Origin of the sequence: Chitinibacter sp. ZOR0017 (assembly GCF_000799095.1) — a bacterium.
Classification (GTDB): Bacteria; Pseudomonadota; Gammaproteobacteria; order Burkholderiales; family Chitinibacteraceae; genus Chitinibacter; species Chitinibacter tainanensis.
Genome location: NZ_JTLG01000023.1, coordinates 56,872 through 113,353, shown reverse-complemented (window position 1 = coordinate 113,353; position 56,482 = coordinate 56,872). Strand labels below are relative to the sequence as shown.

The 56,482-nt window shown below is 57.4% G+C and carries 54 protein-coding genes and 1 tRNA gene (1 of these 55 cut by a window edge); 33 read left to right on the top strand and 22 right to left on the bottom strand.

From position 1 onward, the window contains the following. Positions 1 to 725, bottom strand: partial view of an alpha/beta fold hydrolase gene (locus L991_RS09400; RefSeq protein ID WP_047394520.1) — the 5' portion only. 13 nt of this gene lie to the left of the window's left edge; only the first 725 of its 738 coding nucleotides appear in the window; the start codon lies at positions 723 to 725; its stop codon lies off the left edge, out of view. Next, positions 722 to 1,729 (bottom strand): M14 family zinc carboxypeptidase, encoded by a 1,008-nt coding sequence (locus tag L991_RS09395; RefSeq protein WP_047394518.1) that lies wholly within the window; start codon positions 1,727 to 1,729, stop codon positions 722 to 724. The genes L991_RS09400 and L991_RS09395 overlap by 4 nt, the downstream gene beginning before the upstream one ends. Positions 1,730 to 1,873: 144 nt before the next feature. Here L991_RS09395 and L991_RS09390 point away from each other — a divergent pair, with 144 nt between their 5' ends. After that, complete coding sequence (locus tag L991_RS09390; protein WP_052190777.1) at positions 1,874 to 2,971, top strand: enoyl-CoA hydratase/isomerase family protein; 1,098 nt, start codon at positions 1,874 to 1,876, stop codon at positions 2,969 to 2,971. Positions 2,972 to 3,039: 68 nt separating this feature from the next. After that, positions 3,040 to 3,720 carry a Bax inhibitor-1/YccA family protein gene (locus tag L991_RS09385; RefSeq protein ID WP_047394515.1) on the top strand — a complete coding sequence of 227 codons (681 nt, stop codon included), beginning with the start codon at positions 3,040 to 3,042 and terminating at the stop codon, positions 3,718 to 3,720. 483 nt (positions 3,721 to 4,203) lie between these two features. Here the strand turns inward: L991_RS09385 and clpB are convergent, their stop codons facing one another. The 4 genes from clpB to L991_RS09365 all read right to left on the bottom strand — a co-directional run bounded on the left by clpB (position 4,204) and on the right by L991_RS09365 (position 10,939). After that, positions 4,204 to 6,780 carry an ATP-dependent chaperone ClpB gene (clpB, locus tag L991_RS09380; RefSeq protein WP_047394513.1) on the bottom strand — a complete coding sequence of 859 codons (2,577 nt, stop codon included), beginning with the start codon at positions 6,778 to 6,780 and terminating at the stop codon, positions 4,204 to 4,206. 191 nt (positions 6,781 to 6,971) lie between these two features. Continuing rightward, on the bottom strand, positions 6,972 to 7,628 hold the full coding sequence (locus L991_RS09375) for an OmpA family protein (protein WP_028448543.1): 657 nt from the start codon (positions 7,626 to 7,628) through the stop codon (positions 6,972 to 6,974). Between the two features lie 91 nt (positions 7,629 to 7,719). After that, complete coding sequence (locus L991_RS16530) at positions 7,720 to 9,306, bottom strand: diguanylate cyclase (protein ID WP_052190776.1); 1,587 nt, start codon at positions 9,304 to 9,306, stop codon at positions 7,720 to 7,722. After that, entirely contained in the window at positions 9,290 to 10,939 is a 1,650-nt protein-coding gene (locus L991_RS09365; protein WP_156129036.1) for a hypothetical protein, read from the bottom strand. Before L991_RS09365 ends, L991_RS16530 begins: the two co-directional genes overlap by 17 nt. A 78-nt stretch (positions 10,940 to 11,017) precedes the next feature. Between L991_RS09365 and L991_RS09360 the strand changes: the two genes are divergently transcribed. From L991_RS09360 to L991_RS09335, 6 genes are all read left to right on the top strand, one after another. Further along, a complete protein-coding gene (locus L991_RS09360) occupies positions 11,018 to 12,421 on the top strand; it encodes a UDP-glucose/GDP-mannose dehydrogenase family protein (RefSeq protein WP_081986611.1) in 1,404 nt (467 codons plus the stop codon). 97 nt (positions 12,422 to 12,518) lie between these two features. Further along, positions 12,519 to 13,436 carry a lytic transglycosylase domain-containing protein gene (locus L991_RS09355; RefSeq protein ID WP_081986610.1) on the top strand — a complete coding sequence of 306 codons (918 nt, stop codon included), beginning with the start codon at positions 12,519 to 12,521 and terminating at the stop codon, positions 13,434 to 13,436. Between the two features lie 27 nt (positions 13,437 to 13,463). Further along, positions 13,464 to 14,612 (top strand): elongation factor P maturation arginine rhamnosyltransferase EarP, encoded by a 1,149-nt coding sequence (gene earP / locus L991_RS09350; protein WP_047394691.1) that lies wholly within the window; start codon positions 13,464 to 13,466, stop codon positions 14,610 to 14,612. Between the two features lie 72 nt (positions 14,613 to 14,684). Continuing rightward, a complete protein-coding gene (locus tag L991_RS09345) occupies positions 14,685 to 15,248 on the top strand; it encodes an elongation factor P (RefSeq protein WP_028448548.1) in 564 nt (187 codons plus the stop codon). A 95-nt stretch (positions 15,249 to 15,343) separates the two neighbouring features. Then, on the top strand, positions 15,344 to 15,484 hold the full coding sequence (locus tag L991_RS17490; protein ID WP_169721043.1) for a hypothetical protein: 141 nt from the start codon (positions 15,344 to 15,346) through the stop codon (positions 15,482 to 15,484). Positions 15,485 to 16,228: 744 nt separating this feature from the next. Then, entirely contained in the window at positions 16,229 to 18,268 is a 2,040-nt protein-coding gene (locus L991_RS09335) for a hypothetical protein (RefSeq protein ID WP_047394503.1), read from the top strand. Between the two features lie 202 nt (positions 18,269 to 18,470). On the opposite strand, the gene L991_RS09330 is transcribed toward L991_RS09335, so the two are convergent. Beyond that, the gene (locus tag L991_RS09330; protein WP_047394500.1) at positions 18,471 to 18,986 is read right to left on the bottom strand and encodes a YgjP-like metallopeptidase domain-containing protein; all 516 of its coding nucleotides are present in this window, start codon (positions 18,984 to 18,986) and stop codon (positions 18,471 to 18,473) included. A gap of 320 nt (positions 18,987 to 19,306) precedes the next feature. Between L991_RS09330 and rbsK the strand changes: the two genes are divergently transcribed. From rbsK to L991_RS09300, 6 genes are all read left to right on the top strand, one after another. Continuing rightward, positions 19,307 to 20,209 (top strand): ribokinase, encoded by a 903-nt coding sequence (gene rbsK / locus L991_RS09325; protein WP_047394497.1) that lies wholly within the window; start codon positions 19,307 to 19,309, stop codon positions 20,207 to 20,209. Beyond that, complete coding sequence (gene rbsD / locus L991_RS09320) at positions 20,206 to 20,604, top strand: D-ribose pyranase (protein ID WP_047394494.1); 399 nt, start codon at positions 20,206 to 20,208, stop codon at positions 20,602 to 20,604. The genes rbsK and rbsD overlap by 4 nt, the downstream gene beginning before the upstream one ends. A gap of 10 nt (positions 20,605 to 20,614) precedes the next feature. Further along, the gene (locus L991_RS09315; protein WP_047394492.1) at positions 20,615 to 22,090 is read left to right on the top strand and encodes a sugar ABC transporter ATP-binding protein; all 1,476 of its coding nucleotides are present in this window, start codon (positions 20,615 to 20,617) and stop codon (positions 22,088 to 22,090) included. Then, positions 22,087 to 23,025 (top strand): ABC transporter permease, encoded by a 939-nt coding sequence (locus tag L991_RS09310; RefSeq protein WP_028448555.1) that lies wholly within the window; start codon positions 22,087 to 22,089, stop codon positions 23,023 to 23,025. The genes L991_RS09315 and L991_RS09310 overlap by 4 nt, the downstream gene beginning before the upstream one ends. 78 nt (positions 23,026 to 23,103) lie before the next feature. After that, entirely contained in the window at positions 23,104 to 24,033 is a 930-nt protein-coding gene (gene rbsB, locus L991_RS09305) for a ribose ABC transporter substrate-binding protein RbsB (protein ID WP_047394489.1), read from the top strand. 80 nt (positions 24,034 to 24,113) lie between these two features. Next, positions 24,114 to 25,133, top strand: a complete 1,020-nt coding sequence (locus L991_RS09300; protein WP_047394485.1) for a LacI family DNA-binding transcriptional regulator — start codon at positions 24,114 to 24,116, stop codon at positions 25,131 to 25,133. 3 nt (positions 25,134 to 25,136) lie between these two features. On the opposite strand, the gene L991_RS09295 is transcribed toward L991_RS09300, so the two are convergent. Both L991_RS09295 and L991_RS09290 read right to left on the bottom strand, forming a co-directional pair. Then, positions 25,137 to 26,156, bottom strand: a complete 1,020-nt coding sequence (locus L991_RS09295; RefSeq protein WP_047394484.1) for a zinc-binding alcohol dehydrogenase family protein — start codon at positions 26,154 to 26,156, stop codon at positions 25,137 to 25,139. Positions 26,157 to 26,218: 62 nt separating this feature from the next. Beyond that, a complete protein-coding gene (locus L991_RS09290; RefSeq protein ID WP_047394482.1) occupies positions 26,219 to 27,322 on the bottom strand; it encodes an alkene reductase in 1,104 nt (367 codons plus the stop codon). A gap of 107 nt (positions 27,323 to 27,429) precedes the next feature. Here L991_RS09290 and L991_RS09285 point away from each other — a divergent pair, with 107 nt between their 5' ends. After that, the gene (locus L991_RS09285) at positions 27,430 to 28,332 is read left to right on the top strand and encodes a LysR family transcriptional regulator (RefSeq protein ID WP_047394688.1); all 903 of its coding nucleotides are present in this window, start codon (positions 27,430 to 27,432) and stop codon (positions 28,330 to 28,332) included. 41 nt (positions 28,333 to 28,373) lie between these two features. Further along, the gene (locus tag L991_RS09280) at positions 28,374 to 29,312 is read left to right on the top strand and encodes a PHB depolymerase family esterase (protein WP_052190774.1); all 939 of its coding nucleotides are present in this window, start codon (positions 28,374 to 28,376) and stop codon (positions 29,310 to 29,312) included. 86 nt (positions 29,313 to 29,398) lie between these two features. Here the strand turns inward: L991_RS09280 and L991_RS09275 are convergent. Then, positions 29,399 to 29,475 (bottom strand) — tRNA-Arg (locus L991_RS09275). Positions 29,476 to 29,630: 155 nt separating this feature from the next. On the opposite strand from L991_RS09275, the gene L991_RS09270 reads away from it, so the two are divergent. Then, positions 29,631 to 30,380: a cytochrome c5 family protein gene (locus L991_RS09270; RefSeq protein WP_047394479.1), complete on the top strand. Its 750-nt coding sequence runs from the start codon at positions 29,631 to 29,633 to the stop codon at positions 30,378 to 30,380. Between the two features lie 74 nt (positions 30,381 to 30,454). On the opposite strand, the gene L991_RS09265 is transcribed toward L991_RS09270, so the two are convergent. Next, the gene (locus L991_RS09265; RefSeq protein WP_052190773.1) at positions 30,455 to 32,218 is read right to left on the bottom strand and encodes an SIS domain-containing protein; all 1,764 of its coding nucleotides are present in this window, start codon (positions 32,216 to 32,218) and stop codon (positions 30,455 to 30,457) included. Between the two features lie 180 nt (positions 32,219 to 32,398). Here L991_RS09265 and L991_RS09260 point away from each other — a divergent pair, with 180 nt between their 5' ends. Genes L991_RS09260 through dxs form a run of 3 tightly spaced genes read left to right on the top strand, consistent with a single transcriptional unit; the run spans position 32,399 to position 35,441 of the window. Further along, positions 32,399 to 32,635 carry an exodeoxyribonuclease VII small subunit gene (locus L991_RS09260; protein ID WP_028448562.1) on the top strand — a complete coding sequence of 79 codons (237 nt, stop codon included), beginning with the start codon at positions 32,399 to 32,401 and terminating at the stop codon, positions 32,633 to 32,635. A gap of 2 nt (positions 32,636 to 32,637) precedes the next feature. After that, a complete protein-coding gene (locus tag L991_RS09255) occupies positions 32,638 to 33,534 on the top strand; it encodes a polyprenyl synthetase family protein (protein ID WP_047394476.1) in 897 nt (298 codons plus the stop codon). Between the two features lie 38 nt (positions 33,535 to 33,572). After that, on the top strand, positions 33,573 to 35,441 hold the full coding sequence (gene dxs / locus L991_RS09250) for a 1-deoxy-D-xylulose-5-phosphate synthase (RefSeq protein ID WP_047394474.1): 1,869 nt from the start codon (positions 33,573 to 33,575) through the stop codon (positions 35,439 to 35,441). Between the two features lie 121 nt (positions 35,442 to 35,562). On the opposite strand, the gene L991_RS09245 is transcribed toward dxs, so the two are convergent. Continuing rightward, positions 35,563 to 37,524: a YadA-like family protein gene (locus L991_RS09245; RefSeq protein ID WP_052190772.1), complete on the bottom strand. Its 1,962-nt coding sequence runs from the start codon at positions 37,522 to 37,524 to the stop codon at positions 35,563 to 35,565. 216 nt (positions 37,525 to 37,740) lie between these two features. Between L991_RS09245 and L991_RS09240 the strand changes: the two genes are divergently transcribed. Beyond that, complete coding sequence (locus L991_RS09240) at positions 37,741 to 38,865, top strand: hypothetical protein (RefSeq protein ID WP_047394471.1); 1,125 nt, start codon at positions 37,741 to 37,743, stop codon at positions 38,863 to 38,865. Here L991_RS09240 and L991_RS16525 read toward each other — a convergent pair. Then, entirely contained in the window at positions 38,825 to 40,696 is a 1,872-nt protein-coding gene (locus tag L991_RS16525; protein WP_052190771.1) for a sensor histidine kinase, read from the bottom strand. The genes L991_RS09240 and L991_RS16525 overlap by 41 nt on opposite strands. Positions 40,697 to 40,727: 31 nt before the next feature. On the opposite strand from L991_RS16525, the gene L991_RS09230 reads away from it, so the two are divergent. Further along, the gene (locus L991_RS09230; RefSeq protein WP_047394468.1) at positions 40,728 to 41,291 is read left to right on the top strand and encodes a response regulator transcription factor; all 564 of its coding nucleotides are present in this window, start codon (positions 40,728 to 40,730) and stop codon (positions 41,289 to 41,291) included. 36 nt (positions 41,292 to 41,327) lie between these two features. On the opposite strand, the gene L991_RS09225 is transcribed toward L991_RS09230, so the two are convergent. Next, entirely contained in the window at positions 41,328 to 41,603 is a 276-nt protein-coding gene (locus tag L991_RS09225) for a cupin domain-containing protein (RefSeq protein ID WP_047394465.1), read from the bottom strand. A gap of 139 nt (positions 41,604 to 41,742) precedes the next feature. Between L991_RS09225 and L991_RS09220 the strand changes: the two genes are divergently transcribed. Next, the gene (locus L991_RS09220; RefSeq protein WP_231550525.1) at positions 41,743 to 41,946 is read left to right on the top strand and encodes a bacterioferritin-associated ferredoxin; all 204 of its coding nucleotides are present in this window, start codon (positions 41,743 to 41,745) and stop codon (positions 41,944 to 41,946) included. A 153-nt stretch (positions 41,947 to 42,099) separates the two neighbouring features. On the opposite strand, the gene bfr (L991_RS09215) is transcribed toward L991_RS09220, so the two are convergent. Together bfr (L991_RS09215) and bfr (L991_RS09210) are read right to left on the bottom strand one after the other, a co-directional pair. After that, positions 42,100 to 42,570, bottom strand: a complete 471-nt coding sequence (gene bfr, locus L991_RS09215; protein WP_028448569.1) for a bacterioferritin — start codon at positions 42,568 to 42,570, stop codon at positions 42,100 to 42,102. A 24-nt stretch (positions 42,571 to 42,594) separates the two neighbouring features. After that, positions 42,595 to 43,068 (bottom strand): bacterioferritin, encoded by a 474-nt coding sequence (gene bfr, locus L991_RS09210; protein WP_028448570.1) that lies wholly within the window; start codon positions 43,066 to 43,068, stop codon positions 42,595 to 42,597. A gap of 256 nt (positions 43,069 to 43,324) precedes the next feature. Between bfr (L991_RS09210) and hisN the strand changes: the two genes are divergently transcribed. Next, positions 43,325 to 44,101 (top strand): histidinol-phosphatase, encoded by a 777-nt coding sequence (gene hisN, locus L991_RS09205; protein ID WP_028448571.1) that lies wholly within the window; start codon positions 43,325 to 43,327, stop codon positions 44,099 to 44,101. 30 nt (positions 44,102 to 44,131) lie between these two features. Continuing rightward, positions 44,132 to 44,965: a sulfurtransferase gene (locus tag L991_RS09200; protein ID WP_047394460.1), complete on the top strand. Its 834-nt coding sequence runs from the start codon at positions 44,132 to 44,134 to the stop codon at positions 44,963 to 44,965. A gap of 68 nt (positions 44,966 to 45,033) precedes the next feature. On the opposite strand, the gene L991_RS16965 is transcribed toward L991_RS09200, so the two are convergent. From L991_RS16965 to L991_RS09185, 3 genes are all read right to left on the bottom strand, one after another. After that, positions 45,034 to 46,362, bottom strand: coding sequence for a DUF805 domain-containing protein (locus tag L991_RS16965; RefSeq protein WP_081986608.1), 1,329 nt, complete (start codon positions 46,360 to 46,362; stop codon positions 45,034 to 45,036). A 99-nt stretch (positions 46,363 to 46,461) separates the two neighbouring features. After that, positions 46,462 to 46,935 (bottom strand): isoprenylcysteine carboxylmethyltransferase family protein, encoded by a 474-nt coding sequence (locus tag L991_RS09190; protein ID WP_047394454.1) that lies wholly within the window; start codon positions 46,933 to 46,935, stop codon positions 46,462 to 46,464. 48 nt (positions 46,936 to 46,983) lie between these two features. Further along, positions 46,984 to 47,316 (bottom strand): multidrug efflux SMR transporter, encoded by a 333-nt coding sequence (locus L991_RS09185; RefSeq protein WP_028448575.1) that lies wholly within the window; start codon positions 47,314 to 47,316, stop codon positions 46,984 to 46,986. A 247-nt stretch (positions 47,317 to 47,563) separates the two neighbouring features. Here L991_RS09185 and L991_RS09180 point away from each other — a divergent pair, with 247 nt between their 5' ends. Then, positions 47,564 to 48,169, top strand: coding sequence for a GPR1/FUN34/YaaH family transporter (locus L991_RS09180; RefSeq protein ID WP_051258651.1), 606 nt, complete (start codon positions 47,564 to 47,566; stop codon positions 48,167 to 48,169). A gap of 149 nt (positions 48,170 to 48,318) precedes the next feature. Here the strand turns inward: L991_RS09180 and L991_RS16520 are convergent, their stop codons facing one another. Both L991_RS16520 and L991_RS09170 read right to left on the bottom strand, forming a co-directional pair. Continuing rightward, positions 48,319 to 48,876, bottom strand: a complete 558-nt coding sequence (locus L991_RS16520; protein ID WP_052190770.1) for a PEP-CTERM sorting domain-containing protein — start codon at positions 48,874 to 48,876, stop codon at positions 48,319 to 48,321. 161 nt (positions 48,877 to 49,037) lie between these two features. Further along, positions 49,038 to 49,919: a hypothetical protein gene (locus L991_RS09170; RefSeq protein ID WP_028448577.1), complete on the bottom strand. Its 882-nt coding sequence runs from the start codon at positions 49,917 to 49,919 to the stop codon at positions 49,038 to 49,040. Positions 49,920 to 50,157: 238 nt separating this feature from the next. Between L991_RS09170 and L991_RS09165 the strand changes: the two genes are divergently transcribed. The 7 genes from L991_RS09165 to L991_RS09135 all read left to right on the top strand — a co-directional run bounded on the left by L991_RS09165 (position 50,158) and on the right by L991_RS09135 (position 55,903). Continuing rightward, a complete protein-coding gene (locus tag L991_RS09165) occupies positions 50,158 to 50,763 on the top strand; it encodes a peroxiredoxin (protein ID WP_028448578.1) in 606 nt (201 codons plus the stop codon). Between the two features lie 151 nt (positions 50,764 to 50,914). Then, on the top strand, positions 50,915 to 52,066 hold the full coding sequence (gene zapE, locus L991_RS09160; RefSeq protein ID WP_052190769.1) for a cell division protein ZapE: 1,152 nt from the start codon (positions 50,915 to 50,917) through the stop codon (positions 52,064 to 52,066). A 64-nt stretch (positions 52,067 to 52,130) separates the two neighbouring features. Further along, on the top strand, positions 52,131 to 52,436 hold the full coding sequence (locus L991_RS09155; RefSeq protein WP_047394451.1) for a DUF1330 domain-containing protein: 306 nt from the start codon (positions 52,131 to 52,133) through the stop codon (positions 52,434 to 52,436). A gap of 45 nt (positions 52,437 to 52,481) precedes the next feature. Then, positions 52,482 to 52,919: a GNAT family N-acetyltransferase gene (locus L991_RS09150; RefSeq protein WP_047394447.1), complete on the top strand. Its 438-nt coding sequence runs from the start codon at positions 52,482 to 52,484 to the stop codon at positions 52,917 to 52,919. A gap of 125 nt (positions 52,920 to 53,044) precedes the next feature. Next, a complete protein-coding gene (locus L991_RS09145; protein WP_028448582.1) occupies positions 53,045 to 53,515 on the top strand; it encodes a GNAT family N-acetyltransferase in 471 nt (156 codons plus the stop codon). A 197-nt stretch (positions 53,516 to 53,712) separates the two neighbouring features. Next, on the top strand, positions 53,713 to 54,927 hold the full coding sequence (gene cytX / locus L991_RS09140; protein ID WP_047394445.1) for a putative hydroxymethylpyrimidine transporter CytX: 1,215 nt from the start codon (positions 53,713 to 53,715) through the stop codon (positions 54,925 to 54,927). Positions 54,928 to 54,937: 10 nt separating this feature from the next. Beyond that, a complete protein-coding gene (locus tag L991_RS09135; protein ID WP_231550524.1) occupies positions 54,938 to 55,903 on the top strand; it encodes an NAD(P)H-quinone oxidoreductase in 966 nt (321 codons plus the stop codon). Between the two features lie 77 nt (positions 55,904 to 55,980). Here L991_RS09135 and L991_RS09130 read toward each other — a convergent pair whose 3' ends face one another. Beyond that, positions 55,981 to 56,178, bottom strand: coding sequence for a hypothetical protein (locus L991_RS09130; RefSeq protein WP_028448585.1), 198 nt, complete (start codon positions 56,176 to 56,178; stop codon positions 55,981 to 55,983). Positions 56,179 to 56,482: the final 304 nt, after the last annotated feature.

Genomic DNA, 56,482 nt, shown 5'->3' with positions numbered 1-56,482 from the left:
GCGGCGAGCTGCGCGAGTAACCATTCCGGCGCGTCCAGTGGCAGATCGTGCCCAGCAGTGGGGTGGCTGCGCAGCGGGCAGCCCCAAGCCTGCGCCAGCACACTGGCGCAGCGGGGATCAACCAGTTGATCGGCCAGCCCCTGAATAATCTGTAGCGGTACCGCTGGTGCCTGGTGGGCCGGGCGAAACCGGGCGGCCGCCCAGAGCTGGCGCAGGACATTGGCCCGGCTCACCGGCGCTTCGCGCGCCCAGGCTTGCCAAGCGGCTAGCACGGCGGGCTCGGCGCGTTGGCTAGTAAGGGCCAGGATGGTGGCTTCGCGCGCTGCCGGGCTTTGCCCCAGCAAGCCAAGCAGACGCGGCCAGTTAGCCAGGCGCAGGCGTTGCCACGGCGGGCTGTAGCCGCGCAAGCTGGGGTTGATTAAGGTGCAATCGATAAAATCCGCTGGCCGCTGTTGGGCCCAGGCGCAGGCCACCATGGCGCCCAGCGAAATAGCCACTACCCGGTATGGCCCGCTAGCCCCTTGCTGGATCAGAGTTTGCTGCAGATACCCTGCCATCTCTTCAATGCGCAGCAAGCTACGCTGCTGGTAATGCTGGCCACAGCCGGGCCAATCGGGGCAGATGATGCGATCGTGTGGGTAGCGCGCTTGCAAGCGCGCCGGCCAATCGCCCCAGTGGCGCGCTTCGCGCATCAGGCCGCGCAATAACACCCAAGTGTTGCTCATGGCCGGTAATCCCAATATTGATAAGCGCGGGCCGCCAGCTCATGGCGCTGCTCACCGCGCGGCAGCCAATACGCATGATCATGCACGGCGCGAATTAAAAACTCGAATAAAACCAGATGCTTGCGCAAAACGCGCTGCTGCCGGTGCGGCACAATCGGGTTGAATAAACCCAGCAGCGATAACAGCTGGCGAGGATTTTTTTTGATCCATAACCAAGAGCCCAGTTCCAGCGTGAGCGGTAAAAACTGGCGCTGTCCGTGGCTGGCGTGTTGTAAATACAGGTAGTCCCAGATGTCGCCATGGGTGGTGTATTGGCGCGCCTGTGGCTCGATTAGATAGGGGTGATAGGGGTAGCTGTGCTGAAATAGCTCGGCCAGCGCATACACCTCGGGCAGCGCAGGCCAGGGCTGGCGGGTGTGAGCGTAGGGAAACCACAGCCGGTCGCGCAGGCCAAAGCCCGAATGGCAATCCAGCGCCAGACTAAACGGGCTACAGAGCAATTCGCGCTCTACCAGTTGGCACAATGCCTGGTTTTCCGCCGCCAGCGCGGCACCGGCCGGGCCACGATACCAGGGTAGATGGCGGCTCAGGCGCTGGCCGCCGACCAGCCAGGCCGGGCGTTGCGCGGCATCGAGTGGCGCATTGCGCATCAGATCGATTCCGGCGGGATTACACCGCCAGCCGCGCAGCATCCCGCCGGGATTGATCAGCGGCATAAACACCAAGCGCATGCGTTCCAATTTATGCTGCAGGCTGCTATCCCAATGCAGGCGCACCAGAATGCTGCGCAGCAGCGCCAGCACAATCTGGCAGCCAATGCGCTCCAGCCCATGCACGCCGCCAAAAAAGCCCAGCACTGGCGCTTCGGGGGCCGGATTGCCTAGCACCAGCGCATACAAAGGCCAATTTTCCTCGCCCACCGTGGCCAGTGTATGCACACGGGCGCTGGCGGGCGCTTGGTCGAGCAAGTCTTCCAGAGTTTCCAGTTCGGGTAGGCGGGGCATGGTCGGGGTCGTGGATGCAATCGCTCCACTATAGGCAGCGCTGGCCCTGCTTATGTTACAAGCCGCGCTATAAAGGAAATGACTGATTGAGCTGCCGAGAAGGCTACGGCTCAATCCAGGTTCGCTGACAGACGGAAGGATGGCATGACGGTACATGTTTCGGTATTGCAGGGGGCCAATGGCATGGCGCTGGGGTGTTTGGCGCTGAGCGCACCCGAGCGGATCAACGCCCAGAATCTGGCCATGGTGCGGCAAATGGCGGCGGCACTTAGTGCTTGGCAAGATGCTGACGACATCGCGGCGATTGTCATCATTGGCGCGGGTGAACGCGGCTTTTGCGCCGGTGGCGATCTTAAAGCCCTGTATCAGGCCATGACCGAGCCAGGCCAGCTGGCGGCAGGTGATGATTTTTTCCGTGAAGAATATTTGCTGTGCCACCGCTTGCGGCATTACCCCAAGCCGGTGTTGGCCTGGGGGCACGGCATTATCATGGGCGGGGGCTGGGGCGTGTTTGCTGCGGCTAGCCACCGCGTGGTCACGCCGGGTACGCGCCTAGCTATGCCGGAAACCGGGATTGGCCTGTTTCCGGATGTCTCGGCCAGCTGGTGGCTGCCCCGACTGGGCGACGGGCCAAGCTTGGGCCGCGTCTTGGGGCTGACAGGCGTTCCGATTCAGGCTGCTGATGCGCTGGTAGTCGGGGCCGCGCAATATCTGTTGCCGGCGGCAGATCGTCATGCCGTGCTCACCGCGCTTGCAACGCTGCCGTGGCAAGCGGCGGCGGCGGAAAATCATGCGCTACTGAGTGATTTTTTGCAGCACTGGCCGCAGGCAGAAGGCGCGCAGGCCTTGGATGCCGTCACTTGGGCAGCGCTACATAGCGCTACGGCGGCCGATGATCTTAGCGTCGTGCTGGCTGCCATTGCCACGTGGGCGGCCAGCGATAGCCCCTGGTGCCGGCATGCGGCGCAGCGGCTGGCGCAAGCTTCGCCCACCTCGGTGTGGCTGAGCTGGACTTTGCAGCAACGCGCCGCGCAGCAAACTTTGACGCAAACCGTGGCGCTGGAAACCTCGCTCGCGGCGGCGGCGCTGCGCTATGGGGATTTTCAGGCAGGGATTTATAGCACCCTGTATGCCCGGGGCGAGGCCCCGCGCTGGCAGGTGGCCGCGCCCTTTAGCGAGCCGGATGCCACGACTGCGGCGCAGTTTGCCGCATTGTGGGCAGAAAATACTTGCATGGCTTGAAACTTTTTCGCCTTTGCCGCATCTTAGCTGCAACGCGGCAAACCGCGAATAATTTATGGAGAGTTATCATGCACTACAATCCGGCCACTTACGGTAGCACGACCAGTGTTGCCGAGCGCAATCAAGTCTTGCGCAATACGTATTTCCTGTTGGCGCTGTCGATGCTGCCGACCGCCGCGGGCGCGATCTTCGGGATCTCGATCAAATTCGCGATGAGCCCGATGTTTGGCCTGCTGCTGTTTTTGGGTGTGAGCTTCGGTGCGTTCTACGCGATTGAAAAAACCAAACATTCCGCTGCTGGTGTCGGCATTTTGCTGGCCTGGACTGGCTTTATGGGTCTGTGGCTGAGCCAGATCCTGCAAGTGGCGCTGAAATTTAGCAATGGCGCTGAGATGATTGGCCTGGCCGCTGTCGGTACTGGCGCGATCTTCTTCACCTTGGCATCAATTGCGACCGTGACCAAAAAGGATTTCTCTTTCATGGGTAAATTCCTGCTGGTGGGCGCGGTAGTGCTGATGCTGGCGGCGATTGCCAATGTGTTCTTCGCGATTCCTGCCCTGTCGCTGACGATCTCTGCGGTGGCTGTGCTGCTGTTCTCGGCCTTCATCCTGTATGACGTAAGCCGCATTGTGAACGGTGGTGAAACCAACTACATCACCGCCACACTGAGCCTGTATCTAAACATTTACAATGTGTTCGTGAGCTTGCTGAATCTGCTGATGGCCTTCACCGGCAGCAGCCGCGACTAAGCACAGTTAGCCCAAAAAAGCCGCCCGCTGGGCGGCTTTTTTATTGGGTATTGCCATGAAATCTTTTAATTGATTGGCTTGCAAGGCAATACTGGCCATAGGTATCTTGCGGGTTGGCCTTGGCTGGGTAGCCGAAACAGTAGGCGCTGCGCTACTGCTGGTGGCCTGGCTGAATTCGTTAAGCCTTGAAACTGCACGCCGGTTGCGCTGGCGATTTTTGTCTTTCTCGAGCAGGGTAGACGTGAAAAAGCCCCCGCAAGCGGGGGACCAGGCTGCTGACAAAGTGGAAGCCACGATTTTCAAGTCTCGGCAAAGCCGAGCCTAGGAAATAAGGGCTTGAATCTGCAGCCTTGATGTTTTATTCCCACCCCTCCCGTCCCCTCCTTGAGGGGAGCCTCGCTTTGCGAGTGGGGTTTGTCATCAATCTGAGCCCCCGCAAGCGGGGGCTAGTTCAATGCAATCAGATTGAACGATGTTGTGCGCTTAGGCCTTGCTCAGTTGCATTACACCATCGCGTGCGCTAACGGCAATCGTGTCTTTCGGGCCAAATTCGCCGGCCAGAATCCGTTTCGCCAGTACGTTTTCCAGCTCGCTTTGAATCGCCCGTTTCAGTGGTCGCGCGCCGTACACCGGGTCAAACCCTGCCTCGGCGATCAAGTCCAGCGCACTGTCGGCAACCTCCAGGCCGATTTCCAGCTGCGCCAGCCTGCCAAGCAGTTTTTGCAGCTGAATCTGCGCAATATGGCGAATATGCGCTTGCTGCAAGCCATGGAACACCACCACCTCATCAATCCGGTTGACAAACTCGGGCCGGAAATGGGTTTTTACCTCAGCCATAACCGCCAGCTTGATCACCTGATAATCCGAATCGGCCAGGCGCTGAATATGCTCGCTGCCGAGGTTGGAAGTCATCACGACCACGGTGTTTCTAAAATCGACCGTGCGGCCTTGGCCATCGGTGAGGCGGCCGTCATCCAGTACTTGCAACAGGATATTAAATACATCCGGATGCGCTTTTTCGACTTCATCGAGCAAGATCACGCTATATGGTTTGCGGCGCACCAGCTCGGTTAAATAGCCGCCTTCTTCATAGCCCACGTAGCCCGGAGGCGCCCCGATTAGGCGGGCCACCGAGTGTTTTTCCATAAATTCGCTCATATCCACGCGAATCAGGTGTTCTTCCGAATCAAACAAAAATTCGGCCAGCGTTTTGCACAGCTCGGTTTTACCCACCCCGGTCGGGCCAAGGAACAGGAAAGAGCCATAGGGCCGGTTCGGGTCACCCAGCCCCGCGCGCGAGCGGCGAATGGCATCGGCCACTAGTCGCACGGCTTCATCTTGGCCGACCACGCGCTGATGCAGGACGTCTTCCATTTGCAGCAGTTTTTCACGTTCGCCTTGCAGCATTTTGCTGACCGGAATGCCGGTGGCGCGGCTGACCACTTCGGCGATTTCTTCGGCGCCCACCTGGGTGCGCAAGAGCTTATTGCTGCTGCCGCTGGTTTCCGAGGCTTCGGCGGCTTTGAGCTTGGCTTCCAGCTGCGGCAGCTGGCCGTATTGCAGCTCGGACACGCGCTGCCATTCGCCAGCGCGTTTCAGGCTGTCCATCTGGTTTTTCAGACGCTCGATTTCTTCGCGGATGGCCTGACTGCCCAGCACGCTGGCTTTTTCGGCTTTCCAGATTTCTTCCAGATCGGAATACTCCACCTCCAGCTTGCTGATTTCGTCTTCGATCAGCGCCAGGCGTTTTTGGCTGGCTTCGTCTTTTTCGCGTTTCACAGCTTCGCGTTCGATTTTCAGCTGGATAAGCCGGCGATCGAGTTTGTCCATCACCTCGGGCTTGCTGTCGATTTCCATTTTGATCTTCGCCGCGGCTTCGTCGATCAGATCAATGGCCTTATCCGGTAGGAAGCGATCGGTAATGTAGCGGTGGCTAAGCTCTGCCGCCGCCACAATCGCCGGGTCGGTGATATCCACACCGTGGTGGATTTCGTATTTTTCCTGCAAGCCGCGCAAAATGGCGATGGTGTCTTCCACGCTAGGCTCACCCACCAGAACTTTCTGGAAGCGGCGCTCCAGCGCGGCGTCTTTTTCGACGTATTTGCGGTATTCATCCAGGGTAGTGGCGCCGATACAATGCAGCTCACCGCGCGCCAGGGCTGGTTTGAGCATATTGCCGGCATCCATCGCGCCCTCGGCTTTGCCAGCGCCCACCATGGTGTGTAGCTCATCGATAAAGATGATGTTATTGCCTTCATCTTTGGCCAATTCATTCAGGACGGCTTTCAAGCGCTCTTCAAATTCACCCCGGTATTTGGCGCCAGCCAGCAGCGCCGCTAGGTCCAGTGCCAATACCCGCTTGTGTTTCAGTGAATCAGGCACTTCGCCATTCACGATCCGCTGCGCCAGCCCTTCGACAATGGCGGTTTTACCCACGCCGGGCTCACCGATCAGTACGGGGTTGTTTTTGCTGCGGCGCTGCAAAACCTGAATTGCACGGCGAATTTCATCATCACGGCCGATGACCGGATCCAGCTTGCCGGCGCGGGCGCGCTCGGTGAGATCTAGGCAATATTTGCTCAGGGCTTCGCGCTGTTGTTCGGCGTCGGCGCTGTTGACACTTTCGCCACCCCGCACGGCCTCTACCGCCGCCAGAATGGCTTCCTTGCTGCCACCCTGTTCTTTGAGTAGCCGCCCGGTTTCGCTTTTATCGTCCGCCAGTGCCAATAAAAAGAGATCGCTGGAAATAAACTGATCGCCCCGTTGTAGCGCGGCTTTATCGGTGGCATTGAGTAGCCGGCCTAGCTCTTTGCCCACGGCTAGCTCCTCTTGCCCTTGTACTTTAGGTAGCCGTTTCACTGCGGCATCCAGGGCCGTGCGCAAAGGTTGTACATTCACCCCCGCGCGGGCCAGCAGGGCGGCGGCCCCCGAGTCGGCATCATTCAGTAAGGCCAGCAGCAAATGCTGTGGCTCGATAAATGGGTTGTCATTGGCATTGGCCATGCTTTGCGCATCGGCCAGCGCCTGCTGAAATTTGGTTGTGAGTTTGTCGATTCGCATGATGTCACCTGCAGGCCCGAAGGCCCTCCTTGGATTAGGGTTGTTAATCCCTAGATGATTGCCGGTTTTTTGAAAATCAAGAGCCCATCGAACTGTGCGCTGCTGGCCGCGGCTGGCGTAAGGGGGGAGGGGGCTTTTGCAGAACGAAAAAAAGCCAGCCCGTAGGCTGGCTAGCTCGGCGCAGGGCCAATTTATTGCTGAGCTTGTGCAGGCTCAGCCACGAAGATTTCCACGCGGCGGTTTTGGGCGCGACCGGCCACGGTACTGTTATCCGCCACTGGCTCGTAAGAACCACGGCCTTCAATGCGCATGCGGCCACCGGCTACGCCACGCTGCAGCAGATATTCCTGCACCGCGCCGGCCCGGTTGACCGACAGCGGATTATTGATGGCATCGCTACCGGTATTGTCGGTGTGGCCCACAATGCGGACTTGCGTCACGGCATTCTGGTTCAGCGTTTGGCCGAGTTTATCCAGAATCGGGCGCATGTTCGGTTTGATCGAGTATTTGCCGGTATCAAACGAGAAGTCGCTAGGCACATCCAGCTTCAGCTCGTTATTTGGGGTTTTGGTGACTTCAATACCGGTGTTTTTGGTCGCTTCTTCCATTTCTTTGCGCTGTTTTTCCATGTGCGCAGACCAAGCATAACCACCAATCGCACCAATCGCTGCGCCAATGGCTGCATCGCGGCCAGTGTGGCTGCCTTTAGAAGCTTTACTAATCACCGCGCCGGCGGCTGCACCGCCGAGGGCACCGATCATCGCCCCTTGCTGTTCAGGCGTCAGGTTGGCGCAACCACTGAGGGCGACGCTAGCGGCGATTACGGCGGTCAGGATTTTCTGTTTCATCTTGCAGCTCCTTGTCGTTAATGTGCGGAATGTACCCAAAGTTTATGAATTTATCTGTAACTAATTGGCATATTCGGTGTGAACTAGCCGGCTAGGCAGCAAATACGCGGTCGCGCCCCGCGGCTTTGGCCTGATAGAGATGTAGATCGGCGCGCTTGAGTAAGCTCGCGCTGTCTTCGCCGGCTTGGCGGCAGGCGGCGCCGATACTACAGCTCATACGGGCCGGGCCATCGCCGAGCTGTGCCCAGGCAAATTGGGCCAGTTGCAGCCGGATTCGTTCCGCCACATTGCTGGCCGCGGCGAGTGGTGCACCGGGTAGCAGCACGCAAAACTCTTCGCCCCCATAGCGCGCTACAAATTCTCCTTGCCGGCAGGCGCGCACAATGAGCTGGGCCGCCGCTTGCAGCACTTTATCGCCCATCTGGTGCGAAAACTGGTCATTCACCGCTTTGAAGTGATCAAGATCGATCATCAGCAGGCTGAAATCTTGCTGCTGCAAATCGGCCAGCTCAAATTCGCGCACAATGCGCTGATCGAGCGCGCGGCGGTTAAACACACCGGTAAGGGCGTCGGTTTCGGCCTTCTGGGTTAGCTGGGCGATTAAATCCTGGTGTTTGCGCAGGCGGCTGGTGAGCTCGACGTTTTCTTCTTGTGAGGTAGCGAGTTCCAGTTGCGCTTCGTATTGCCGGAGCTTTTTCAATACCCGCGATGATGGCGCCATTTTGCCGCTTTCGCGCTGCGCTTGCAGGCTGAGCTGGGTATAAGTTTGCATATGCGTTAGCGCCGCCAGATAGTTGCCCCGGTCTTTATGGATTTGATATTGCAGCTCATGGCATTGGCGTAAAAATAGGCTCGATTGCAAGGCGCTCGCCAATGCCTCGCTGCGGATCAGATGCGTGAGCGCACGCTCATCATCGCCGGCTTGGTGCCAGACCTTGCCGCTTTCCAGCTCGGCCAAGGCCAGCCCCCAGCTAAAATCCGCTTCCGTCGCCAGCTCAATGGCCCGCTCGAAGTGTAATTGCGCGGCCGGATAAAGCTCGCTACCGGCCAGTGTCATGCCAAAGTACAGCTCGATTTCACAGGTGCTGCGCTTGGGGTGACGCGCCCATGGCAGGTATTGGCGGGCGACTTCCAGCGTGGCGGCGGCTTTGCCAAATTCGCACAGCTTGATCAGATCGACCGCCAGACACACATAGGCTTCGCAGCTGGATTGATGGTTGGGCAGGCTGCAGACAATATCCACGGTGGCCAGATGGTGGTTTTTGGCATTGTGAAAGTCGTGCAGGCCAAAATAGGTTTTGCCCACACCTAAGTGGGCCAGCATGATGGCATTGCGATCACGGGTTTTGAGCCCCAGCTCGAAACAGGCCATCCAGGTCTGCATGGCTTTATCGACATTGCCCTGCACCAGATACAGGCTGGCCAAGGCATCTAGCCCGTAATCAAGCGCAAAATACTGTTTCTGGCGGCGACCATACAGGGTGGCGCGGGTAAGCAGGGGTTCGGCGGCGGCGTATTGCCAGGTATTGGCCAAGGCAATGCCATGTAGCAGCATCAATACTTGCCGCTCGCTGATGCTGCTGGCGGCTTTGCGCCGCGCGGGTAGCTCGGGCAGCAGGCTATACGGCTGGTGGATGGCTTGCTGCAACAGCGCTTTGTATTCAGGCCAAGGTGCCATCTTCGCCTCCGCTGGCTGGCCATTCCCACAGAGTGCTGAGCGGCTCGACGGTATAGTGGGTGGTATCAAAGAGCACCGTTTGTAACGTTAGGCTCAGCGGGTAGGGGCTTAAGGCCTGCTGCAGGCTCTCGGGCAGCTCTTGCTGCCAATCGCCTTCGCCCACCGGGTGCAGCAAAAAGCCAAAGCCTGGCAATCGGTAGATTTTTTGCGTGGCCGCCAGCACTTCGTGCGTGAGTAAATGATGCAGCTTTTGCAGTAATAAATCGGTACGCAAGGGGCCCAGTTGCTCGTTCAGCTGCCCTAGTGCATTTATGCGCAGCAAACAGGCCGGCAAGCGCTGCGCCGGATACACCTGCGCCAGCTGCGCTGGTAAATAGGCCTGTGTGACCGGGTCGAGCGTGGCCTTGGCTTGCAGCGTGGCTTCTAGGCGCTGGATTTTCTGCTCTAGCCCTCGCACCAGCTGGCGCTGTTTGATCTGGGCTAGCTGGTGCTCCAGCGTGCGCAATTGGCGCTGATGTTTTTCCTGATTTTTCAGCACAAACAGCTGTTCATTGCGCAGCGCAAAGTGGTGGTAGGCCTCTTGGGCGGCGAGCGCTGCAGCATAATTTTCGGCTTCAACATGAATATCGCGGATATGGCCGCAGATTTTTTGCTGCAGTAAACCCTGATCAAACAGCGACGCGGTAAACACTGCCGTTTCCAGCTGACCGATGGCGGTGTTATAGCGCTGCTGGCTGGCATGCAGCTGGGCAAGCTGGATACGATTCTGCGTTTGCCCCCACAAGAAATTAAATTGCTGATTGATTTGCAGTGAAATATTCAGCTGTTCCAGCGCGGCATTAAAGCGCTGCTGCTGCAAGAGCACCACGCCCTGATAGTGATGCAAGCTGGCTTTTTGCGCCGGATCGACTTCTTGGCGGTGATAGAGCTTGGCCCAGCAATCTTGCAGGATTTTCTCGGCTTCCGCGGTGTAACACTCGTTGCAATACAGCGAAAGCAGGTAATTCGCGGCTTTAAGCTCGATCTCGAATTCTGCACTGCGCAGCGCAAAATCATAGGCATGCTCGTAACAGGTTAGCGCCTGATCATGTTTACCCTGCACCTGAAAATAATTGCCCACGCCCAAATAGGCCTGCGCCACGATGTCCGGGTCTTGCTCGCCGTCGGTCAGTTGCAACACTTCAAGTTGAGTGTCGAGCGCCGGCAAAAAGCGATCCAGCGCCAGCTGGATTTGCGCCTGCATGAGCAAAGCGCGCAGATACAGGGTGGCGTGCTGATCCATCCAGCGTAGCGCCTGGCGGATATGCCGCTGCGCCGTGGCAAAATCATTCACTCCCCAGCTGGCCCAGGCGATCAAATAGTGGGTATGTGCGCACACGCCTTGATCTGCGGGGTGTTCACGCAGATACATCAGTAGTAGTGGCAGGGCGGTATGACTATGCCCATGCTGAATCTGATCGGTAAACGCTTGTAATTGCGCGTTTACATCCTCGTGCGGCATGCCTGTGAACTCCGGCGCTCGGGGCGCAGTAGGGGTTTTCAGATTAGTCGATTCGTCATCAAACCGCAGTTGGGGGAAGGCGGTAGCGCAGTTTAACGGCGCAATGTCGTTGATTTGCCAAGAAAATGTCATTTTTTGTTCTTTTTTGTGTCGTCGAACTGTCACTGCGATGCCGTACAACTATGCCCAATTCACTGTGGAGCGAGTGCGATGCGGATTACTGTCATTGGATCGGGCTATGTGGGGCTGGTTACCGGGGCCTGTTTGGCCGAATACGGTAACGAGGTGGTGTGTTTGGATCTGGATGAGGCCAAGGTCGCCCAGCTGCAGGCGGGCGGGGTGCCGATTTATGAGCCGGGGCTGGATGCGCTGATCAGCCGCAATGTTGCGGCCAACCGTTTGCGCTTTACCAGTGATATCGCCGAATCGGTAGCGCATGGCACCATTCAATTTATCGCCGTTGGCACGCCACCGGATGAAGACGGCTCGGCCGATCTGCAATATGTATTGGCTGCCGCCAGCAATATTGGCCAGCACATGAATGAATACAAAGTCATCGTGAATAAATCCACCGTGCCGGTGGGCACCGCTGATCTGGTGCGCGAGGCGATTCAGCTGCAGCTGGATTTACGCGGCAAGCGCAGCAGTTTTAGCGTGGTATCCAACCCCGAATTTTTGAAAGAGGGCGCCGCGATTGACGACTTTATGCGCCCCGACCGGATCGTGATCGGCACCGATGACGAAACCGCCAAAGACCTGATGCAGTCGATTTACGCGCCGCTGGTGCGCAATCACGACCGGATTTTGGCGATGGATATCCGCTCGGCCGAGCTCACCAAATACGCCGCCAATGCCATGCTGGCCACGCGCATTTCCTTTATGAACGAGCTGGCCAATCTGGCTGAAGTGCTAGGCGCCGACATCGAATGGGTGCGTAAAGGCATCGGTTCTGATCCGCGCATTGGCTACCACTTTTTGTATCCGGGCGTGGGCTATGGCGGCTCGTGTTTCCCGAAAGATGTGCAAGCGCTGCAGCGCACTGCCAGCCAGCATGGGCGCACGCTGAATATTCTTGCGGCTGTGGATGAAACCAATGCCCGGCAAAAAACAGTGCTGCTGGAGAAAATCCTGGCCCATTTTGGCCCTGATCTGCGCGGCCGGCATTTTGCACTGTGGGGGCTGGCCTTTAAGCCCGAAACCGATGATTTGCGCGAAGCCCCGAGCATGGTGCTGATCGAAGCCTTGCTGGCGCGTGGCGCCACGCTGTGCGCGCATGATCCGGTTGCCAATGATAAAGCCCGCGAACTTTTAGCCGGTTGCGCCGGCATCCGCTTTAGCGATTTGCCGCTCGATGCGCTGCCACAGGCGGATGCACTGATTATCGTGACCGAGTGGAAAGCCTTTCGCAGCCCTGATTTTCCGGCGATTAAGGCCGCGCTGCGCACGCCGATTATTTTCGATGGCCGCAATCTCTACGAGCCTAAACGCCTGCGCGCCGAGGGGCTGAGCTATTTCCCGATCGGGCGCGAGCAAATTAATCTGGGCACCTTTGCGGCCCCGGTGGTATTGGCTGAGCCTGCGAGCGCCGATCAGTCGCTGGTGGTGGCCGACTAGGCGTCAAAAACGACCTTTAACGCACTTTTCTTACAAGCGCAGCGCCGGCTTACGCTACACTCCGCAACCTGTATGCGGGTGGAATAAGGGGCGGGCGATGCGTGAGAGAAGCAAGTGCTGGGCGAGTGGGCGATCTGCTAGGGTCGGGCTAACCACGCTGGTGCTGCTCGCAGGTCTGAGCGGCGTGACGCTCGCTGCGCCAGCCGGACGCAGTCATAGCGCCAGCGCCCAAGCCACCCCAGCCGCCAGCCCCTTGCCCACGCTCACGCAGCAAGAAGCGGCTGATCCGTGGCAGGCGGCGTTGCAATATTGTCGCGCCGCCCGGCAGGGCGAGCTGGAGGCGCAATACCGGCTCGGCATGCTGTATGCCTTTGGCCTTGGGGTGCCGGCTGATCGCACTGCGGCAGCCAGCCTGTTTGCCGTGGCGGCGGCGCAGGGGCATCAGCAAGCGCAAGATATGCTCGAAACCGTGGCATTTCGCGGCGAACAATTACCTCCCTGCGTTTTAGCCGATGTCGCGCCGGCCAAAGCGCCCGTGGCGCCGGTGCCGGCCAGTCAGGTGGCGCTGAGCCAGACGCAAAAGAAAACCGCCCGCATCATTAGCCAGCTTGCCCGCTGGTATGGGGTCGACCCCGATTTTGCGCTCAGCATTGCCTTGGTGGAATCACAGCTGCGCCCCGATGCCATTTCGCCCAAGCAGGCGATGGGCGTGATGCAGCTCATCCCCGATACCGCTGAACGTTTTCAGGTGCAAGATGTATTTAATGTCAGCCAGAACGTCAAAGGTGGCATACGCTATTTGCGCGTGTTGCTCGACCGCTATCAAGGGCGGATTGATCTGGTATCGGCCGCATATAACGCAGGCGAGGGCACGGTGGATCGCTATCGCGGCGTACCGCCGTATCCGGAAACCCGCCAATATGTGAACAAGATTCAGCGCCTGTATCCGCCGGCGATTCATCGCCCCGATCAATATCGCTACAGCGCCAGCGCCAAGCTCAAACGCTGGCAATAAGCTACACTCGCGCTTTGGTTGGCGGATGTGAAAGCGGTGAAGGATTGGGCGATTTTCTGTCGGGTGGTGGATAACTACGGCGATATTGGCGTGTGTTGGCGGCTAGCGCGGCAGCTGTCGGCTGAATTTGGCCTGAATGTCACACTCTGGGTGGATGATCTGGCCAGCTTTGCCCGCATCCGCCCAGAAATCGCCCCCCAGCTGGACACACAAATGCTTGAAGGCGTGCAGGTACGCCATTGGCCAGCCGAGCTCAGCCCCTCGCAGGCCGGCTCCGCTGCTGCCGTGGTGATCGAAGCTTTTGCCTGCGAGCTGCCAGCCGCCTATCTGGCCGCCATGCGCGCGCGGCCCACGCCGCCGGTGTGGCTGAATCTGGAATACCTTAGCGCCGAGGACTGGGTGGCCGGTTGTCACTGCCTGCCTTCCCCGCAGCAGGGCATGGCGAAATATTTCTTTTTTCCCGGCTTTACCGCCCAAACCGGCGGCTTGCCCAGCGAAGCGCAGCAGCGGAGCGCACAGGCGGCATGGAACGACACCGCCGCGCGCCGCTGGCTGGCGCCGTATGTGGGCGCGCAGGCGCTACCGGATGATGCGCTGCTGGTGTCGCTGTTTGCCTACGAGCCAGCTGCACTCAATCCTTGGTTAGCCAGCCTAATTACTGCCCCACAGGCTACGGTGTTGTTGGTGCCTGAAGGGAGGGTATCGGCGGCAATAGATTATCAGGGTTTGGGTTTAGAGCAACACCCAGATGGGGTATATCGGCAAGGCCAGCTGTGGCTCTGCCCGCTACCCATGCTCAGCCAAGATGATTACGACCGGCTATTGTGGAGCTGCGATGTCAATTTTGTGCGTGGCGAAGATTCGTTCGTGCGCGCGCAATGGGCTGCCAAGCCGCTGATCTGGCATATCTATCCGCAAGACGAAGGCGCGCACCTGGAAAAACTGGCCGCGTTTCTGGCGCTGTATCTGGCCCAGCTACCGCCCGCCGCGCGCGCTGCGGTGCAAGGAATGATGGACGGCTGGAATACCGATGGCGATCTGGCCACTGCCTGGGGCGCCTATCGTGCGCAATACCCGACTTTGGCCGAACATGCACGCCAATGGCAGCAAAGTTTGCGCCAACTGGGTGATCTTGCGACGAATCTGGTCAGATTCGTTGAATCCAAGGTAAAATAGCGGGATTTTTCAATTTTCAACATCGATTTTTTCGCGAAATCGTTCAATCAAACGCAGGTAATCGCAATGGCAATCAAAACCGCACACGAAGTACGCGCTGGTAACGTGATCATGGTCGACGGCCAACCTTGGGTTGTGCAAAAAACCGAATTTTCAAAATCAGGCCGCAATGCTTCGGTGGTGAAAATGAAGTCTAAAGGTCTGTTGTCAGGCCAAGGCTCAGAAGTGGTTTACAAATCAGATGACAAACTGGACGTGGTTGTTCTGGACCGTCTGGCTTGTACTTACAGCTACTTTGCTGATCCAATGTACGTCTTCATGGACGAAGAATTCAACCAGTACGAAGTTGAAGCTGAAAACCTCGGCGACACCCTCGGCCTGATCGTTGACGGCATGGAAGACAAATGTGAAGTGACTTTCTACGAAGGCAAAGCCATCTCTGTAGAGCTGCCAACCGTTGTTGTGCGCGAAGTGGAATACACCGAGCCAGCCGTACGTGGCGACACTTCAGGCAAAGTAATGAAGCCAGCCAAACTGAAAGGCTCTGATCTGGAACTGCCAGTAGCAGCCTTTATCGAAATCGGCGACAAAATCGAGATCGACACCCGCACACTGGAATTCAAAAAACGCGCCTAAGCGTTTTTTGCTAAGCCCAAAAAAGCCACCGCAAGGTGGCTTTTTTTATGGCAATGTTTGGGCTATCAACTACCGAATTTGAAAAGGACCACAACATGCGTCTGTTTGGGGGCTTTAGCCTGGGCACCGTGATCGCCGTTGCGCTCTCTTGGAGCGCCAACCATTCCATCCTCTGGGCCATCGTGCATGGCTTTTTGAGCTGGCTGTATGTGATTTATTATTTTCTATTTCGTTGATTGTGCGAAGTGATGAAGTGTGTTGCGCTAGGGTTTACTTGGCGAGTAATCGGCTGAGATTGGATAGTTAAAATAATCCAGTTAGTCACGAAAATACCAATGGAGGGCATTGCACGAGGTTTGAAAATCGTCTACCAGTACGTTGAGCATTCTTCGATTTCAGATTTCGAATGCGACGTTAAAATTCGCGAAGAAATCGCCTATAAGTGCTCTCTTGCGCCCGATCAAAAAGTACTGATTAGAGAAAGTGGCTTAGTTGATGAATTTTTACGTTGGTGAATGAATTGTGCCAGAGCTCGACTGAATGCGGATCTTACTTTCAAACTCTAGATTTAGTGATTGTTGGCTGCTAGTAGTGTATTTGATTTTTTCTATTTTTTTGTGTGGTTTGAAATAAAGGTAGTGTCTTGAGGAAAATTGAGATTTTAAGCTGATCATTAGGTGGTTGCGTAAGGTTCGAAATTTGCAATAAGGCCTGGGGGAATCCAGCTACGAAAATTCACTCATTTGTCCATAAGAAATTTGTACAAAACAAAAAGGGCGTAGCCAGATTTGGCCGTCTTGATGGATTTTGACCGTTCTAATAGTAAAGTAAGATACTATGGTTCGCCAGCAAAAAATAGTAATAGTCAGGGCCTTATGGGCTGCAGTTATTCGTATATGGGCTTTGACATCCATGCCACGGCCTTGATCGAAGTTTGAATGTCTAGAAAGCGTTAGGCGACTCAAGTAAAGGGTTGGTAAATGTCTGTAAACAATAATGATCCAATTAAAGAAGAAAAAAAATCAGAGTTTGATATTGGTAAGAAAGATGTTTTCGCTTGGGTGGGTGGTACTGGGCTGGTTCTTCTTATTTTATATTCTGTTCAGAGCGCTTCTGAAGGAGGCTCGAATTTTTATCCGGGAATTTTATTTGTTCTGCTTATATTGCTACCAATATTGATTTTTATTGTTGTTGGCGCAGCAGCAACAAAGGTAGTCGAGCCTGAGAATTATTCCCAGTACTTTTCAAAAATTTGCGAGCCTGCCATTGTAGTTGGGTGTGTTGTGATCCTTTTTTTTGTTTTTCAGCAGGGAGTAAGGGGGGGAGGCGCTGCAAGGGAAATAAAAGAGGCTCAGGCAATCAAGCCAGGTGGTGTTCAATTTGTCGCCCTTTCAAAAGATGGGCTCCCTGAGGATCAAATTGATGCGCGTTGGAGCTTTCAACTGAAAAGCATGAATAAGATGGCGGCCGCCGAATCGGAGTTGTTTGAAATTGATTACGATGGATACAAACTAACGGAAAATAATAAATTAATTGCTGATGCGTACGGATATTCAGGGGTGGGGTTAACCAAAAGTTTGTTCATTCCTCAAACAGATTACACTGCAATCGAGCCTTTGGTTCGTATTGATGGTGGTGGCGAAAAAGCAAACCCTCCAAATGCCTGGTTGTGGCCACGGCAGGTAAATACATTGGTCTACGTTTATAAAGACCACATTGAAACAGCGCCATTTGTTAGTCATCTTGATGAAACACAGGAAATTCACGCTACTCTAGTGAAATTAAGCAATTTTACTGGCAAAGATCTCATGCGGATAAAGGTAAATGGATGGAGTTTGCCCTATCAAGATATCCTTCGTTCTCGGCGTTGCGACAGCGTAGAGGCGCACTACATTCCGACAATAATAGGTCAGAATCTTTTACTTGAATGGCAGGTGGACGGTGATGAAAAATGGTATTCATTAGCCAGCAATACACTGCCTGCAGAACCTAAGGTGCCGAATGGTAAATTTAGAAGGTCGCAAGGAATCGAAGTATTGCTTGGGCCAGATAAAACGATGGCTGTTCGTCGAAAGGTGATGTTTGATGAAAAAGAAAAAGAATATTTGACTACTCCAAATGAGGTGTTTGGCCAAGAACTGCCATCGTTTGCACAGTTCAAGCAGGACTTCATTGGATGCATCCCAAAAATCAAAGGTTGGCCTCAGGACATTGCGCTCTTTAACCTTACCACTAGAACTCTGAAGGATGCAGACGGAATATTTGGCACCATCCTTGCCAATGAACGCAAACGCCTGCATGCAGAAGCCATTACCAAGGTATTTGAGCAGTCATTCATTGGGTATAAGTTAAAGCCTCAGCTTCAAGTGGAGCTGCAAGACAAGGACCCCACAATTAAACCTAGAAAGATAACTATCCCTCAACCTGATTATACGAAAATCAAGCAGTTTCTTGCACAGTATCCCAATGTATTGACCACGGATGATTTTCGGTTGGAGGTATTTGTTTATCCTGAAAGTGTGGAGAGTGCATTTGTATTTAGCCGAATTGGCCAGCTAAAAGATGAGGCGTTCGTTGACTTACATCTGGTTAATCGCACAGGTCGAACAATAACGCGGCTACAAATCAATGGTCTGGAAATCGCAGTTAGAGAGGGGTATGGATCGCAATATGGTTTCTTGTGCGGAGATCAACCATGGTTTTTTTCAGTGCCAGCCATGAGAGATACTAATCTCGTACGGTGGCAATATGCAGGGAGTCGGGAGTGGCATAGCGCCAATGTTGTTGCACAATATTCAACGGGCGAAACAAGGCAATCAAAATCAAGTGTTTTTTTACCCTGGCTTTATTTAAAAGCCGATGCCCAACTATTGCATGTGATTAAGTACGGGGTTGATGAGAACGGGTATTTAGACTGTAAAAAAAATGATTGCGCTGTAATTAATCCGAAATACCAAGAAGTGAAGGGTTTTTTGCTAAATGCGAAAAAATGTATTTATGAAAAAAATGACAATATGTAATTCGAATCAGGTTGAAGTTGAATCTGCCTTGGTTTTGTATTCCGGTATCTTCTTCCTTCGAGGTGCTGGAGCTGCCTCATTAGGTGCTTTGCGGTAGCTCACTTGCGTAATCAGCCATTCATCTAATGCTGGATGAGTGTTGCTAGTAGGCCGAATTCATCTCATCACATCTTGCATGCTTCTGCCTGAGAATCCCCATCACTCAGCGGGCCTCGCCATCCACCAAGCCCAATTCCAGCGCGATTAAGTGCAAGCGTAAATCAAATTCGTATTGCAGATAATGGGGCTCCATATGCTGGCAGAGCTGGTAAAAGGCTTTGTCGTGGGCTTTGACTTTCAGGTGGGCTAGCTCGTGTACCACGATCATGCGCAAAAATTCGGGCGCGGTGGCGCGAAAGAGTGTGGCGATGCGGATTTCATTTTTGCTTTTGAGCTTATTGCCCTGCACCCGGGCAATCTGGGTGTTGAGCCCCAGCGCGTGCTGCACAGTATTGAGCTTGCCATCGTATTGCACCTTGGCCAGCGGTGGGGCATTGCGCAGATAGTCGTTTTTAAGCGCGCTGGCGTACTCATACAGCGCTTTATCGGTCTGAATCTGGTGGCGGGCCGGGTATTTGCGGGCCAGATGCGGGGCTAACTGTTGTTTTTCGATCAGGCCGACTACTTGTTCCTGCAGGGGGGCGGGGTAGTGGGCGATGTATTTCAGGGCGCTATTCATGCCCGTATTTTACCACAGCCAGCGGCTTACCTTCCTGCTGTCATGGTAGATACACGCCTGGGTATATCCTGCTAAATCAATCATTTTAATCATTAGGGGCTTATACCCTTGGTGCGCTTTGCCACTAATCGGGGCTGCGGCGCTGCGAGCATGCCGGCGCGCTTGAGCTTGGCGGCGGCGATACATGATTTTCGCATTAGGGATGTAGTTTATATTGCGGCACTACATTCGTTGATATAAATCAATCCTGCTTGCTGATTACGGTTTAGCATGGCTTCACAACATACCTAAACCGAATTAGCTGGTTAATGGAGGCGGTAATGGCGAAGGTTCTGGTCGTAGGCAGTATCAATATGGATTTGGTGGCGCAGGTAGGTCAGTACCCGCGCTTGGGCGAAACGCTGCTGGGCTCGCATTTTGCGACTTATCACGGTGGCAAAGGGGCGAATCAGGCGGTGGCCGCCGCAAGGCTGGGGGCGCAAGTTACCATGCTGGGCCGCGTGGGTGATGATGCGTTTGGGCAGCAATTGCTGGCGGGCTTGCAAGCCGAGGGGGTGGATACCCGCTGGGTATTGCCCACCGCCAATAGTGCCAGCGGCATCGCGCTGATTACGCTGGCGGGCAGTGATAACGCCATTATCGTGGTGCCCGGCGCCAATGCTTTGCTCACACCGGCTGATATTGTGGCCGCTGAGGCTGAGTTTGCTGCGGCCGATGTGATTGTGGCGCAGCTGGAAACGCCGCTGGCCACCATTGAGCAAGTGGCCGCGCTGGCTCGCAAATGGGGCAAACCCTTGCTGCTGAATCCCGCCCCGGCGCAGCCCTTGTCGGCCGAATTGCTGGCGCAGGTGAGCTTATTAACCCCGAATGAATTTGAGCTGGGCGTGGTGTTTGAGCGCCCCGAGGCCGAATGGCAAGCCGTGCTGGCCAGCCAGCCTGGCCGGATTTTGATGACGGCGGGCGCTGCCGGCGTGTGGTTCACCACGCCAGAGGGCGAGCTGCAGCAGCAAACCAGCTTCCCGGTCGAGGCGGTAGATACCACCGGCGCGGGCGATACCTTTAATGGTGCCTTGGCCGCGTTTTGGGCGCAGGGCTTGCCTGCGGCCGCCCGGCTAGCTTGTGCCGCCGCGGCTTTGTCGGTCACCCGCGCAGGGGCGCAGGGCGGCATGCCTACACTGGCGCAGCTGCAGGCCTTTCTGGCCGCACAAGGAGGCGCAGCATGAAAAAGCATGGACATTTAAATCGCGATATTAGCCGCGTGCTGGCCAGTATGGGGCACACCGATTGCGTGGTGATTGCCGACTGTGGCTTGCCGATTCCGCCGGGGGTGGAATGCATTGATCTGGCGGTGACACTGGGCGCACCGAGCTATTTCGCCACGCTGGACAGCATTTTGGCCGATTTTCAGGTGGAGCGCGCGGTATTGGCCAGCGAGTGCCAGAGCGCTAATCCCGCGGTGGCGGCGCAGGCCGCAAGCATGGCGGCAGAGGGCGTGCAGGTGGACTATGTGCCGCATAGCGAGTTTAAGCGGCTCAGCCAGCAGGCCAAGGCGATTATCCGCACCGGCGAAGCCAGCCCCTACGCCAATATCGTGCTGTATTCGGGCGTGATCTTCTAGGAGGCGGGCCATGTTGATCAAGATGCAAGGCATCAGCAAAGCCTTCGGCCCGGTGAAAGTGCTGGAAGGCGTGGATTTCGCGCTGGAACGCGGTGAGATTCACGCGCTGATGGGCGAAAACGGCGCAGGTAAATCCACGCTGATGAAGATTTTATGTGGGGTGTATCAGGCTGACAGCGGCAGTATTGCTGTTGATGGCAAGGATACCCCCATCCGTAACACCAGCGATGCCGAGCGGCAGGGCATCGCGATTATTCACCAAGAGCTGAATCTGATTCCGCAGCTCTCGGTGATGGAAAACATGTTTCTGGGCCGCGAGCCACGCCGCTTTGGCGTGATTGATAGCCGGCAATTGCGGCGCCAATGTCTGGAATACCTGCAGCTGTTGGGCATTGATAACCTCGACCCGGATGCCGAGGCTGGCAGCCTATCGATTGGCCAGCAGCAAATGGTGGAAATCGCCAAGGCACTGTCGCTCAATGCCCAAGTGCTGATTATGGATGAGCCCACTGCGGCGCTGTCCGAGCGGGAAACCGAGCGGCTGTTTAGCATCATTGCCGATTTGAAAGCGCGCGGCGTGGGCATTGTGTATGTCTCGCACCGGATGGAAGAGATTTTCCGCGTTTGCGACAAAATTTCAGTGCTGCGCGATGGCCAGTTTGTGGGCGAGCGGGTGATTGCCCATACCAGCTTTGACGAGATCGTGCGCCTGATGGTGGGGCGCGAAATCGGTGATCGCTTTCCGGCGCGCAAGGCCGAGCTGGGCGAGATTCGCCTGCAGGTGCGCAATCTGGCTGATGCCAGCATCAGCGGCATCGAGTTTGCGGTGCGGGCGGGCGAAGTGCTGGGCATCGCCGGTCTGATGGGCTCGGGGCGTAGCGAGATTTTGCGCACGATTTTTGGCCTGAACCGGCGCCTGGCCGGCGAGATTGAGCTCGATGGCCAGCCGCTGCAGGCCAGTGCGCCCCATCAGGCCATTGCCGCCGGGATCGGCTTTGTGACCGAAGATCGCAAAGGGCAGGGCTTGGTGCTGGGAATGTCAGTGCGGGAAAACGCCACACTGGCCAATCTGGGCCACTACGCCCGCTGGGGAGTAATCAACTCGGCGCAGCAGCTGGCGGCCGTGCAGCGCGAAATCGAGCGCATGCATATCCGCACCCGCGATGCCGAGCTGGAAGTTAAAGCACTTTCCGGTGGTAACCAGCAAAAGGTGGTGTTTGCCAAATGGCTGGGGATTGCGCCCAAGGTGCTGCTGCTCGATGAGCCCACCCGAGGGGTCGATGTGGGTGGCAAGGCCGAAATCTATCAAATTATCAATGAATTGGCTCAGTCTGGTGTGGCGATCGTGATGGTGTCATCCGAGTTGCCCGAGGTACTGGCGATGAGTGATCGCGTGCTGGTAATGCACCAAGGACGTCAGGCCGGGATCTTTACCCAGCCCGATGCGGAAACGGTGATGACTGCAGCGACAGGAGGTTTGCAATGAACGTACAACAGAAAGCAACACTACAAAAACTCGGGCCATTTCTGGCGCTCCTGGTGCTGGCGGCGGGACTGGCCATCACCAGCCCCGATTTTCTCACCCTAGGCAATTTGCTGAATGTGTTCCGGCAGGTATCGATCAATGCGCTGATCGCTTTTGGCATGACGCTAGTGATTTTGCTGGGCGGGATTGATCTGTCGGTGGGCTCGATTCTGGCGCTGTCGTCGGTGCTGACCGCGCTGATGATCAGCCACGGCATTGATCCGGTGGCCGCTACTGGGCTTGGCGTATTGGCTGGCGCCGGCATGGGGATGGTGAATGGCTTGGTGATTAGTAAAGGCAAGGTTGCGCCCTTTATTGCCACGCTGGGCACGATGACCATTTTGCGCGGTTTGGCACTGGTGTTCTCCGAAGGTCGTCCGATTACCGGGCTGGATAGCGACTTTTTCGCCATGTTGGGTGGCGGCTATGTGGCGGGGCTGATTCCGGTGCCAGTGGTGATCATGGTGGTGATGTTTGGCGTGTTCTGGTTTGTGCTTAAACGTACCGTATTTGGCCGCCATGTGTATGCCGTGGGTGGCAATGAAGAAGCCGCCGGTCTTTCGGGTATCAAAACCGGTCAGATCAAGGTGTGGGTGTACACCCTCTCCGGCGCCATGGCCGCCACGGCCGGCATGATTCTGACTTCACGGCTGAATTCGGCCCAACCGACTGCCGGTACGGGCTATGAGCTGGATGCGATTGCCGCGGTGGTACTGGGCGGCACCAGCCTGACCGGTGGCCGTGGCTGGATCTTCGGCACGCTGGTCGGCGCTTTGCTGATAGGGATTTTGAATAACGGCTTGAATCTGCTGGGCGTGTCGTCCTTCTACCAGCAGGTGATCAAGGGTGTGGTGATTCTGCTGGCGGTCTTGCTCGACCGAGCTGGCAAGAAGTAGTGCGGTAGTTCAGTAAAAAACCAACTGCCGGCCCATCGCCGGAGACCGGCAGATTTTCTTCTCTGATTGGAGTCAGCTATGAAACGCGTACTTACCCCTTTACTGCTCGGTTTGTTGGCCACTGCTTTGGTGGCGTGCTCGAAACAGGGCCCCGAAACCCAAGCCGCGAGCGAGCCCGCTGCCGCCAGCAGCCAGCTGAGCGTGGGCTTGGCGATCTCAACCCAAAATAACCCATTCTTTGTCGCGCTGCGTGATGGCGCCGATGCCGAAGCCAAAGCGCAGGGCGTGAAACTGATTACGGTGGATGCGCAGGATGATTCGGCCAAACAGATCGCCAATATCGAAGATCTGATCCAGAAAAAAGTGCAAGTCATTTTGATTAACCCTGCTGATTCGGCTGCCGTGGCCGGCGTAGTAAAAGAAGCGCTGAACGCCGGCATTAAGGTGGTGTCGCTCGATCGCAGCGTGAATGGCGCAGAAGTGAATGCCCACATCGCTTCCGACAATGTCGCTGGCGGCAAAATGGCCGCAGAATTTTTGCTGGAGAAAATCGGTGGCAAAGGCAATATCGTTGAGCTGGAAGGGATTCCCGGCTCATCTGCGGCCCGCGAGCGTGGCCAGGGTTTCCACAGCGTGGTGGATGGCAAGCCTGAGCTGAAACTGGCGGCTAAACAGGCGGCAGATTTTGATCGCGCCAAAGGGCTGTCGGTGATGGAGAACATCTTGCAAGGCAATAAAGACATCAAAGGCGTCTTTGCCCACAATGACGAAATGGCTTTAGGTGCGCTGAAAGCGCTGGAAGCCGCCGGCAAAAAAGACGTGATCGTGGTGGGCTTTGATGCCACGGCCGATGCGGTTGCTGCGGTTAAAGCTGGGCAAATGGCGGCCACCGTGCAACAAAAACCTGAGCTGATCGGTAAAATGGGCGTGGATACGGCCGTGAAACTGAGCAAAGGCGAAGCCGTGGACAAATTTATCCCGGTACCGCTGGATCTGGTGAAGCAATAATCCGCCGGGCCTGTGCCCTTGATTGTGACCTTGGCCGAGACCCACCCTGTTGGGGCTCGGCCCTTGTGTTTGGAGTTGTGATGACGGCCTATCAGCGCCTCACCATTGCCGATATTGCGGCGCTAGCCGGGGTGTCGAAAACGACGGCTAGCATGATTTTAAATGGCCGCGCCGAGCAATACCGCATTGCGCCAGCTACTGTGGCCCGCGTGCAGCAGGTGGCCGCGGAGCATCATTTTCAGCCCTCGGCTTCGGCACGGCTACTGCGCTCGCGCCGCAGTGGCACGCTGGGCTTGGTGATTCCCGAATTAACCAACTTTGCCCACGCCATGTTGGCACAAACGCTGGAACCCCTGTGCCGCGATGCCGGTTTTCAGCTTTTTGTGGTGAGCAGCAACGATGACGCCGAGATGGAAGTCAAAGCGGTAGAGCAACTGCTGGCGCGGCAGGTGGATGGCTTGCTGCTGGTGCCTTGCACCAATCAGGCCAAGCTCTATACCAAGTGGGCCAAGCGTTTGCCGCTGGTGCTGCTGGATCGGCGCGTGATCGATAGCCCTTTGCCGTTTGTGGTGAGCGATGCGCAAACGCCGGTTTGCGAGCTGATTAGCCAGACTTTGGCGCAAGGGGTGAACGAGATTGCCTATTTTGGCGGGCAAAAGGATTTGTCGCCCAGCATTGATCGTCTGGCCGGCTTTCATCAGGCCTGGCAAGCGGCGGGCAAAACCGCTGATGCGGCGCTGATTTATCACCGTGATTATCAGCAGCACAGTGGTCTGGAAATGATGCAGGAATGCTATGCCCAGCTGGGGCGGTATCCGCAGGCGATTTTTACCGCCTCGATTTCGCTGCTGGAAGGGGTGCTGGAATTTATGAATCAGCACGATCACTTTCGCACTGCACCGCGGTATTTAATGAGCTTTGATGATCATCGCTTGCTCGATTGCCTACCGCGGCCGATCAATGCGGTGGTGCAAGACAGCGCCGGCCTGGCCGCCCAAGGCCTGGCCCGCATTCAGGCGCTGCTGGCGGGGGAGCCGGTGAGCGCAGCTTGGGTGCCGGCGCACATCAATTGGCGCCAGCCCTATCCGCTACCGGCTTAAGCCTTAGCCGGCAAAGCCACTCAATACAATCTTGCCTCGGGCCTGCCCGCTTTCCAGTAGGGCATGGGCGCGGCGCAAATTGGCGGCATTGATCAGCCCGAAATGCTCGCCCACTGTGGGCTTGAGCTGGCCCGCATCCACCAGCTGCGCCACCTGATTAAGCAGCGCTTGCTGGGCAGCCATATCGGCGGTTTGATACAGCGAGCGGGTAAACATCAGCTCCCAATGCAGAGCAATGCTTTTACGTTTCAGCAGACGGATATCCAGTAAGGTGGCCGGGTCATCAATCAGGCCGAAATGCCCTTGCGGCGCCAAGATCTCGACGATTTGCGCGTAGTGCTCGTCGGTATGGGTTAGGCACACCACATGGCTAACATGTGCAAAGCCCAGTTCAGCCAGCTGTGGCGCCAGAGGCTGGCTGTGATCAATTACATGATGCGCGCCAGCCGCGAGCACCCATTCTTGCGTGCTGGCTCGCGAGGCGGTGCCAATCACGGTGAAGTTAGTCAGCTGTCGCGCCAGCTGCACCATGATCGAGCCTACGCCCCCGGCCGCGCCAATAATCAGCAGCTGCCCGGGGCTTGGGTCATCCCGGCGCAATTGCAGGCGATCAAACAGCATTTCCCACGCGGTGATGGCGGTGAGGGGCAGCGAGGCGGCGGTGGCAAAATCCAGCGAGTGCGGCATGTGGCCCACCAGCCGCTCATCCACCAGCTGATACTCGGCGTAACTGCCGGCGCGCTGCAAATCTCCGGCATGCCAAACCCGATCGCCGGGGCGAAAGCCTACGACGTCGGGGCCTACGGCTTCAACAATCCCGCTGGCATCCCAGCCGAGCGTGACCCATTCGCCCGCGGCTGCGGAGCGATTGGCGCGCACTTTGGTATCGACCGGATTAACGGCAATCGCCTGAACGGCAACCAAAATATCGCGCCCTTGCGGCGTGGGGGTCGGCAGCTCGATATCGAGCAAAGCCGCGGGGTGATCAATGGGGTGTGGGGTTTGGTAAGCAACTGCACGCATGATGAATTCCTTAGTTATTTAATCTGTAAAGCCGTATCGCCTTTAGCCACGTGGGCCCAGGCCTAAGCGGCCGCGCCAGCATAGGCGGGGTAATCGGTGTAGCCACGGGCATCACCGCCAAATAGTGTGCTGGGGTCAAACTGGGCCAGTGGCCAGCCATTGGCAAAGCGGGCGGGTAAATCAGGGTTGGCAATAAATGGCCGGCCAAAGGCCACTAAATCGGCCCAGCCTGCTTGTAGTAACGATTCGGCCTGCGCTGCGGTATAGCGGCCGGCGCAAATCAGGCGCCCATGAAATTGTTCGCGCAGCTGGCGCCGGAAATGCTCGGGAATACTTGGCGCATCATCCCAATCGGCCTCCGATAAATGCAGATAGGCGATATTCAGCGCATCCAGCGCCGTGGCGGCCGCCAGAATCGTGGGAATAATGTCCGGGCAGGCCATACCGCGGGCGGTGATGTAAGGCGCCAGCCGTACCCCCACGCGCTCGGCGCCAATGGCTGCGCTGATGGCTTGGGTTACTTCCAGCAAAAGCCGCAAGCGATTGGCCTGACTGCCACCATAGGCGTCGGTGCGCTGATTGGCGGTGGTGCGTAAAAACTGATCCAGTAGATAGCCATTGGCGGCGTGGATTTCCACGCCGTCAAAGCCGGCGGCCATGGCGTTCCGCGCAGCCTGCACATAATCGGCGATCAGGCCGGGGATTTCCTCTAGCGTTAGCGCCCGTGGGGTGGGGCAATCCACCATCCGGCCCTGGCCGTGCTCGTCCGCTAGCCAGATTTGGGCTTGCGGGTTAATCGCCGAGGGCGCTACCGGCAGGCCGCCATTTTGAAAGGCCGCATGTGACATTCGCCCGACGTGCCACAGTTGCAGAAAAATCTTGCTGCCAGCTTGATGCACGGTATCGGTCACCAGGCGCCAGCCTGCAATCTGTTCCGGCGTATAGATCCCGGGGGTATAGCTATAGCCCTGACCTTGCGCCGAGATCTGGCTGGCTTCGGTGATCAGCAAGCCGGCGCTAGCGCGCTGCGCGTAATACTCGGCCATCAGGGCATTTGGCACATCACCGGGCTGGCTGGTGCGGCAGCGGGTCATTGGCGCTAAGACCAGACGGTTGTTGAGCGGCAGCGGCCCAAGGGCGGTGGGGCTAAGCAGGGTAGGGTACATGGCCAATCTCGCGTAGGTTTGTCTGGCCATCATCATCCGTCGGCCATGATTTTCAATCAATCACAAGCTTGTATAATCAATTTCAATATTTATTTGAAAATACGTCGATGAAATTTCTGCGCGAACTTGAGTTATTACTCTGCACGGCCGCAGCTGGTAGTTTGTCGCAAGCGGCGCGGCAGCTGGATTTATCGCCCGCGGTGGCGAGCGCCATGCTCAAACGGCTGGAAGCCGAGCTGGGCGTGCCCTTGCTCACACGATCGACCCGCCATTTGCGGCTCACCCCGGCGGGCGAGTTATTTTTGGGGCATGCGCGCCAGGCGGTGGAAGAAATCCGCGCGGGCCAACTGGCCCTGCAGGTCGGTCAGCAGCAAATCGCCGGGGTGTTGCAGCTGTCGGTGCCTTCGGATTTAGGCCGCAATGTGTTGCTGCCCTGGCTGGATGAATTTCTGGCGCGGCATCCGGCGGTTGAGCTGCGCCTTGAGCTCACTGACCGGCTTACGAATATTTATCGCAGCCCGGTGGATGTGGCGATACGCTATGGCGAGCCGGCGGATTCGGGCTTGGTGGCGCTGCCGCTGGCCGCGCACAACCGCCGGGTGCTGTGCGCCGCGCCAGCCTATGTGGCCGCCCATGGCACACCGGCCAGCCCAGCTGAGATCAGCGCGCATGCCTGTTTGAGCTTTCAGCTGGGCGAGCAAACCCACCCGCGCTGGCGGTTTTACCGAGGCACAGAAAGCGCGCAAGTGCAGATCGCCGCGCAGCGCTTTTCGGCCGATGGCGATGTGGTCCGCCGCTGGGCCTTGGCCGGGCATGGTCTAGCCTATAAATCATGGCTAGATGTGGCGGCCGATATAGCCGCCGGGCGCCTGCTGCCGCTGTTGACTGACTGGCAAGGGGAATTGGCGCCGCTGTATTTAGTCTGCGCCGATCGCCGCCAGCTTAGCCCGCTGGTGCAGGCATTGCGCCAGCATTTGCAAAGCTGCTGCGCTGCATATGCTGGGGTATAGAGTTACAGGTATTGATAATTAATGGTCTAGGGGCAATACCTATGCAGAGTATTTGGCTGCGTTTCATTGCTGGTGCACTCGGCCTATGCCTGCTAGCCAGTGCCGCCGGTGCCGCCAATACCGGTAGCGAGCTGGAGTTGCAGCTCGAGCATGCGGGCCAGACTCGCTATTACCGCGTGCATTTACCACCCCAGCTGAAGTCTGGACAGCCTTTGCCACTGGTAGTGGCGCTGCATGGCGGTGGTGGGCATCGCGGCATTATGGCCGACCCGCGCTGGTATGGTCTAAGCCCCAAAGCCGATCAGGCCGGCTTTATAGTGGCGTATCCCAATGGGCTAAGTCGCTGGCCGGGTGGGCAGTTTGCCACCTGGAATGCCGGAAATTGTTGTGGCGCTGCTCGTGATCAGGCGGTGGATGATGTCGGCTTTATCCGCGCCATGGTTGCTGCCATCGCCCAGCGCTGGCCGGTGGATCGCCAGCGGGTGTTTGCCACCGGGATGTCCAATGGCGCGATGCTGGCTTATCGGCTGGCTTGCGAAGCCCCCGATGTCTTTCGCGCCATTGCTGCCATTGCTGGCACGGACAACACCCGCAGCTGCCCGCCCGGCCGCGCGGTATCGGTATTACATATTCATGCGCTGGATGATGAACGGGTGTTGTTCAATGGCGGCGCGGGCCGGCAGGACGGTTTGCGCGAACAAGTCACCGATTTTACCTCGGTGCCCGCAACCCTTACCCGCTGGACTCAGCGTCTAGCCTGTCCAGAGCAAGGGCGAGTGGTGTTACAACAAGCTGGCGCGCAATGCACTCAATACGCACCGTGCCAGTCCGGCTCCGAAGTGCAATTGTGTACCACAGCCACGGGTGGCCACAGCTGGCCAGGCGGGCAAAGCCCCAGAAAAGGCAAAGCCGATCCCAGTCAGGCCATTTCAGCTACGGATTTATTGTGGGCGTTTTTCCAGCGGCAGAGCGAGCACTGAAGAGCGCAGGCGAGCTAGCGTAAAAAGTATTTGGGGGAGATAGCTAGGCAGATTGCAGTTCAACTACAATAGGCTATTGGAAATTCTGGCGCGTCCAGCAGGAATCGAACCTGCGACCTTCAGCTTCGGAAACTGACACTCTATCCAACTGAGCTATGGACGCTTTTAGGAAGGCGCAGATAATAACTGCTTTATTGCTGTGCGTCTAGCGCCGCAAAACCTTGCGCACCTTGTGGTGATAGGGATTAGCGGTATAATTGCACAGTCTAGAAGCTGACTTAAGCTCGATTATTAACGATTGATACAAGGGATGACAGCATGAGCGGTTCCAACGCAACTGCGTCTAAGGGCGTTGCTGGTTTGGTAGTGGCGGCTTTGATCGGCCTGCCATTGGTAGTGTATTTGCTGATCAAATTGTTTACATCTGGGATGTCAACCAATCTGAGCAGCTCAACCATGACTGCCGAAGCGGTGTCTGCCCGCCTGCAGCCAGTGGGAGCTGTCAAAGTTGTTGAAGGCGGCGCGCCAGGTTCGCGCAGCGGTAAAGCGGTTTACGAAGCGGTCTGTATCTCCTGTCACGGTGCCGGTTTGGCCGGTGCGCCGAAATTTGGCGATGCAGGTGCTTGGAGCGCACGGATTGCGCAAGGTTTTGAAACTTTGGCCAAACACGCCATCGGTGGCTTTAACGCGATGCCAGCCAAAGGTGGTGCGGCTGATCTGACCGACGACGAAGTGAAACGTGCAGTGGCCTTTATGGGTAACGCGGCTGGCGGCAAATTTGAAGAGCCTAAAGTTGCAGGTGCTGCGGCGGGTGGTGCGGTTGATCCAAACACCAAAGGTAAAGAAATTTACTCTAGCGTATGTGTGGCCTGTCACCAGTCAGGTGCTGCTGGCGCACCAAAATTTGGCGATAAAGCGGCTTGGGCGCCACGCCTGAAAGATGGCGTTGATGCGGCTGTCGCTTTGGGTATCAAAGGGATTAACGCTATGCCACCGAAAGGCGGCTACTCTGGCTCGGATGAAGAATTCAAAGCCGCTGCACTGTACATGATCAACAACTCAAAATAAGCCTTGAGTTGCTGCCATAAAAAAACGCCGCTCCTGCGGCGTTTTTTATTATCTGCACCAAATGGCGGCCAACCTTACTCACTGGTTTGGGCTTTGCTCAGATAGCGAGGGCGATCGATATGATTGCCGCGCAGCAAGGCACAGTGATAACTCAGCAACTGCAAAGCCAGCGCGTACAGAATGGGGGCGGTTTCCGCCGCTGCTTTGGGCAGCTGCAGGCAATAAAAACCCTCACCCGAGCTGAGTTTGGCATCGCTTAAAATAAAAATCATGCCGTGCCGGGCACGCACTTCCTGCAGGTTGGCGAGCATTTTATCGGACAGATTATCCCAGGGCAGGCAGGCAATCACCGGTACCACGCGGTTAATCAGTGTAACGGGGCCGTGTTTGAGTTCGCCGCCCGGGTAGCCTTCGGCGTGCTGGTAGGCAATTTCTTTGAGCTTTTGGGCTCCTTCTAGCGCAATCGGCCAGTGCAACTGGCGGCCAGTAATAAATAGATTGTCAGTGCGGTGCAGCAGTTGCGCCCATTCCTTAATTTTAGGTTCCAGCTGCAAGGTGTGTTGCGCCAACGCGCCCAAGCCGCGCAAGGCCTGTTCGGCCTGACGGACATCGCGTCCCAGTCCGCGCGCCAAGGCGAGCGCCAGGCTATAGAGCACCACCAGCTGGCTGCTAAAGGTTTTGGTCGAGGTCGCGCCTGCTTCGGGGCCGGCAAATTGTGGCAAGCCTTGGCTAGCCAGCCGCATCAGCCGGCTAAACGGATTATTGCTGATCGCAATCGTATGCTGATGCCCGCTTTGAATCGCCAGCTGCAGTGCCGCCAAGGTATCGGCGGTTTCCCCAGATTGCGATAAGGCCACCACCAGGGTGTCGGGCTCGAAAGGGCTAAGCTTACTGCGGTATTCGCTGGCTAGCTCATAGCGTGCGGGCAGGCCGGCGATGGCTTCAAACCACTGGCTCGCCAGCATGGCGGCATGGTGGCTGGAGCCACTGGCCAGCAGCAATACTCGCCGATAAGCATGGCCGCGCGCGAGTTGATTCAGTAGCTGGCTCAGTTGCTGGGTGTGGGCATGGTGCGCCAGCTCGGCCAACAGCAGTGGCTGTTGCTGCATATCGGCCTGCATGTGGTGTAAATATTGCCCCACCGCATGCGCCGCCTGTGGCGCTCGTTTGCAGGCCTGCCCATCGGCTTGCCAGATCGTGAGCGTGAGCGGCGTGAGTTCGGCGCATTCGCCGGCCATCAGTAATTGCATTGTCGCCGCGAGCTCGCGCAGTGGTGCGGGCTCGCTGGCCAGCAATTGCCCTTCGGGATGTTGGGCCAGATAAAGCTCAGGGCCCAGTGTGATGGCAATTAAGGTATCAGGCTGATCTTTGCTGGCTACCAGCAAGGCCAAATGACCTTCCAGCTCGGTTGCGACTTGCTGCACGGCCAGGCGCAGGTCACGCAAGGTGCGCAAATGCCAGTCGATCAGCGCGGCCAGCAGCCATTCGGTTGGCGCGTTGCTGGTGTCGTAACCCAGCGCTTCGAGCTTATCCAAAATGGCCAGCCGGTTATCCAGCTGGCCCAATAAGACAATCAGCAGCCGATCGCGAAAGAGGGTGGGTGGGCGGTCTTGCGGGAAAATGCTCAAGAGCCCCATTGCGACGGTGCTATCGGCATCGGTAGTGCCCAGCCCGCTGTGTTGTTGCACCCGCTCGGCATTGAGCGCCCCCCAGCCCAGGGTGTATTCCGGCGTCGGGATTTTGTGTAGGCGTTTGAGCAGGGGTTGCGCGGCATGGTGGGCGACGGCGCCAAAGATGAACTTGATCATGGCCAGCAAGCAGAAATGGGGTGTTTTCATCCTAGCTGCTGGCCTGCCGCTCTGCCAGCGGTCGGCAGCAATGCCGCAATCCAGCGCTGCATTTAGCCCAGAACAAGCCCAAAGCGGTTGGCTGAGGTAGAATAACGCGCTTGCAATTTTCTGCCGGGCCCTTGGATGAGCAAACTCCAGCGCCAGGCAGCCCACCGATCGAGAGACTGAATGGCAAAAGCGGCGAAAACCCAGTTACCCGAACATTACGAAGCCGGCGTGGCCGAGCTGGATCAGCTGATTAGCCAGCTGGAAAGCGGCCAGCTGCCGCTGGAGCAAAGCCTGGCCGCCTATCAGCGCGGCATCGAATTGCTGCGCTTTTGCGAAGGCAAGCTGGCCGCGGCCGAGCAGCAAATCAAGGTGCTGGAAGCGGGGGAACTCAAACCGCTGGATGAGCAAGGAGCATAAGCATGGCCGCAAACGATTTCAAAGCCTGGATGGGCGATGTGCAGGCGCAGATGGAAAGCGCGCTGAGCATCTTTTTACCAGCCAGCACCCAGCTGCCTGAGCGCCTGCACGATGCAATGCGCTATAGCGTGCTCGATGGCGGCAAACGGGTGCGCCCGCTGCTGACTTTTGCGGCCGGCCATTTGGTGAATGCCCCCGCCGAGCGGCTGCAGGCGGCGGCGGCCGCGGTCGAAATGATTCATGCTTATTCGCTGGTGCACGATGATATGCCGGCGATGGATAACGATGTGCTGCGGCGTGGTAAACCTACCGTGCACGTGGCCTTTGGTGAAGCCACTGCTTTGCTGGCCGGTGATGCGCTGCAAGCGGCGGCTTTTGATGTGCTGAGCGAGCGGCAGCTGGCCGATTCGCCGGCCGATCAGCTGAAAATGGTGCACCTGCTGGCCCGCGCGGCTGGCAGCTTGGGTATGTGCGGCGGGCAGGGCATTGATCTGTATAGTGTGGGCCAAGCACTGACGCTGCCCGAGCTGGAACGGATGCATATTTTGAAAACCGGCGCGCTGATTCGCGCGGCGGTGTTGCTGGGCTCGTATTGCGGCCAGCCGCTGAGCGAAGCCGAGCGCCATGGTCTTGATCATTTTGCTAAATGCATTGGTCTGGCTTTCCAGGTGGTAGACGATATCCTCGATTGCGAGGCAGATTCGGCGACCTTGGGCAAAACGGCCGGTAAAGATGCCGCCAATAACAAACCCACCTACGTGGCCCTGCTGGGCATGAAGGGGGCGAAAGACAAAGCTGCGGAGCTGAAACAGGCCGCGTTCGATGCATTGCTGCCGTTTGGCGAGCGTGCGCAATACTTGCATGCCCTGGCTGGGTATATTGTTGACCGCAAATATTAATCAAGCCTAGAAGTAAATACCCCTTGGGGCTGAATAAAATGACTTACCCAATTCTCGATCAAATTGATAGCCCGGCTGATGTGCGCGCCCTTGCGCGCGAGCAATTACCGCAGCTGGCGCAAGATGTGCGGCAGTTTCTGCTCGATTCGGTCAGCCGCACCGGCGGGCACTTTGCCTCCAATCTCGGCGCGGTCGAGCTGACTGTGGCGCTGCATTATGTGTTTGATACGCCGCATGACCGCTTGGTGTGGGATGTGGGGCATCAAAGCTATCCGCATAAAATCCTCACTGGCCGCAAAAACCGCATGCACACCATGCGGCAAAAAGGCGGCTTGGCGGGCTTTCCCAAGCGCGATGAATCGGAATACGACACCTTTGGCGTTGGCCATTCTTCCACCTCGATTGGTGCGGCGCTGGGCATGGCCGAAGCCGCTTTGCTCAAGGGCGAAAAGCGCAAAGCCATTGCCGTGATTGGCGATGGCGCCATGACGGCCGGGCAGGCGATTGAGGCGCTGTTTAACGCGGGCCACCGTGATTTGACCGATCTGTTGGTGATCTTGAACGACAACGAAATGTCGATCTCACCGAATGTGGGCGCGTTTAATAATTATCTGGCCAAGCTGCTATCCGGCAAGTTTTACAACGGCATTCGCCAGGCTTCGGGCAAAGTGCTCGAAGCGATGCCACCGCTCAAAGAGCTGGCCAAACGCGGCGAAGAAAGCGTGAAGGGCTTTTTAACCCCGGGCACGCTGTTTGAAGAAATCGGCTTTAACTATATCGGCCCGATCGATGGCCACGATATGGAAACCCTGGTGGCCACGCTGTCGAATATTCGCCAGCTCAAAGGCCCGCAATTTCTGCATGTGGTGACCAAAAAAGGCAATGGCTACAAACTCGCCGTGGCCGACCCGGTGAAATACCACGCGGTCACGCCATTTACCCCGGCCGATGGCATGGCCGGCAGCAAAGGCGGTGGCAAACCGACCTTTACCCAGATTTTTGGCGACTGGCTGTGTGATATGGCCGCGCAAGATGACAAGCTGGTGGGCATTACCCCAGCCATGCGCGAAGGCTCGGGGCTGGTGCGTTTTCATCAGGAATACCCAAGCCGCTACTTTGATGTGGGCATTGCCGAGCAGCATGCGGTGACGTTTGCGGGTGGCCTCGCCTGTGAAGGGCTCAAGCCCGTGGTGGCGATTTACTCGACCTTCCTGCAGCGCGCCTACGATCAGCTGGTGCATGATGTCGCGCTGCAAAATCTGGATGTGACCTTTGCGATTGATCGCGCGGGCCTGGTTGGCGCCGATGGCCCAACCCACGCCGGTAGTTTTGATTTGTCTTACCTGCGCTGTATTCCGAATGTGGCGATTTTGGCGCCGGGCGACGAAAACGAATGCCGGCAAATGCTCTACACCGCGTATCAACACCCCGGCCCTGCCTGTGTGCGCTATCCGCGTGGCAACGGTATGGGTGTCGCTGTCGAGTCTGAAATGCGCGCCTTGCCGTGGGGTAAAGGTGAAGTGCGCCGGCAAGCTGGGCCGAGCGCCGCGCGGAAAGTCGCGATTCTGGCCTTCGGCACCGTGCTGGAAGCCGCCTTGCAAGCCGGCGAGCAGTTGGATGCCACGGTAGTGAATATGCGCTTTATCAAGCCGCTGGATACCGAGCTGATCAATACCCTGCTGGCCAGCCATGATCTGTTGGTCACAGTGGAAGACAACGCGATCATGGGTGGTGCTGGTAGCGCAGTGCTGGAAGCCATGATGGCAGCCGGCCAGTGCAAGCCGGTGTTGCAGCTGGGCTTGCCCGATAGCTATGTGGAGCATGGCGAGCAAAAACAAATGTTGGCCGAATGTGGGCTGGATGCCGATGGGATTGCCACCGCCATTCGCGCGCGCCTCGCTGTCTAAGCGATCAACTGCCGCAGTTGCACCGCAAGCAAAAAGCCAGACCTGAGTCTGGCTTTTTCTTTGTGCGGCAGGGTATGCCTCTACAAGCTAATTAATGAAAGGAGTCTGAGTGTATACCCTCTTAGAGCTTCCAGGCGATACCGGTGCGGAAAGCTGGTTTGCCTTGTAGGGCATGGCCAACGCCGACATTGATTTGTGCGCCGGCCTGATTCACATGCACCACGCTAATCCCCACCGCGCTTTGCCCGTCATAATGGCCGAAACCCACGCTGATGCTGGTTTCGCCCGGCGCCACGCTCATCTGTGGCGTGCTGGCCATGCTGGCGGCAATGCCGCGAGCCGCCATTTTGCGCACATAGTCGGTGTAATTGACCGATTCTTGAAATTTCTGGTCGACGTATTGCGGGCTGAGCGAATCAAAATTCAACTCGGCTAGCGCTTCGTCCACATAGCCTTTGGTGGCGGCGTCGCTCGCTTCGAGCGGGCGGGCAACCTGGGTGATGCGGCGTTCCTGCCCGCTGCTGCCGACCGAGACGGTATTGTCGGCCGTGGTGCGCGAGCCAGCCCCCAGTGCGACGGCATTGCGGTGGGTGGCTTGGGCATTGCTACCGATGGCAATGCTGTCGGTGGCGCCAGCCAGGCTGCGTTCTCCCAAGGCCAGGCTGCGGCTTTGGCTAGCTTGGCTTTCGCTGCCCAGCGCCATACTACGCTCGCCACTGGCGCTACTTTGCGCCCCCAGCGCTACGCTGCGCACGCCGCTGGCCTGACTTTCACTTCCAAGCGCCACACTGCGCTCTGCCGTGGCTTGGCTGGCATAACCATAAGCCGCCGCTTGTTGCTGGCTAGCACGGCTCTGGCTGCCGCTGGCGAGGGCGGCGCTGCCAATCGCTTGGCTATCACGGCCCAGCGCTAAGCTGGCCTCGCCATCGGTCTGACTCCGTTGCCCCAGCGCCAGGCTGCCATTGGCGTTGGCACTACTGCCCGCGCCCAGTGCCACGGCGCCTTCCCCCGCGGCATTGCTATTGGCACCAGCGGCCACGGCCTGCTCACCGCCGGCGGTGCTGCCTGAGCCCAAGGCGGCCGCCATCGAGCCATCGGCGCTGGCTTCGCTTCCCAGGGCCACACTGCTGGCACCATCTGCACTGCTTAAATTGCCCACGGCCACGGCATTGCCGCCGTCCGCACTGGCCGACTCGCCCAGCGCCATGGCTGCATCACCGCTGGCATAGGCATCGTTGCCGGCGGCGAAGCTGCCGCGACCAGAAGCCGTGCCACCAATCGCAATCGCATAATTGCTGCTGGCCTCGCTGTCCTTACCAACGGCAATGCTTTTCAGCCCGCTGGCGAGGGTTTTGCTGCCCACCGCGGTGCTACCCAGCCCGCTGGCCTGGCTGGTGCCGCCGATAGCCAGAGTGTCGTTGGCCGTGGCCTGACTGTCGTTCCCAAAGGCCGCGCTGAAATTGCCGCTGGCCACGCTGGACGTGCCGGCGGCGATGCTGGCTTCGCCACTGGCCTGACTAAAGCTACCGATGGCGCTACTGGCCGACCCGCTGGCCTGGCTGCCAAAACCATTGGCCGTGCTGGCTTCCGCGCTGGCGTTGCTGCTACCGCCAGTGGCGGTACTCCATTTGCCGCTGGCTTCACTATTGCTGCCTTGGGCGAGGGCATTTTCGCCGCTGGCTATGCTACTTACCCCCAGCGCCACGCTGCCTTCACCATTGGCTTGGCTATCCGCACCCAGCGCCTGGGCATAGTCGCCCGTCGCGCGGGCCGATGAGCCCACCGCCACGCTATTCCCCCCGCTGGCTTCACTAGTGGCGCCCAGCGCGGTGGCACTGTTGTTAGTGGCTTGCGCGCCATAGCCCACGGCCAGCGTGCGTTCCTGATTGGCCAGGCTACTGACCCCCACCGCCGTGGCCTGATCAGCGCTGGCTTCGCTCAGGCTGCCGACTGCCAGCGATTGATTGCTGCCGGCGGTATTGCCGCCCGCGAGTTCATCACCGGCGTATGCCGTCGGGGCGGCCAGCAAGCCGGCCAAGAGCAGTGGAGTGAGGTGCAGCGTGCGTAATTGAAACGGGGGCATGTTGAATTCCTTGTCTGTAGGGCTTCGCCTTTAGTGATGGTGTGGTGGCGAAATCGGGGCGGATTGTCGGTCGGGCGGAGGGCGAGGCGGAATACGCAAATTTGCGTAATTACGGGGTGAGCGCGGCCTAAACCGCTGCAATTACGCAAATATGCGTATTCATCTGCCCGCATCCGCTCGCCACAATGGCCGGCATCAAGACAAAGGAGTGCAACGATGTTGGGAGAACTATGGCGTTGGCTAGTGGCGCTACTGGATTGGCGCGGTTGGTGGCGTTTGCTAACCGGGCAGGCGGTGGTCGATGTGGTGTTTATCAGCAATCTGCGTGATGAAGCCGAGCGGCAGCGGTTTTTTGGGCGCTGGCGGCCGCGCTGTGGGCACGCCAATGGCCCGCGGCTGTATTTGGGCGGCATCGCCGGGCGCATTCGCGGCATTGATGTCACCGCGGAAGAAATGCTGAGTAAAGAAGGGCGCAAACGGGCGCAGCAGCTGTTTATTGCGGCCTGTGAATGGGCCGAGCAGCGCGGGGCCAAAGTGATTTTGCTGGCGGCTTCCACCAAGCGCTTATTCGGGCGCGATGGCCGGGCCTTAAAAGCGCGTTTTCCGAATCTGCTGTTTACCATTGGCGATAATGGCACCGCCACCATGCTGTGGGCCGATATGCAGCGCGCCCTGAGCGCTGCCCAGCTGGGCACCGAGGCGCGGGTGCTGGTGATCGGGCCGTATGGCATTCTGGGCGAAATGGCGACCCGGCAGCTGTTGCAGGCGGGGTATGAGGTGGTGGGCTATGGCGCGAACGCGACGGCCTTGGCCGAACTGGCCGAGCGTTATCCAATCGCCACGCATACCGAGCTTGCCGATGTGGGCGCGGTGGATGCGGTGATTGCCTGCACCCACAGCGCCGCCGCAAAGCTCGATGCTGCACGGGTGGCGCAGCTCTCTCGCCCGGGGCGGCGGCTCTTGGTGGTGGATGTGGCGGAGCCCGCCAATCTGGATGTCAGCGCCTATGCCGCTTGCCGCGCCCAAGTGGTGCGTCAGGATGCGGGTAATGCCTACAGCCGCCGCCTGCAGTATGTGCTGGGGCCATTCTCATGGCGGATGCTGATGTTATCGCGCGGGGTGATGTTTGGCTGTTTTGCCGAAGCCATGGCGCTGTATCGGGCGATTCATCAGGCGGGCGAAGCGCAACTGGGCGAGGTAGATTGGTTTGTGGTGGATAAAGCCCGCATGCAAACCGTGGCCACAGCCCTTGCCGCCGCGCAGGTGGAGTTACCCACACCGCGCTGCTTTGGCGCCCCGGTTAGCAGTTTTGCGCTGGGGGCCGCGGCAGCACAATACTAAACACGGTGCCGCGCGGGCCGGAAGCCAGTTGCAACCGATAGCCCGATTGGGCGCACAGGGTTTGCACAATATACAGCCCCAGCCCATAGCCCTGATGTTCGGCCGAGCGACGGCCACTTTGGGTAAAGGGCTGCAACAGGCGGGCCTGGTCGGCGGGATGAATGCCCGGCCCGCTATCCCACACCTGCAGCAACAGTTGACCGGCTTGCCGGCGCAGCCCAAACACCACGCCCCCTTGCTCGGTGTAGCGCAGCGCATTGACCAATAAATTATCCAGCAGCCGGTTTAGGACCGTAGCCGAGGCGGGGTAACTCAGTCGCGTAGCCACATAGCGCAGACGCAAGCCTTTGGCCGCCGCGGTGGGCAAATGGCGCTGGTAGGCGGCGATCAGTACGTCATCCAGCGCCAACTGGCCGGAGTGGCCAGCCGCATGCTGCTGGCGGGCATCTTGTAGCAATTCTTGCAGCAGATCTTCGGTGTAGCGCAGCGCCTCGGCGATATGCTGGCCAATGCCGGCGGTGCCGGCTTGGGCTTGCAGAGCCGGAATCGCCAGCCGGATCGCCGCCAGCGGTTGCGAAAGATCATGCCCGGCGGCGGCAAGCTCAAGCTGCTGTTGCTGCTGGCGCTGCTGCAGCGCCAGTTTATCGGCCTCGGCTTGCGCTAGTTGCTCGGCCTCCAGCAGTCGTGCTTCCAGCTGGCGGGCGTGACTACGCTGCAGGCTGTGCATGCGCCAGCCCAGCGCGGCGGCAAAACACAGCGCTTCCAGTAAATAGCCCAGCGGCGGAAACACACAAAAAGGTAGGCCATGCAGCACGCCCATAATGCTGAGACCAAACAACACATTCACAAACAGCAGCAGGCAGGTGGTGCCGGCCAGATACCAGCCCGCTGCGGGTAGGCGTTGTCGCCAGGCCAGCCAGCCGGCGAGCAAGGGTAGGGGCAGATGCAGCAGCGCGGTGGGCATCAGCAAAGCCAGGCTACCGGTGAACTGATAGACGGTGGCGCTCAAGAGTGCGGCGGCCATTACCAGCAAATAGGCCTGCCACAGCCGCGGCGCGCGGCGGCGCAGATCAAAGAGATTGATGGTAAACGCTGCATGGCTGCAATGGATCGCCGCCTGTAGCCACATCGGGAAGCCCTGATTCCACAGCCCCGCATTGGGCCACAGCCATGGAAATAAAAAGCCGCCAATCTGCAGCAAAAACACAATCGCCAAGCCCACCGTCATGGCGTAGTACAAATACGCGGGTTGCTGCTCGATGTGGTAATGCAGCACGGCCAACAGCAGCAAGGCCAGCAAGGCGCCGATTACCAAGCCGGTAAATAGATTGCTGCGCGCCAGCTGCTCGGCATACTCCGTAGGGGTAACTAGCTGTAGGCTAAGCGGGGTATCGGCATGCACGCGATACCTCAATAAATAAACTTGAGGCTGCGTACTGGGCGAAATCGGTAAGGCTAGCAGGCGGCTGGGCCAGGGGCGGGCGGCATACGGGCTATCTGGGTGTAATTGCAGTAGCGGGCGGGCCGCTGGGCCTTCGCCTTGATACAAAGTGAGCGCTTCAATATCGGGCACGCCCAATGTTAATAGCCGCGTCTGCGGGCTGGCGGCGATCTCGAGTCGTACCCAGCGTTCGCGCTCGCCGGCATCGGCGCGCACCCAGCCAGCTTGCCAGCGTGCGGCCATGCTGGGTACGCCCTCGGGGCTATCGGCCAGCATCTGATAAGGCACCGCACTAGCGGCCAAGGCTGGCTTGGCAAGCAGCGGCAAAGCCATGACAATGCTGAGCATGATCAAGCGAGCGATGTGAAATAGATCGATGCGGATACTCATTGCGGATGACCACGCCCTTTTCCGGAGCGGATTGAAATTATTACTGGGGCAACAGCCGGATTATCGCATTGTTGGCGAAGCCGCGAGTGCTGGCGAGCTGCGGCAGCTCTTGGCGCAACAGCCGGCCGAGCTGGTGCTGATGGATTACCAGATGCCGGGCGAAGACAGCGCGGCGGTATTGTCGTGGCTTAAGCAGCGCTATCCGGCCACCAAGATCTTGATGCTCACCGGCGTACAAGCCGGCGCCGTACTGGCGCAACTGGTGCAGGCGGGCGCCGATGGCGTGGTGCTTAAAGACGGTGAGGCCAGCGAATTACTGCACGCCATGGCCCAGGTGCTGGCTGGTGTTCACTATGTGAGCCCGGCAGTGGCGGCGCGGATTAATCAGGCCAACGCGCTGCAGCTCACCCCGCGCGAATTTCAGATCTTGCAGGCCATTGCCGCTGGGCAATCCAGCCAGGAAATCGCCGCGCGCTTGTTGATTTCGGCGCGCACGGTGGATAAACATCGCGAAAATCTGCTGGCGAAATTTCAGGTCAGCAATGCCATGCAGCTGGTGCAGCAAGCACGGCAGGCGCAGCTCTTGGCCGATTAGGGCGCGGCCCGCGGCGGCGTTGTTACGCCAATGCCACTAAGCAAACTGATAGTGTTTGCGCAGCGGGGCGGTGATTTGCCAGGTGCAGCGCATCCCCGCCGGAAAAGTCGCCAAGTCGCCGGCGCTAATGGTAACTGGCTCGCCCCCTTGCGGCGTGACCACTACTTCGCCTTCCAGTAAATAGCAGGTTTCGCTGGCGTCGTAAGTCCAGGGAAAAGTGGCAATGCCTTTTTCCAAGATCGGCCAGCGGGCCAGACCCAGCTCGGCCTGCCGGGCGGCGCTGATTTGACGTTCCAGTTGAATACGCGACATGGCAAAACTCCCAATTCAATGCGCCGATTGTACCGCCGCCGCTAGTCGATTCGGGTGAAATTTTCGCTTGTCAGCCCTTGCAGTTTTTTAGATAATGAGAACAATTATTAACAAGGTTCTCACTTCAATGATCGTTTGCGTGTGCAACAATGTCAGTGATAAAGCCATCAAACGGGCGGTCGAGCACGATGGCGTTCGCACCTACATCCAGCTGCAACGGGCTACCCAAGCCGGCACTTGCTGTGGCAAATGTTGTAGCTGCGCCAAACAGGTGCTGAAAGAGGCCGTCGATCATTACGAAGAGAAAATGCTGGCCGATCTGCAAGATCTGGCCTTTGCCTAAATACACCATCTGGGTATGTGCTGGCAGGCTGGTTGAAATATCGCCTAGCGTTATATACCCCGATAATGACAAAAGCCCGAGCATGCTCGGGCTTTTGTTTGGTCTGCAGTCAGCCGTAGCTGGCCCAGCCTACGCGGTAGGCACCGCTGCCACTTAGCTCGCCTGCGATTGCAGGTAGTTGGGCAGGCCCAGCGCTTTGATCAGGCGCAGCTGCTGTTCCAGCCAGTGCGCGTGATCTTGCTCGGTGTCGTCCAGCAAGGTGAGCAGCATGTCGCGGGTCACATAATCTTGCTCGGTTTCACAGATGGCCATCACTTTTTTCAGTGCGGCGGCCACTTCGTATTCGGTTTGCAGATCCAGCTCCAGCATTTCCGGCACATCTTTGCCCACCCGCAGCGGGGTGCGTGCCGCAACATTGGGCGTGCCTTCCAGGAATAAAATCCGGGCGATCAGCAGTGTGGCATGGCCGATTTCATCCTGACGCTCGTGATCAATGCGCTCGTAGAGCTTGCTATAGCCCCAGTTGTGATACATCTGGCTGTGGACGAAATATTGATCGACCGAGGTGAGTTCGGCGGCCAGCAGCTCAGAGAGGCCGGCGAGGACTTTTGCGCTTCCTTGCATGATGATGCTCCTGTCGTGGGCGGCTTAGTCGCCGAAAGCCTGCGATTGCAGATAATTGGCCAAGGTCATTTCCTTGATCAGGGTTTGCTGGGTTTCCAGCCAGTCGACGTATTCTTCGACTTCTTCCAGAATCTCGGTCAACAGATCGCGGCTGACATAATCCTGCGCGGTTTCACAGGTTTGCACCGCGCTGCGCAGGCTGGCCAGAAAACCGGTATACAGCTGCAAATCACAGCCCAGCATTTCCTGCACGTCTTCACCGATCAAGAGCTTGCCCAGATCTTGCAGATTAGGCAGCCCTTCAAGGAACAAAATCCGCTCGATCAGTTTATCCGAGCGTTTCATGGCGTCGATCGACTCGTGGTAGACCTTGTCGTTCAGGCCTTTGAAACCCCAGTTTTTGTAAATCCGGGCGTGCAGGAAGGTTTGGTTGATGGCAATCAGCTCATTGCCGAGAATGCCATTCAACGCCTTGATGACTTGTTTATCGCCTTGCATCGTGTTCTCCTTGCTGGCTGGGCCAGTCTGACGGTGAGACAGGGTGGTCAACCTGCCAATTGAATAAAAGTGTACGCTTTTAGTCGGGAATTTCAATTGAAAATTTCAATGCAAGTAATTGAATAGAAATGTAAATCGAAACATAAATACAAATAATTCTCGCTAATTCAGTGAATTGGTGATTTTTCTGGCTCGCCGCCATTCTGCAATAAAAAGCCCGTAAAATGGTGTAGATGAATTTTTGAGGAGTAAACCCGTGATTGTCAGTGCCGAACAAATTGCTTTTGCCCACCAACTGGCCGAGGCCAGCGCCGCCGTGATTCGCCCGTATTACCGCAGCGGCTTGGCGATTGATGACAAAAGCGATAGCAGCCCGGTGACGCAAGCGGATCGCGAGGCCGAGCTGGCCATGCGCGCGCTGATCAATCAGCTGCGCCCGCAAGACGGTATTATTGGCGAAGAATTTGGCGCCGAACGCGATGATGCCGATTGGGTGTGGGTGCTGGATCCTGTTGATGGTACCAAGGCCTTTATCACTGGCCGGCCGATGTTTGTGACCTTGATTGGCCTCTTGTATCGCGGCCAGCCGGTGCTGGGCGTGATCAACCAGCCCATCGCCAACGAGCGCTGGGTGGGCGTGGTGGGACAGGGGTGCACGTTGAATGATCAGCCGATCAGCGTGAGCGATATTCGCGATTTTAGCCGTGCCCGTGTTGGCACCACCGGCCCGCAGTATTTTAGCGACAGTGGCCGCGCCGCCTTTATGCAATTGCAGCAAGGCGGGCGCTTTACCGTGTATGGTGGCGATGGCTATCAATATGCGCTGGTGGCCACGGGCGGCCTGGAGCTGGTGGTGGAAGAGGGCCTGAAACTGCACGATTTCGCCGCAGTTGCCCCCGTAGTGATTGCCGCCGGCGGCCTGATGACCGACTGGCAAGGCCAGCCGCTCACCCGCAGCAGCAGCGGTCGCGTGATCGCCGCCGCTACCCCCGAGGTGTATCAGGCTGCACTGCAGGCTATGCAGGCCGCCTAAGCCTATACCCCTGTTAAATTGGAGTACAGCATGTCGGTATTGATTGAAGTTGGCGAGTTACTCACCCTGCTAGACCAGCCGGATGTGGTCATCATCGATTGCCGGCATGATCTGGCCAACCCCGACGCAGGCCGCGCCGCCTATCTGGCCGGCCACCTGCCCGGGGCGCATTTTCTGGCGCTGGACGACGATCTATCCGGCCCCAAAACAGGCCGGAATGGCCGCCACCCTTTGCCGGCCGCGGCCACGCTGGCGTTAAAGCTCGGCGGCCTGGGGATTGGCCCGCGTACCCGCGTGATTGCCTATGACGCCAGCGGCGGACCATTTGCCGCCCGGCTATGGTGGCTGTTGCGCTGGCTGGGCCATGATCACGTGCAAGTGCTGAACGGGGGCTGGCCCGCCTGGCTGGCCGCCGACGGCACCGTACAGCAGAGCATTGCCGCGATTGCGCCGCAAACGTTCCCGCTGGCGCAGCGTAGCGATCTGGCGGTGAGCGCCGAGGCGGTGCTGGATAATCTGAGCCAGCCTCAGTTTCAAGTGGTGGATGCCCGCTCACCCGAGCGCTTTGTCGGCATTGGCGAAACGCTTGATCCGGTCGGTGGGCATATCCCGGGCGCCGCCAACCGCTTTTTTATGCATAACCTCAGCGACGGCCATTTCAAAAGCCCGGCGCAATTGCAGCAAGAATGGGGGGTATTGCTCGGTGAGCTAAGCCCTGCGCAGCTTGTGCACCAATGCGGTAGTGGGGTAACAGCCTGCCATAATCTGCTGGCGCTCGAATATGCCGGCCTCGGTGGTGGGCGGCTGTATCCGGGGTCGTGGAGCGAATGGTGTAGCGACCCAGCCCGGCCAGTTGAGTGCTAATGCCTTCGTGCAAAGGACGGTAACGCCCACCCATTCAAAAAGCGCACCACGGTGCGCTTTTTAATTGGTTATTGCTTCTCAGGGTCTGGTAGGCCTAGCTTTTGGCGCAATTGCCTGTCGTAATTACTTTGAAGCGCCCGTTTAGCTAGCGCTGCATTCGGGTATCCAGCACCAGACTCATGCTGTACTCGTTGCATAAAGGGAGCTACCTCGGCATCAGCAACAATATGTCGAGACGCTGGTGGCAGATCTGCTGCTGGTAGTGGTTGTTGCAGACTACGCATCGCGGTCAGCAGGGCTGCATCGGCTTGGGCTTGCAATTGCGCACGATAGGCCTCGGCATCGGTAATGGCTTTGCCGGTTTCTTCAAAATAGGTAGCCATTGCCAATTTCAGCCAACGGTCGTCGACCGTTTTGCGTGCAGCTTTAAACAAGACTTGCACTTCTTGCTCATTTAAAGGGCGGCCAGCCATGGCTTTTTCTAGCGTAAATAGATAACGGCTGTTGCTTAGCTGGGCAACGCCAAGGAAGCCACTGACCAGTAAGATGCCAGCCACCAAGACGCTGAGAGCGGTGCCTGGTGGTTCGCTGGGTGCACCATAAAGATTGTCATGCTCACTACCCGGCCAGACCGCTAATAGGAGAGGTAGCAACACGCTGCAGCACCAGCATATCGCATATTGTCCGTAGCTTAAATTGGCACCGTTGCGCAATAGATGCTGGCATGCCCCCATAATTAGTACGAATGTTGCGGCCCAGTATGCAGGCAAATTCAAGTCGTGCAGCCGCAGTGCGGCGCAGCGGAAATACTGCCAACCCGTCCAGAGCACCAGCGGCCCGATGAGCAAAAGCAGTAACCACCCCCCGCCAGTCTGTGGGGAAATGTTCATGCGGATTAACAGCGGTGGCAATAACAGAGCCGCAATAACGCAGGGGAGAAATGAGTAGATTAGATTGAGCGTGTAACGACGTCGCCCAAAGCGCCCCTCAAGATTAAGAGCTGTCCATGGCGGGGTGTAGCTCGGCTCGTCGAATGTAGGAGCTTGGTTTGTGGTGGCGGCAGGTTTACTTGGAGTCGGTAAGTTAGGAGTATCGGATACAACTGGCTCTGCGGTTGCTTCAGATGCTGTCGAATTGCTGATGGGCTCCATCAGAGTTAGCTCGGTGCGGATCGGGATTGCGCGCAGTTCAACCCCCATTTTTGCAAAGTGTTGAATGTACTGTGTGGCCTGATGAGCAGGTAACTCTTTTTTGATGACCGTAGGCGCTTGATTGAGGAGCTGTCTCGCTCGTGATTCGTCGATTTTAAACGCAGCAGCCAAGCTGCTTAGCGCCTGTTCGATAGTGGTTTCTGCCAGCAGGCGCCCGGTTAGCTCGATCGACACACTTTGCGTCATGTTATGCTCGGTAAGTAAATCTCCGGTTATTTTAATTTTTCACGAAATTTATTAGCCAGTTTTAATTTGAATTTGTGCAAGGTTTTCTGGCGCAGTTAGTTAGCACCAGCGCCGCACCTCTTGGCAATAGCGTGCAAATGGCGCACCAAATTTCGCCAACATGGCCCGTTCTTCGGGGATGATCTGAAAACGCTGCAGATACAGCACAAAGGCCGGCAAGAGCCCCAGCGCGGCCAGATTGGCTTGCCAATCGGCCCAGCCCGCTAGCATCAGCGCAAAGCCCAGATACATCGGATTACGGGTATGGCGGTACACGCCGCTGCGCACCAGCTGGCTGGCGGCGGCGGGTTGACGTGGATCGAAGGTGGTGCTGGCCTGCCTAAAAGCCTGCCCGCCGGCCAGTACCAGGGCCAAACCCAGCGCCAGCAGCAATAAGCCCACCGGGCCATTGAGTGGCAAGGCGATATTCAGCGCCGGGGTGGCCGCCGCCAAGGCCGCCATCAGCACGGCGGTGATGGCCAGCAAGGCCATGGGCATGATTTTCAGTTCGAGTGGGTGTGGCGATGGCTGCATCTATATACCCCTGCGTAGTATTGCCTGCGAGGCAATATCCTACTTGGCTTAGTGGCCAGTACTGTTAGAGAACACATTCATTACGATCACGCCACTGACAATCAGTGCAATGCCCAGCAGGGCGGCAAGATCAAGCTTTTGCCCGTAGAGCCACCAGCTGGCGACGGTGATCAGCACAATCCCGATCCCCGACCACAGCGCATAGGCAATGCCAACCGGGATTGTGCGCAAAGTCAGCGACAAACAATAAAACGCCACGCCGTAGCCGGCAATCACAATCAGCGAGGGGCCCAGTTTGCTAAAGCCTTCACTGGCTTTAAGGGCGCTGGTGGCGATGGTTTCGGCCACAATGGCCAGCAATAAAATCAGCCAGGGTTTCATTTCTATTCCTTCATCCAATCATCCCGGCGATTGTGCAGAGGCGAGCGGCAAATAGCCAGCGGCCTGTCGCCCATTGTCAAGAATTACCGCTGCGCGCGGCGCTAGGCTGGCGGGAAATTGATCTGATGCAGTGATGCACTGTAAATAATGCCATTGGTCATGAAATATTGATCCTGACCAAGCGCCGATCAGGGTTTCACAGTATAGAATGCCGCTCCATTTACCTGCTTTTGTCATAGGACGCGTCATGTCAGCCGCTCACCCGCTTGCCCAATCCACCCTTACCGTGACCGAAACCGCCGCCAATCCAGCGCCATTGGGCCTGATGGGCTTTGGCATGACCACGGTGCTGCTTAATCTGCATAACGCCGGTTTGTTCGAATTGAACGCCATGATTTTGGCGATGGGGATTTTCTACGGCGGCCTGGCGCAAGTGATTGCCGGTATTTTCGAATCGAAAAAGAACAATACCTTTGGCATGACGGCGTTTACCTCATACGGCATGTTCTGGCTGACGCTGGTGGCGCTGATTGTATTCCCACAGTGGGGTATTGCCCCAAAAACCAGTGAAACTGCGATGGGCTGGTATTTACTCGCCTGGGGTATCTTTACCGCATTCCTGTTTGTGGGCACGCTGCGGATGAATTTCATCACCCAGTTTATTTTCGGCTCACTGACCGTGCTGTTTTTCTTGCTGGCGATTGGTGATTTCACTGGCAGTGCAGCCATCAAAACCATCGCTGGCATTGAAGGCATTATCTGCGGTAGCGCGGCGATTTACTCGGCCATGGCGCAAGTGCTGAATGAAATCTACGGCCGCGAATTGCTGCCGATGGGTGGCAAGGCGCACTGAGATTGAGGGATTGGCTTGAGGCCAATTGTGGCCTCTAATCGCAGACCATAGCATTTTCACTTCCAATGATATGCCCGTCTGACCCTTAAAAAGCCCGCATTTGCGGGCTTTTTTGCACTACACGCGGACATTAATTGATTTTGGCCGGCTTAGACGTTTTGTTTTCGACGGCGAGCGGCAAAAAGGCCAATCAGGCCCAAGCCCATTAACGCATAGGTTTCTGGTTCTGGTACTGGTGCGGTCATTTGGACATTGACTTTGTCGATGCCCCAGGTGCCGCTACCAGGAATCGTTGAAAAGAAGAATGAAACCTGAGTTTGGGTGCTGGTTGCAATAAAGCTACCGGTGCTGGCAATCCAGTTAGTGGTCGTAGGAGCGCTTACCGAGTCCGCATAGCTGCCAAAGCCAAAACGCAAGGCATTGCCACTAATTTGATAGGCTTTACTCAGAAACGACAGGTCATATTTAGCGCCCACTACTGTGCTAATTACTTGTGATAGCGTCGCATAGCCATCGTTGTCATAGCCCCATGCATGTGCATCACCGGGTTGGGCACTAAAATACGTGCTGGTTTGGCACAGGTCAGCACCTGAGCAGCTCCAACCGCTAAGGCCATTGCTAAAGTCGCCATTGCTAATCAGATTCGCATGGGCGCCAGCAGCCGTGATGGCAAGAGCGATGGCCGTCATTGTTTTAATCATTTTCATCTCATTTCCAGAGTAAAGTTAAATAAAAACGCCAACCGAAGGTTGGCGTTTGCTTTATGTCAGGAAAAGGGACTGCTTACAATAAGCCATCATACAGCCTGTGATGCCAATCACCTTGTGATTGTGTTTATTTGCAATTAGGTAAAACACCTACTAGAGGTTTAGTTCAGCCGGTTCCAGCTTTTGGTGGCGCTATTAAAGAAGCCCGACTCGCGGTAGGCTTTTTCGATGATGCCTTTATCGCGCAGGCGATCCAGACCGATATTCAGCTGCTTGGCTACCAGTGCGCCATTGGGGTCGAGCCGGCTAACAAAGAAATGCCGGCTGCCTTGCAGGCCAACTTTCACATTGGTGATCGGCACTAATTTTTTGCCGCCTACATCCATGGATAAATCAGGCGTGGGCTGGAAGGGCGCCAGTACCACATCGGCGCGTTTTTTCACCAGCATGCCCACCATGGAATCCCAGCTTTGGGTTTTCAGCAGATTAGAAAACTTCAGGCTTTCCAGCGTGGCCACATCGGGCTTCCAACTATCGGCCACCACCGCGGTGAGCTTTTGCAGCTCCGGCAGCGTACGGGTGAGGCGGGCTTCTACATTATCGGCGGTGGTGTAAAAGCCGGCTTCAAATTCACCATTGCGAATCACCGGCTCAGACACGAACACCTTATCGCTAAGCGGTTTAAGATCGATCTGCCAGGCGCTATTGCCCCCCATGGTGACATTGCCGGTCATGATTTCTTTGATATAGCGATTGTAGGAATCGCTGCTGTTATCGACTTTCACCAGCTTAATTGGTAAGTCATTGCCGCCAGCTTTCAGCGCCTGCATCACCAAAACAATCTCGACCACATCGCGGCGCGAGCCTGGGCCGCCGTAGTTGCTGAGGGTGAGCGGATCGCGCTGGCCGATGAATTTTTGGTAATCGTTGTAGACATCCTGCTGGGTCAGGATGGTGATGGTTTTATCGTTGGCCCAAGCGGTACTGGTGGCTGCGGCGGTCAGGGTGAGCGCGCAGAGTAAACGTTGAAACAAGCGCATCATCAAATCCTCCTAGAATGGGCTGAACCCATCATGGCAAGTTGTAAGGCAAAAGGCAATCGCGATAAGCCTGTAGCCCGCAACTGCATAAAGCTGACAACATCCGGCGCGCCAATGTGCCGGAGGCTATGGGCTGAATAGAAATTAGCTATCAGGCAGATGAAAACTCTTGATTTGACGATCGTCGCCCAGATATCTACAGTGTTGCCGACTTTTACCGAACCCTTTTAGGAGTTTTAACATGGCTGTATTGGTTGCTAAGCAAGCCCCTGACTTCACCGCCGCTGCCGTTCTGGGCAATGGCCAGATCGTTGACAACTTCAACCTGAAAGAAGCCACCGCCGGCAAATACACGGCCATCTTCTTCTACCCACTGGACTTCACTTTCGTTTGCCCATCTGAGCTGATCGCTTTTGATCACCGTCTGGAAGAATTCAAAAAACGCAATGTGGAAGTGATCGGTGTATCGATCGACAGCCAATTCACTCACGCTGCATGGCGCAACACTCCAGTTGAGAAAGGCGGTATCGGCCAAGTGGGTTACACCCTAGTGGCTGACGTGAAGCACGAAATTTGCCAAGCTTATGATGTTGAGCTGGCCGATGCGGGCGTGGCATTGCGTGGTACTTTCCTGATCGACAAAAATGGCGTGGTACAACACCAAGTGGTGAACAATCTGCCACTGGGTCGTGATATCGACGAACTGCTGCGTGTGATCGACGCGCTGCAATTCACCGAAGAGCACGGCGAAGTGTGCCCAGCCGGCTGGAACAAAGGCAAAAAAGGTATGAAAGCCGACGCGGATGGCGTGGCTTCTTACCTGGCTGAAAACGCCGCTGCACTGTAATTGAAGCTCATCACTTCGCGCCATGCGCGAAGTGATCGCTCCGCCAAGCCCCGCCCAGCGGGGCTTTGTTGTATCTGCTTGGCCTTGCGGCAATCTGCCCGCCGCCGCGCATGCCGTATAATCTGGCTAACCAAAATGCCGCAGGAAAACTATGTCTCAACATGTGATTGCCCCACCACAAGCCGGCGTTAGCCCGCTGACTTGGTATCAATCGCTGGCCAGCCAGCCCGGCTTTATTGCCGACCAATCGCAAGCCGCCGCCATCGAGCGGCTGGAAGCGCTGTGGCAATCGCTGGTGGTGTTCAAGCAAAAGCGCAATCGCCTGTTTGGTAAAACCCTGCTGCCGATGCCCGATTTACCGCGCGGGCTGTATTTTTGGGGCGGTGTAGGGCGAGGCAAAAGTTTTTTGATGGATGCGTTTTATGCCGGCCTGCCGTATAAACGCAAAAAACGTCTGCATTTTCACCACTTTATGCAGGAAGTGCACCGCGATTTGCGCGCGCAGCAAGGCAGTGATGATCCGCTCACCAAAGTCGCCGATAAATGGGCCAAAGCCGTGCGCGTGCTGTGTTTTGACGAGTTTCACGTCTCCGACATTGCCGACGCAATGATTCTGGGGCGGCTGATGGAGCAACTATTTAACCGCGGCGTGGTGCTGGTAACGACGTCGAATTACCCGCCCGATGGGCTGTATCCGAACGGGCTGCAGCGCGCGAATTTCCTGCCCACCATCGAGCTACTGAAAAAGCGGCTGGATGTATTGAACGTCGATGGCGGGCAAGATTTCCGCTTGCGCACGCTTACCGCCGCGCGCACCTATCTGTATCCGCAAGATGCCGCCAGCGAGGCCGAGTTGGGCGAGCTGTTTGCCAAAATGGCAACCGGCCACGATCAAGATCCGCAGCTCACCCTTGAAGGCCGCAAGCTCAAAGCCCGCCGCCGCGCCGGTGGTGCCATCTGGTTTGATTTTGCCGTGCTGTGCGGCGATGGCCGTGGTCAGGCCGATTATCTGGCGCTGGCCCAGGAATATCACACCGTCTTTCTCACCGGCCTGCCCAAGCTCAAGCCGGAAAACAGCAATCTCGCCCGCCGCTTTACCTGGCTGGTGGATGTGTTTTACGACCACCGTGTTAAACTCATCATCGGCGCTGATGTGCCGGTGGATCAGGTGTATGTCGAGGGTCTGCAAGCCAGCGAATTCTTCCGCACCGCCAGCCGCCTGACCGAAATGCAATCGAAAGAATATCTCGCGCTGGCGCACCAAAGCGTCGAGCAAGCGCAAGCGGGCGTGATCGAGACCTAATCCTCGCCGGATTTAGCTGACTTCATGCTATGGTTTTGCTTTCACTACATCTGGAAGCAAGGCCATGGCCAAAGGTTATTGGATCGTCCGCCTCGACATCACTCAGCTCGAACCCTTTCAAGCCTATATCGCCGCCAACGGGCCAGCGCTAGCGCAATACGGTGCCAGGTATCTGGCTAGGGCCGGCCAATATCAATGCGTGGAAGGCAATACCCGTTCACGCAACACCATCGTCGAATTCCCCAGCTACCAAGCTGCACTCGATTGCTACCACTCCGTACCGTATCAAAACGCCAAAGCATTGCGCGACGGCGCGTGTGAAATTGATTTGGTGATTGTGGAAGGGTATGACGGGGTGCAGCCGAGGTAATTAGGGGTGCTAGATTAGTTGATTTTGAGCTTGAGATTTGAATTGATGATTAGAGTCGCAAATCACGATGACCTAGCCGGCGTGCTGCGCTTGTATCAAGAACTGCGCCCGCATGATCCGGCCTTGGCCGATGAGCTCGCGCAAGAACGCTGGGCGCAGATTATTGCCGATCCAAATACGCAGATTGTCGTGGCCGAGATCGATGGCGTGCTGGCCGCCACCTGCGCTTTAAGCATCAATCGCAGCATCGCCAATGGCGCTAGACCGTTTGGCATTATCGAGCATGTGATCACCGCCAGCGCCTATCGCCGCCGCGGTTTGAGCCGGCAAGTGCTGGAATTCGCGCTGGCTTTGGCGTGGCAGGCCGATTGCTACAAAGTAATGCTGCTATCGGGCGAGCAGCTGACTGCGGCGCATTCGGTATACGAGTCGGTGGGATTTAAAAGCGGAATTGAAAAAGGCTTTGTGATCAAACGCCCTTGAGCTTGACGACGGCACTTTAGTGCTTAGCCTTTCGCAACATGCGCTAGCAAACACCTTCGGCACTCAATACTTAGGCACACATCTTGCTGTATAGCTTACTCATAGCTGTGGCCATAGAGTGACCAATGCGCATCATCATCGACGACCTTACCCACCCCCAAGTTGCTGATTTATTGCAGGAACATCTGGCCGGTATGTATGCCAACTCGCCGGCGGAATGTGTGTTTGCACTGGATTTAGCCGCACTCAAAGCGCCAGAAATTACCTTTATGACCGCTTGGGAAGGCGAGGCTTTGCTCGGTTGTGGTGCATTCAAGCGGCTGGATGCCCAGCACGCCGAGCTTAAATCCATGCGCACCGCTGCGCGCTATGTGCGCCGCGGGGTGGGGCGGGCGTTGTTGCAGGCGCTAGAGGCTGAAGCCCGTGCGCAGGGCATTCAGCGTTTAAGCCTTGAAACCGGCACCACGCCGGCCTTTGCCCCTGCGCATCGGCTGTATGCGCAACAAGGCTATCAGCCCTGCGGGCCGTTTGCGCAGTACCAGCCCGACCCGTTTAGCCTGTTTATGAGCAAAAGCCTGCATACGCCGGTGATTTGAGGCTAATCGGGTCGGCGTTGGTCCGGGTAACACTTGGCTCGGCGCATTCTAATTTGATCTAGATGCAATGCACCGCATTCGGCTGCGAAGGCGCATGGCGGCCCGTGTATCATGGCGACTGCGCCCTGCCTGCCGGGGCGCGGATAACAGGGCGACCGGGTTTTCTCCCCGGCCACGCCAAGACAAAAGGGAATGCGATGAGTAATACAACACCAACTAGCAGCGCCACCTTGTCCGGCCCGGCGCTGGGCTTGCTGTGGTTTGGGGCCGCCGTGTCGCTGGCTGAAATCATGACGGGTACTTTGTTAGCCCCGCTGGGCTTTGCTGATGGCGTGAAAGCCATTTTGCTTGGCCATGTGATAGGCGGCGTGCTGTTCTGGCTGGCGGGCTATATCGGCGCCAAGACCGGTAAATCGGCGATGGAAACCGTCAAGCGCTCGTTTGGTCAGCGCGGCAGTATGCTGTTTTCGCTGGCCAATGTGGTGCAGCTGGTGGGCTGGACGGCGATTATGGTGTTTTCTGGCGCGGCAGCGGCGAATTTTCTAGTGCCGCAAGTGGGCAATGCCGGTTGGTCGCTGGTGATTGGGGCCTTGATTGCCTTGTGGATCGCGCTCGATTTGAAAAACATGTCGCGCCTGCAGTCGGTGACCGCCGTACTGCTGTTTTTGCTGACTATTTTACTCAGTGTGGTGGTGTTTCAGGCCGAGGCGGCGCAGCTGCCGGCTGCGGCGCAGCAGACCATGAGTTTTGGCATGGCAGTCGAGCTAGCGGTGGCCATGCCGCTATCGTGGTTGCCGCTGGTGAGCGATTACACCCGTTCGGCGCGCCACGCAGGGCGTGATACTACCTGGGCCACGCTGGCGTATTTTATTGGCAGCAGCTGGATGTTCATCATCGGCTTGGGCGCGGCGCTGTTTGCCGGCACTGGCGATGTGGCGGCGATTATGGCTAAGGCGGGTCTGGGCGTAGCGGCGATCTTGGTGGTGGTGTTTTCAACAGTGACCACCACTTTTCTGGATGCGGCCTCAGCGGGGATTTCGGCGGCCAGCATTAATCCAAAACTACCTGAGCGTGCCGCGGGCATTGCTGCCGTGGTGCTGGGCACTGCGCTGGCGCTGTGGGCGCCGGTGAATAGTTTTGAGAGTTTCCTGTTTTTGATTGGCTCGGTGTTTGCGCCGATGATTGCCATCATGGTGGCGGATTATTTTGTACTGAAACAGGATGCCTCGGCTCAGCTGGTGAGCTGGCCAAATCTGGCCTTGTGGCTGGCTGGGTTTGGTCTGTATCGCTATTCCATGAGCTGGGATCTACCCGTGGGCAACACTTTACCGGTGATGCTGATCGTGGCCAGCGTGGCTTGCCTTTGTGGCTGGCTGGGGCGCAAACGCGCCGCCCGAGCGGTAACGGCCTAAAGGCGTGCGCATGCAGATGCAAGCCTACACTGCGGTTGCAGGCCAATTGCAATTGGGCCTAGCGCCGCGCCCCGAGCCCGGCCCGGGGCAGTTGCTGGTGAAAGTGGCCGCGGCCGGGGTGAACCGGGCTGATCTGGTGCAGGTGGCGGGGTTGTATCCGCCCCCGCCGGGCGAATCCAGCATCATCGGTTTGGAAATCGCCGGCGAAGTGGTGGCGCTGGGGCCGCAGGTGCAGGGCTTTAGACCGGGGCAAGCGGTGTTTGGCTTGGTGGCTGGTGGTGCTTATGCAGAGTATTGCCTGCTAGATCAATCACTGGCTTGGTTGCAGCCCGATACTCTCAGTAGTATCCAGGCCGCCAGCTTGCCGGAGGTGTGGTTAACTGCGTGGTTAAATCTCTTCACGCTTGGGCAACTCCGCCCCGGGCAACGGGCGTTGATTCATGCCGGTGCCAGTGGCGTGGGGGCGGCGGCGATTCAACTGGCCAAGGCGCAAGGCGCGTGGGTGGCCGCGACGGCCAGCTCGCCTGCCAAGCTGGATTTCTGCCGCGGGCTGGGCGCCGATTGCGTGATCAATTATCGCGAGCAAGATTTTGCCGCGGAGCTCAAAGCCATGGGCGGGGTGGATCTGATTCTGGATCCGGTCGGCGGCAGCTATCTGGCCGGCAATCAGCGCTGTTTACGCCTTGATGGCCGGCTGATTGTGATTGGCCTTTTGGGCGGCGCCAGCGCGGAGCTGAATCTGGGGCAATTGCTGGTGAAACGCCAGCAGCTACTGGGCTCCACCCTGCGCAGCTTGCCCTTGGCGCGCAAAGCCGAGCTGGCCCAAGCCCTGGCGCGCGAGCTACTGCCGCAATGGGCAGATGGCCGCTTGCAGCTGAGTATTGATCGGGTGTTTGCCTGGCAGGATGCGCCCGCCGCGCATGCCTATCTGGCGCAAAACCAGAATCTGGGCAAAGTGGTGCTGAGCGTGGACTAGGCTGGCATTGGATAAACGAGCGCAACAATGAAAAAAGCCATGCCAGCCGGCATGGCTTTTTTGCTTGGGCGTGCGGCTTAGGCCGTAGAACGACCCAAAAGCTGGCGCTTTTGCCGCTCGAATAAGCCGCGACGGATCATTTCTAGCTGCATTACCGAGCGCAGGCGGCGGGCGGTTTGATACAGATAGCTGGCGGTTTTCGCCGTTTCCATCACTTTGCGGGCTTCGTCTTCGATGGCAATCAGTTCCAGTGCATCGAGCGTTTTGGGATTCATGTTGGCGCTCCGTTAGTTGACGACACGCTAAAGTATATGAAAACTATTCTCGCGTTTTTCCGTAAGCTGATAGATGGTTTGTTCTGGCGCCAAGCCGCTATTTCGCTCGATTTTTACCTTTCAACGACGTTTTTGCTGTCGAAGGGCTGACGCCGTTGATCGGCTGCTGGCTGGCCGACTGTACCGGCATGTGTAGTTGGCAAGCGCAAACTACCAAAAAGCACTGGTCTGCAAGTTCGGCGATGCTGTGACCTCTATGTGCTGGCGGTGCCCGCCACGGGCAGACGGGTGTTGGCCAGCTAAG

Coding starts and splice junctions, on each gene's coding strand:
- L991_RS09150 (WP_047394447.1), top strand. CDS start 52,482: ATGATTAGAGTCGCAAATCACGATGACCTAGCCGGCGTGCTGCGCTTG.
- L991_RS09335 (WP_047394503.1), top strand. CDS start 16,229: ATGTCTGTAAACAATAATGATCCAATTAAAGAAGAAAAAAAATCAGAG.
- L991_RS09170 (WP_028448577.1), bottom strand. CDS start 49,919: ATGATGCGCTTGTTTCAACGTTTACTCTGCGCGCTCACCCTGACCGCC.
- L991_RS09270 (WP_047394479.1), top strand. CDS start 29,631: ATGAGCGGTTCCAACGCAACTGCGTCTAAGGGCGTTGCTGGTTTGGTA.
- bfr (WP_028448570.1), bottom strand. CDS start 43,068: ATGCAAGGCGATAAACAAGTCATCAAGGCGTTGAATGGCATTCTCGGC.
- L991_RS09200 (WP_047394460.1), top strand. CDS start 44,132: ATGTCGGTATTGATTGAAGTTGGCGAGTTACTCACCCTGCTAGACCAG.
- dxs (WP_047394474.1), top strand. CDS start 33,573: ATGACTTACCCAATTCTCGATCAAATTGATAGCCCGGCTGATGTGCGC.
- L991_RS09265 (WP_052190773.1), bottom strand. CDS start 32,218: ATGAAAACACCCCATTTCTGCTTGCTGGCCATGATCAAGTTCATCTTT.
- L991_RS09240 (WP_047394471.1), top strand. CDS start 37,741: ATGTTGGGAGAACTATGGCGTTGGCTAGTGGCGCTACTGGATTGGCGC.
- L991_RS09180 (WP_051258651.1), top strand. CDS start 47,564: ATGTCAGCCGCTCACCCGCTTGCCCAATCCACCCTTACCGTGACCGAA.
- rbsB (WP_047394489.1), top strand. CDS start 23,104: ATGAAACGCGTACTTACCCCTTTACTGCTCGGTTTGTTGGCCACTGCT.
- L991_RS09130 (WP_028448585.1), bottom strand. CDS start 56,178: ATGAATCCCAAAACGCTCGATGCACTGGAACTGATTGCCATCGAAGAC.
- clpB (WP_047394513.1), bottom strand. CDS start 6,780: ATGCGAATCGACAAACTCACAACCAAATTTCAGCAGGCGCTGGCCGAT.
- L991_RS09395 (WP_047394518.1), bottom strand. CDS start 1,729: ATGCCCCGCCTACCCGAACTGGAAACTCTGGAAGACTTGCTCGACCAA.
- L991_RS09135 (WP_231550524.1), top strand. CDS start 54,938: ATGCAGATGCAAGCCTACACTGCGGTTGCAGGCCAATTGCAATTGGGC.
- L991_RS09165 (WP_028448578.1), top strand. CDS start 50,158: ATGGCTGTATTGGTTGCTAAGCAAGCCCCTGACTTCACCGCCGCTGCC.
- L991_RS09385 (WP_047394515.1), top strand. CDS start 3,040: ATGCACTACAATCCGGCCACTTACGGTAGCACGACCAGTGTTGCCGAG.
- rbsK (WP_047394497.1), top strand. CDS start 19,307: ATGGCGAAGGTTCTGGTCGTAGGCAGTATCAATATGGATTTGGTGGCG.
- L991_RS16520 (WP_052190770.1), bottom strand. CDS start 48,876: ATGAAAATGATTAAAACAATGACGGCCATCGCTCTTGCCATCACGGCT.
- zapE (WP_052190769.1), top strand. CDS start 50,915: ATGTCTCAACATGTGATTGCCCCACCACAAGCCGGCGTTAGCCCGCTG.
- L991_RS09280 (WP_052190774.1), top strand. CDS start 28,374: ATGCAGAGTATTTGGCTGCGTTTCATTGCTGGTGCACTCGGCCTATGC.
- rbsD (WP_047394494.1), top strand. CDS start 20,206: ATGAAAAAGCATGGACATTTAAATCGCGATATTAGCCGCGTGCTGGCC.
- L991_RS09355 (WP_081986610.1), top strand. CDS start 12,519: ATGCGTGAGAGAAGCAAGTGCTGGGCGAGTGGGCGATCTGCTAGGGTC.
- L991_RS09190 (WP_047394454.1), bottom strand. CDS start 46,935: ATGCAGCCATCGCCACACCCACTCGAACTGAAAATCATGCCCATGGCC.
- L991_RS09390 (WP_052190777.1), top strand. CDS start 1,874: ATGACGGTACATGTTTCGGTATTGCAGGGGGCCAATGGCATGGCGCTG.
- L991_RS09245 (WP_052190772.1), bottom strand. CDS start 37,524: ATGCCCCCGTTTCAATTACGCACGCTGCACCTCACTCCACTGCTCTTG.
- L991_RS17490 (WP_169721043.1), top strand. CDS start 15,344: ATGCGTCTGTTTGGGGGCTTTAGCCTGGGCACCGTGATCGCCGTTGCG.
- L991_RS09185 (WP_028448575.1), bottom strand. CDS start 47,316: ATGAAACCCTGGCTGATTTTATTGCTGGCCATTGTGGCCGAAACCATC.
- L991_RS09155 (WP_047394451.1), top strand. CDS start 52,131: ATGGCCAAAGGTTATTGGATCGTCCGCCTCGACATCACTCAGCTCGAA.
- L991_RS16965 (WP_081986608.1), bottom strand. CDS start 46,362: ATGACGCAAAGTGTGTCGATCGAGCTAACCGGGCGCCTGCTGGCAGAA.
- L991_RS09290 (WP_047394482.1), bottom strand. CDS start 27,322: ATGTACCCTACCCTGCTTAGCCCCACCGCCCTTGGGCCGCTGCCGCTC.
- L991_RS09330 (WP_047394500.1), bottom strand. CDS start 18,986: ATGAATAGCGCCCTGAAATACATCGCCCACTACCCCGCCCCCCTGCAG.
- L991_RS09310 (WP_028448555.1), top strand. CDS start 22,087: ATGAACGTACAACAGAAAGCAACACTACAAAAACTCGGGCCATTTCTG.
- L991_RS09255 (WP_047394476.1), top strand. CDS start 32,638: ATGGCCGCAAACGATTTCAAAGCCTGGATGGGCGATGTGCAGGCGCAG.
- L991_RS09295 (WP_047394484.1), bottom strand. CDS start 26,156: ATGCGTGCAGTTGCTTACCAAACCCCACACCCCATTGATCACCCCGCG.
- L991_RS16530 (WP_052190776.1), bottom strand. CDS start 9,306: ATGGCACCTTGGCCTGAATACAAAGCGCTGTTGCAGCAAGCCATCCAC.
- L991_RS09365 (WP_156129036.1), bottom strand. CDS start 10,939: ATGACATTTTCTTGGCAAATCAACGACATTGCGCCGTTAAACTGCGCT.
- L991_RS09375 (WP_028448543.1), bottom strand. CDS start 7,628: ATGAAACAGAAAATCCTGACCGCCGTAATCGCCGCTAGCGTCGCCCTC.
- L991_RS09360 (WP_081986611.1), top strand. CDS start 11,018: ATGCGGATTACTGTCATTGGATCGGGCTATGTGGGGCTGGTTACCGGG.
- L991_RS09285 (WP_047394688.1), top strand. CDS start 27,430: ATGAAATTTCTGCGCGAACTTGAGTTATTACTCTGCACGGCCGCAGCT.
- L991_RS09145 (WP_028448582.1), top strand. CDS start 53,045: ATGCGCATCATCATCGACGACCTTACCCACCCCCAAGTTGCTGATTTA.
- L991_RS09300 (WP_047394485.1), top strand. CDS start 24,114: ATGACGGCCTATCAGCGCCTCACCATTGCCGATATTGCGGCGCTAGCC.
- L991_RS16525 (WP_052190771.1), bottom strand. CDS start 40,696: ATGAGTATCCGCATCGATCTATTTCACATCGCTCGCTTGATCATGCTC.
- L991_RS09225 (WP_047394465.1), bottom strand. CDS start 41,603: ATGTCGCGTATTCAACTGGAACGTCAAATCAGCGCCGCCCGGCAGGCC.
- L991_RS09260 (WP_028448562.1), top strand. CDS start 32,399: ATGGCAAAAGCGGCGAAAACCCAGTTACCCGAACATTACGAAGCCGGC.
- cytX (WP_047394445.1), top strand. CDS start 53,713: ATGAGTAATACAACACCAACTAGCAGCGCCACCTTGTCCGGCCCGGCG.
- L991_RS09315 (WP_047394492.1), top strand. CDS start 20,615: ATGTTGATCAAGATGCAAGGCATCAGCAAAGCCTTCGGCCCGGTGAAA.
- bfr (WP_028448569.1), bottom strand. CDS start 42,570: ATGCAAGGAAGCGCAAAAGTCCTCGCCGGCCTCTCTGAGCTGCTGGCC.